The organism is Nitrospirillum amazonense (assembly GCF_007828035.1).
GTDB lineage: Bacteria > Pseudomonadota > Alphaproteobacteria > Azospirillales > Azospirillaceae > Nitrospirillum > Nitrospirillum amazonense.
Map to the genome: position 1 here is coordinate 288,357 of NZ_VITV01000006.1, position 57,671 is coordinate 346,027.

General features: G+C 67.5%; 45 protein-coding genes (2 of these 45 cut by a window edge). 25 read left to right on the forward strand and 20 right to left on the reverse strand.

Annotation, left to right across the window (positions count from 1 at the left end; all coding sequences use genetic code 11):
- From FBZ87_RS18615 to FBZ87_RS18630, 4 genes are all read left to right on the forward strand, one after another.
- Positions 1 to 1,424: the 3' end of a TonB-dependent receptor gene (locus tag FBZ87_RS18615; protein WP_145612073.1), read on the forward strand. Its footprint begins 1,705 nt before the window's first position; 1,424 of the gene's 3,129 nt are visible here — the last part of the coding sequence; the start codon falls outside the window, past its left edge; the stop codon is at positions 1,422 to 1,424.
- A 276-nt stretch (positions 1,425 to 1,700) separates the two neighbouring features.
- Positions 1,701 to 2,774, forward strand: a complete 1,074-nt coding sequence (locus FBZ87_RS18620) for a LacI family DNA-binding transcriptional regulator (protein ID WP_145612074.1) — start codon at positions 1,701 to 1,703, stop codon at positions 2,772 to 2,774.
- A 73-nt stretch (positions 2,775 to 2,847) separates the two neighbouring features.
- Positions 2,848 to 3,234: an ArsR/SmtB family transcription factor gene (locus tag FBZ87_RS18625; RefSeq protein ID WP_211106997.1), complete on the forward strand. Its 387-nt coding sequence runs from the start codon at positions 2,848 to 2,850 to the stop codon at positions 3,232 to 3,234.
- On the forward strand, positions 3,218 to 3,709 hold the full coding sequence (locus tag FBZ87_RS18630; protein WP_145612075.1) for an SRPBCC family protein: 492 nt from the start codon (positions 3,218 to 3,220) through the stop codon (positions 3,707 to 3,709). The genes FBZ87_RS18625 and FBZ87_RS18630 overlap by 17 nt, the downstream gene beginning before the upstream one ends.
- Here FBZ87_RS18630 and FBZ87_RS30110 read toward each other — a convergent pair.
- From FBZ87_RS30110 to FBZ87_RS18645, 3 genes are read right to left on the reverse strand one after another with little or no spacing between them, the layout of a single operon-like run.
- Positions 3,706 to 4,401 carry an ABC transporter ATP-binding protein gene (locus tag FBZ87_RS30110; protein WP_145612076.1) on the reverse strand — a complete coding sequence of 232 codons (696 nt, stop codon included), beginning with the start codon at positions 4,399 to 4,401 and terminating at the stop codon, positions 3,706 to 3,708. The genes FBZ87_RS18630 and FBZ87_RS30110 overlap by 4 nt on opposite strands.
- Entirely contained in the window at positions 4,398 to 5,165 is a 768-nt protein-coding gene (locus FBZ87_RS18640; protein ID WP_145612170.1) for an ABC transporter permease, read from the reverse strand. Before FBZ87_RS18640 ends, FBZ87_RS30110 begins: the two co-directional genes overlap by 4 nt.
- Positions 5,162 to 6,166 (reverse strand): ABC transporter substrate-binding protein, encoded by a 1,005-nt coding sequence (locus FBZ87_RS18645; protein ID WP_145612077.1) that lies wholly within the window; start codon positions 6,164 to 6,166, stop codon positions 5,162 to 5,164. Before FBZ87_RS18645 ends, FBZ87_RS18640 begins: the two co-directional genes overlap by 4 nt.
- A 265-nt stretch (positions 6,167 to 6,431) precedes the next feature.
- On the opposite strand from FBZ87_RS18645, the gene FBZ87_RS18650 reads away from it, so the two are divergent.
- The 6 genes from FBZ87_RS18650 (at position 6,432) to FBZ87_RS18675 (ending at position 11,390) form a co-directional block, all read left to right on the forward strand.
- On the forward strand, positions 6,432 to 7,694 hold the full coding sequence (locus FBZ87_RS18650) for an ABC transporter substrate-binding protein (RefSeq protein WP_145612078.1): 1,263 nt from the start codon (positions 6,432 to 6,434) through the stop codon (positions 7,692 to 7,694).
- Between the two features lie 143 nt (positions 7,695 to 7,837).
- Positions 7,838 to 8,776 (forward strand): YVTN family beta-propeller repeat protein, encoded by a 939-nt coding sequence (locus tag FBZ87_RS18655; RefSeq protein ID WP_145612079.1) that lies wholly within the window; start codon positions 7,838 to 7,840, stop codon positions 8,774 to 8,776.
- Positions 8,773 to 9,558 carry an ABC transporter ATP-binding protein gene (locus tag FBZ87_RS18660; protein ID WP_145612080.1) on the forward strand — a complete coding sequence of 262 codons (786 nt, stop codon included), beginning with the start codon at positions 8,773 to 8,775 and terminating at the stop codon, positions 9,556 to 9,558. The genes FBZ87_RS18655 and FBZ87_RS18660 overlap by 4 nt, the downstream gene beginning before the upstream one ends.
- Entirely contained in the window at positions 9,555 to 10,361 is an 807-nt protein-coding gene (locus FBZ87_RS18665) for an ABC transporter permease (RefSeq protein WP_145612081.1), read from the forward strand. The genes FBZ87_RS18660 and FBZ87_RS18665 overlap by 4 nt, the downstream gene beginning before the upstream one ends.
- A 15-nt stretch (positions 10,362 to 10,376) precedes the next feature.
- On the forward strand, positions 10,377 to 11,003 hold the full coding sequence (locus FBZ87_RS18670; RefSeq protein WP_145612082.1) for a hypothetical protein: 627 nt from the start codon (positions 10,377 to 10,379) through the stop codon (positions 11,001 to 11,003).
- Positions 11,004 to 11,087: 84 nt separating this feature from the next.
- Entirely contained in the window at positions 11,088 to 11,390 is a 303-nt protein-coding gene (locus FBZ87_RS18675) for a DUF6916 family protein (RefSeq protein WP_145612083.1), read from the forward strand.
- A 21-nt stretch (positions 11,391 to 11,411) separates the two neighbouring features.
- Here the strand turns inward: FBZ87_RS18675 and FBZ87_RS18680 are convergent, their stop codons facing one another.
- The 5 genes from FBZ87_RS18680 to FBZ87_RS18700 all read right to left on the reverse strand — a co-directional run bounded on the left by FBZ87_RS18680 (position 11,412) and on the right by FBZ87_RS18700 (position 15,075).
- The gene (locus FBZ87_RS18680) at positions 11,412 to 11,984 is read right to left on the reverse strand and encodes a GNAT family N-acetyltransferase (RefSeq protein WP_145612084.1); all 573 of its coding nucleotides are present in this window, start codon (positions 11,982 to 11,984) and stop codon (positions 11,412 to 11,414) included.
- Between the two features lie 12 nt (positions 11,985 to 11,996).
- Positions 11,997 to 12,545: a phage tail protein gene (locus FBZ87_RS18685; RefSeq protein ID WP_145612085.1), complete on the reverse strand. Its 549-nt coding sequence runs from the start codon at positions 12,543 to 12,545 to the stop codon at positions 11,997 to 11,999.
- A 70-nt stretch (positions 12,546 to 12,615) separates the two neighbouring features.
- The gene (locus FBZ87_RS18690) at positions 12,616 to 13,164 is read right to left on the reverse strand and encodes a phage tail protein (protein WP_145612086.1); all 549 of its coding nucleotides are present in this window, start codon (positions 13,162 to 13,164) and stop codon (positions 12,616 to 12,618) included.
- Between the two features lie 33 nt (positions 13,165 to 13,197).
- Entirely contained in the window at positions 13,198 to 13,746 is a 549-nt protein-coding gene (locus FBZ87_RS18695) for a phage tail protein (protein WP_145612087.1), read from the reverse strand.
- A 120-nt stretch (positions 13,747 to 13,866) separates the two neighbouring features.
- Positions 13,867 to 15,075 (reverse strand): TIGR03032 family protein, encoded by a 1,209-nt coding sequence (locus FBZ87_RS18700; RefSeq protein WP_186454837.1) that lies wholly within the window; start codon positions 15,073 to 15,075, stop codon positions 13,867 to 13,869.
- A 511-nt stretch (positions 15,076 to 15,586) separates the two neighbouring features.
- Between FBZ87_RS18700 and FBZ87_RS18705 the strand changes: the two genes are divergently transcribed.
- The 9 genes from FBZ87_RS18705 (at position 15,587) to FBZ87_RS18745 (ending at position 41,498) form a co-directional block, all read left to right on the forward strand.
- Complete coding sequence (locus FBZ87_RS18705; protein ID WP_145612089.1) at positions 15,587 to 32,719, forward strand: autotransporter-associated beta strand repeat-containing protein; 17,133 nt, start codon at positions 15,587 to 15,589, stop codon at positions 32,717 to 32,719.
- Between the two features lie 6 nt (positions 32,720 to 32,725).
- Positions 32,726 to 34,321, forward strand: coding sequence for a TolC family protein (locus FBZ87_RS18710; RefSeq protein WP_088875721.1), 1,596 nt, complete (start codon positions 32,726 to 32,728; stop codon positions 34,319 to 34,321).
- 125 nt (positions 34,322 to 34,446) lie between these two features.
- On the forward strand, positions 34,447 to 35,187 hold the full coding sequence (locus tag FBZ87_RS18715; RefSeq protein WP_145612090.1) for an efflux RND transporter periplasmic adaptor subunit: 741 nt from the start codon (positions 34,447 to 34,449) through the stop codon (positions 35,185 to 35,187).
- A 10-nt stretch (positions 35,188 to 35,197) separates the two neighbouring features.
- Positions 35,198 to 36,589 (forward strand): efflux RND transporter periplasmic adaptor subunit, encoded by a 1,392-nt coding sequence (locus FBZ87_RS18720; protein WP_145612091.1) that lies wholly within the window; start codon positions 35,198 to 35,200, stop codon positions 36,587 to 36,589.
- Positions 36,589 to 38,739: a site-2 protease family protein gene (locus FBZ87_RS18725; protein WP_145612092.1), complete on the forward strand. Its 2,151-nt coding sequence runs from the start codon at positions 36,589 to 36,591 to the stop codon at positions 38,737 to 38,739. Before FBZ87_RS18720 ends, FBZ87_RS18725 begins: the two co-directional genes overlap by 1 nt.
- Positions 38,740 to 38,780: 41 nt before the next feature.
- Positions 38,781 to 39,497, forward strand: coding sequence for a SapC family protein (locus FBZ87_RS18730; protein WP_145612093.1), 717 nt, complete (start codon positions 38,781 to 38,783; stop codon positions 39,495 to 39,497).
- 9 nt (positions 39,498 to 39,506) lie between these two features.
- Positions 39,507 to 40,352 carry a hypothetical protein gene (locus FBZ87_RS18735; protein WP_145612094.1) on the forward strand — a complete coding sequence of 282 codons (846 nt, stop codon included), beginning with the start codon at positions 39,507 to 39,509 and terminating at the stop codon, positions 40,350 to 40,352.
- A 95-nt stretch (positions 40,353 to 40,447) separates the two neighbouring features.
- Complete coding sequence (locus tag FBZ87_RS18740) at positions 40,448 to 40,837, forward strand: hypothetical protein (RefSeq protein WP_186454838.1); 390 nt, start codon at positions 40,448 to 40,450, stop codon at positions 40,835 to 40,837.
- Between the two features lie 79 nt (positions 40,838 to 40,916).
- On the forward strand, positions 40,917 to 41,498 hold the full coding sequence (locus FBZ87_RS18745) for a hypothetical protein (RefSeq protein ID WP_145612095.1): 582 nt from the start codon (positions 40,917 to 40,919) through the stop codon (positions 41,496 to 41,498).
- Between the two features lie 283 nt (positions 41,499 to 41,781).
- Here the strand turns inward: FBZ87_RS18745 and FBZ87_RS18750 are convergent, their stop codons facing one another.
- From FBZ87_RS18750 to FBZ87_RS18785, 8 genes are all read right to left on the reverse strand, one after another.
- Positions 41,782 to 42,582 carry a quinoprotein dehydrogenase-associated SoxYZ-like carrier gene (locus FBZ87_RS18750; protein WP_145612096.1) on the reverse strand — a complete coding sequence of 267 codons (801 nt, stop codon included), beginning with the start codon at positions 42,580 to 42,582 and terminating at the stop codon, positions 41,782 to 41,784.
- Positions 42,579 to 43,526 carry a quinoprotein relay system zinc metallohydrolase 2 gene (locus FBZ87_RS18755; RefSeq protein ID WP_145612097.1) on the reverse strand — a complete coding sequence of 316 codons (948 nt, stop codon included), beginning with the start codon at positions 43,524 to 43,526 and terminating at the stop codon, positions 42,579 to 42,581. The genes FBZ87_RS18750 and FBZ87_RS18755 overlap by 4 nt, the downstream gene beginning before the upstream one ends.
- Complete coding sequence (pqqE, locus tag FBZ87_RS18760) at positions 43,508 to 44,611, reverse strand: pyrroloquinoline quinone biosynthesis protein PqqE (RefSeq protein WP_211106998.1); 1,104 nt, start codon at positions 44,609 to 44,611, stop codon at positions 43,508 to 43,510. Before pqqE ends, FBZ87_RS18755 begins: the two co-directional genes overlap by 19 nt.
- A 59-nt stretch (positions 44,612 to 44,670) precedes the next feature.
- Positions 44,671 to 44,967 (reverse strand): pyrroloquinoline quinone biosynthesis peptide chaperone PqqD, encoded by a 297-nt coding sequence (gene pqqD / locus FBZ87_RS18765; protein WP_145612099.1) that lies wholly within the window; start codon positions 44,965 to 44,967, stop codon positions 44,671 to 44,673.
- Complete coding sequence (gene pqqC, locus FBZ87_RS18770; RefSeq protein ID WP_145612100.1) at positions 44,964 to 45,731, reverse strand: pyrroloquinoline-quinone synthase PqqC; 768 nt, start codon at positions 45,729 to 45,731, stop codon at positions 44,964 to 44,966. The genes pqqD and pqqC overlap by 4 nt, the downstream gene beginning before the upstream one ends.
- Positions 45,728 to 46,645: a pyrroloquinoline quinone biosynthesis protein PqqB gene (gene pqqB, locus FBZ87_RS18775; protein ID WP_145612101.1), complete on the reverse strand. Its 918-nt coding sequence runs from the start codon at positions 46,643 to 46,645 to the stop codon at positions 45,728 to 45,730. Before pqqB ends, pqqC begins: the two co-directional genes overlap by 4 nt.
- Before the next feature lie 96 nt (positions 46,646 to 46,741).
- Positions 46,742 to 46,936, reverse strand: a complete 195-nt coding sequence (gene pqqA / locus FBZ87_RS30230) for a pyrroloquinoline quinone precursor peptide PqqA (protein WP_422394482.1) — start codon at positions 46,934 to 46,936, stop codon at positions 46,742 to 46,744.
- A 107-nt stretch (positions 46,937 to 47,043) separates the two neighbouring features.
- On the reverse strand, positions 47,044 to 48,507 hold the full coding sequence (locus tag FBZ87_RS18785) for a porin (RefSeq protein WP_211107000.1): 1,464 nt from the start codon (positions 48,505 to 48,507) through the stop codon (positions 47,044 to 47,046).
- A 578-nt stretch (positions 48,508 to 49,085) separates the two neighbouring features.
- On the opposite strand from FBZ87_RS18785, the gene nosP reads away from it, so the two are divergent.
- The 4 genes from nosP (at position 49,086) to FBZ87_RS18805 (ending at position 54,522) form a co-directional block, all read left to right on the forward strand.
- Positions 49,086 to 50,177 (forward strand): nitric oxide-sensing protein NosP, encoded by a 1,092-nt coding sequence (gene nosP, locus FBZ87_RS18790; RefSeq protein WP_246134480.1) that lies wholly within the window; start codon positions 49,086 to 49,088, stop codon positions 50,175 to 50,177.
- A complete protein-coding gene (locus FBZ87_RS18795) occupies positions 50,174 to 52,942 on the forward strand; it encodes a hybrid sensor histidine kinase/response regulator (RefSeq protein WP_145612102.1) in 2,769 nt (922 codons plus the stop codon). The genes nosP and FBZ87_RS18795 overlap by 4 nt, the downstream gene beginning before the upstream one ends.
- Positions 52,943 to 53,039: 97 nt before the next feature.
- Positions 53,040 to 53,825, forward strand: a complete 786-nt coding sequence (locus tag FBZ87_RS18800) for a 2OG-Fe(II) oxygenase (RefSeq protein ID WP_145612103.1) — start codon at positions 53,040 to 53,042, stop codon at positions 53,823 to 53,825.
- 1 nt (position 53,826) lies between these two features.
- On the forward strand, positions 53,827 to 54,522 hold the full coding sequence (locus FBZ87_RS18805) for a hypothetical protein (protein WP_145612104.1): 696 nt from the start codon (positions 53,827 to 53,829) through the stop codon (positions 54,520 to 54,522).
- On the opposite strand, the gene FBZ87_RS18810 is transcribed toward FBZ87_RS18805, so the two are convergent.
- The 4 genes from FBZ87_RS18810 to FBZ87_RS18825 all read right to left on the reverse strand — a co-directional run bounded on the left by FBZ87_RS18810 (position 54,483) and on the right by FBZ87_RS18825 (position 56,644).
- Positions 54,483 to 54,875, reverse strand: coding sequence for a type II toxin-antitoxin system VapC family toxin (locus FBZ87_RS18810; protein WP_145612105.1), 393 nt, complete (start codon positions 54,873 to 54,875; stop codon positions 54,483 to 54,485). The genes FBZ87_RS18805 and FBZ87_RS18810 overlap by 40 nt on opposite strands.
- Complete coding sequence (locus tag FBZ87_RS18815) at positions 54,876 to 55,115, reverse strand: type II toxin-antitoxin system VapB family antitoxin (protein ID WP_145612106.1); 240 nt, start codon at positions 55,113 to 55,115, stop codon at positions 54,876 to 54,878.
- A gap of 214 nt (positions 55,116 to 55,329) precedes the next feature.
- Complete coding sequence (locus FBZ87_RS18820) at positions 55,330 to 55,905, reverse strand: cupin domain-containing protein (RefSeq protein ID WP_145612107.1); 576 nt, start codon at positions 55,903 to 55,905, stop codon at positions 55,330 to 55,332.
- A 67-nt stretch (positions 55,906 to 55,972) separates the two neighbouring features.
- Positions 55,973 to 56,644 (reverse strand): response regulator transcription factor, encoded by a 672-nt coding sequence (locus FBZ87_RS18825; RefSeq protein WP_145612108.1) that lies wholly within the window; start codon positions 56,642 to 56,644, stop codon positions 55,973 to 55,975.
- Between the two features lie 669 nt (positions 56,645 to 57,313).
- Between FBZ87_RS18825 and pqqA (FBZ87_RS18830) the strand changes: the two genes are divergently transcribed.
- Both pqqA (FBZ87_RS18830) and xoxF5 read left to right on the forward strand, forming a co-directional pair.
- Positions 57,314 to 57,427, forward strand: a complete 114-nt coding sequence (gene pqqA, locus FBZ87_RS18830; RefSeq protein ID WP_211107001.1) for a pyrroloquinoline quinone precursor peptide PqqA — start codon at positions 57,314 to 57,316, stop codon at positions 57,425 to 57,427.
- Between the two features lie 217 nt (positions 57,428 to 57,644).
- On the forward strand, positions 57,645 to 57,671 hold the 5' end (the start) of the coding sequence (xoxF5, locus tag FBZ87_RS18835; protein ID WP_145612109.1) for a lanthanide-dependent methanol dehydrogenase XoxF5. 1,773 nt of this gene lie beyond the right edge of the window; the window shows 27 of its 1,800 coding nt (coding positions 1-27); the start codon lies at positions 57,645 to 57,647; its stop codon lies beyond the right edge, outside the window.

Here is a 57,671-nt window from a genome sequence, read left to right on the forward strand (position 1 = left end):
GCACCTGCTATGGCACCTACGGCTATTACATGGACCCGGCCATCCTGAACGAGGGCATGACCAACGCCGCCACCGGCGCCACTGCCGGCGGCAACTTCGTCGGCGCCAGCGGCGCCCCGTCGCAAACGCCGCCGGTCATTCCCGCCCAGACAGCGCTGAGCGCCCCCAACCGGGCGCAGCTGGTCAACAACTTCTTCCCCACCGGCAACGCGGGCAGCAGCATCCTGGTGCAGAACCTGTCCCAGATGCAGAACCCGGTGCAGTGGCTGCAGGGCAACTTCCCGCAGTTCCCGGGCAAGATGGTGCGCGACCCCATCAACTCCTTCGTCATCGAAAGCCAGCGCGTCTCCGGCTACGCCATGGCCGACATGGGCAGCAAGGAGGATCGCTTCCACCTGAACATCGGCGCCCGCATCGTCGACACGGTGCAGAAGGTGACGGCCGGCGCCCTGCCCGCCAACCCCATCTACATCTCCGACGAATCCTGGGACGGCTCCAACGCCATCACCAACCCCGACATCGTCACGGCGGAACGGCACTACACCGACATCCTGCCCAGCATGAACCTGGTGCTGGACGTGGCGCCGGACCAGAAGGTCCGCTTCTCCGCCGCCCGCGTCATGTCCCCGCCCAGCCCCTACGACCTGGGCCGCGGCGCGCAGTACAACTTCACCCGTGAGACCAACACGGCGGGCAAGCAGGGCTTCGCCTTCGTGGGCGGCAGCGGCGGCAACCCGAACCTGGATCCCTTCCGCGCCACCCAGATCGACATCGGCTACGAATGGTATTTCGGTGAGCAGGGCGCGCTGACCTTCGGCGGCTTCTACAAGTCCATCGACACCTTCATCCAGACGCAGACCACCTCCATCACCGTGATGGACGATTTCGGCGGCAGCACCGCGGGCTTCACCGCCCCCAGCAACGGCGCCGGCGGCAGCATCAAGGGCTTCGAAATCGGGGCGCAGTACGCCTTCGACTTCGGCGTCGGCTTCAACGCCAACTACACCTACTCGCTGTCCACCTCGTCCACCCACACCGACTTCGCCCAGGACCTGCCCATCCCCGGCGTGTCGCTGCACGCCCTGACGGCGCAGACCTACTATCAGAAGGGCGGCCTGGAAGCCCGGCTGTCCTACAGCTGGCGGTCCAGCGCCGTGAACGGCGACGCCATCGGCTCCACCTTCGCCATCCTGGACGCCACCACCAACAAGTCGGTGACCTATGGCGTGTTCAGCCGGCCCTACGGCCAGTTGGACGCCCAGATCGCGTATCAGTTCACGCCTGAGTTCGGCATCACCTTCGAGGCCATCAACCTGACCGATGAGTCTCAGGAGACCTACCTGCAGTTCAAGAACCAGCCCTTCACCTACGTGAACGCGGGTCGCCGCTTCATGCTGGGCGGGCGGTTCAAGTTCGGCGGCTGATGCCCGTGAGCTGCGGGGGCCGGTCCGGCAGCGACGCCGGGCCGGATCCTGCAGAACCCGGGGGCCTTCAGGTTCTGCTTTCCAAAAGGTCCCCGAACCGGGAACTGCCGGGTTTGGTCGTTCCCGGGCCTTCTTCTTGATCTCCCTTCTATGCGCATACCCTCTCCCCGGGGACTATGCGCCCACTCCGGGCGGCATGATTGCGATCGTGCCGCCCTTTCTTTTTTGTGCCATTACAGGAGTAGTGACAGCTGGTGCCGAGGGGAGCGATGCCACATGGGGAATGACGCCCGGAAACCGACGATCATCGACGTCGCCCGTGAATCCGGGGTTTCCATCAAGACCGTGTCGCGCGTGCTGAACGGCGAGCCTTACGTCAACCGCGCCACCTTGGACAAGGTGATGAAGGCCATCCATGACCTGGGCTATCACCCCAACATGTCGGCGCGCACGCTGGCCGGCAAACGATCCTATCTGCTGGGCCACCTCTACGGCGACCCCGCCGGCCCCTACACCATGGAAATCCAGGTGGGACTGCTGAACCGCTGCCGCGCCCGGGGCTATCACCTGCTGATCGAGGAGATCGACTATCGCGGCCAAGATGTGGAACGGCGGGTGCGCGCCGTGCTGGACTGGCTGCGCCCCGACGGCGTGGTGCTGACCGCCCCCATCACCGACGAGCCGCGCGTGCTGTCGGTCCTGACGGAAAGCGGCATACCCCTGGTGCGGGTGACGGCGGAAAGCGGCGGCGACACCTTCTCCTCCGTCTGGATCGACGAGCGGCAGGCGGCGGCCGCCCTGACCCGCCACCTGCTGTCGCTGGGCCACCGCCGCATCGGCCTGATCAAGGGCCCCGCCAACCACGGCGCCACCGAGCGCCGCCACCTGGGCTATCGCGACGCGCTGGCGGAGCTGGGCATCGCCGAGGATCCGGACCTGATCGAGCAGGGCGCCTTCACCTTCCCCTCCGCCCTACCCTGCGCCGAGCGGCTGCTGAGTTTGCCGGAGCCGCCCACCGCCATCTTCGCCTGCAATGACGAGATGGCGGCCGCCGTCATCGTCGTGGCCCAGGCGCGGGGCCTGAGCTTGCCCGACGACCTGTCAGTGGCCGGCTTCGACGATTGCCCCATTGCCAGCATGACCTGGCCGCCGCTAACCACCGTGCGCCAGCCCATGCGCAAGCTGGGGGAGGAGGCGGCGGATCTGCTGATCTCCCGCCTCATGGAACGCCCGCGCGGCGACGCCACCGTGCCCCACCGGCTGGTATCGCATGACCTGGTGGTGCGTGCCTCCACCGCCCGGCCAAAAGCGCAGAACCCGGCGCGCCGCCGCACCAGGAAGGCGGGCTAGGACCAGCCGCGTCAGCAGCCGGCCCCACAAGTGAATGATCGGTTCAGGGCGATGACGTTCGGAACGCTTGCGCATGGTGCGCGCCGGCCATACACTGAACCACATGGTTCAGTGTATAAATCCTCCCCTCGACCTCTCGTTCGCGGCGCTATCCGATGCGACCCGCCGCGGGATCATCGATCAGCTTGGCCGCGGGGACGCGTCGATCACCAGTCTCGCCGACCAATTCCGGATGACGCTGACCGGCATGAAGAAGCACATCCAGGTTCTGGAGCGGGCGGGGCTCGTCATCACGCGGAAGGTCGGACGGGTAAGGACCTGCGCGCTTGGAAAACGCGGCCTGGCGGCGGAGGCCGAGTGGATCGAGACCCACCGCAAGCTCTTCGAGGCGCGCTTCGACGCCTTGGACGAGATCATCAGTGAGATGAAACGGGAGGAAAGCGATGACTCAGCACGGTGACAACCCCACGTCAGTCGAGCGCAGGGGCGATCGCGAACTGGTCGTGACGCGGACATTCGACGCGCCGCCGAGCGTGGTTTACAGGGCGTGGAGCCAGCCGGAGCTGTTCCGGCGTTGGTGGATGCCGAAATCGGTGCCTGGCATTTCTCTCGTATCGTGCGAGCTGGACGTGCGTACCGGCGGAAAGTATCGCCTGGAATTCGCCGCCGGCGGCTCGGACACCATGGCCTTCTACGGCAAGTATATCGAGGTGGTGCCCAACGAGCGCATCGTCTGGACCAACGACGAGGGCGAAGAGGGCGCGATCACCACCGTGACTTTTCAGGACCTGGGCGGAAAGACGCTGCTGACTTTCCACGAAGCCTATCCGTCCAAGGAGGCGCTTGAGGAAGCGCTGCAGGGCTCGGCGGCGGCACTGCCGGAGCAGCTGGCGCAGCTGGGCGACCTGCTTGCCGGCACGGGCGATCTGCCCTAACGGGCCAGGTCACGCAAGGCCGCCACGGTGGCGGCCGCCAGCGCGGGATCGGTGCGGACCCCGGGTGGCACCGCCTGGTCGAACAGCAGGCGGGCGGGCCCGGGTGAGAGCACCAGCACGCGATGGGCCAGGGCCACCGCCTCCGCCAGGTCGTGGGTGATCAGCAGCGTGGGCACAGGCCGGCGCAGGAGCTGTTCCGCCAGGACGGCGCGGGCCAGGCGCTGGTTGCCCTCATCCAGGGAGGCGAAGGGCTCGTCCAGCAGCAGGGCCTGGGCATCCACCGCCAGGGCGCGGGCCAGCGCCAGGCGCCGCGCCATGCCCAAGGACAGTTGCGAGGCCCAGACGTCCGCCTGGGCCGCCAGGCCCAAGCGCTCCAGCAGCCGCTCGCCCTCCGCCGGGTCGGCACCGGCCAGGGCCAGGTTCTGCCGCACGGTGCGCCAGGGCAGCAGGCGGGGCTGCTGGAAAACGACACCCAGGTTGGGCACCGGGCGCGCGCCCTCCCCGCTCCACCGCACGGTGCCCGTAACCTCGCGGTCCAACCCGGCCACCAGGCGCAGCAGCGTGCTCTTGCCACAGCCGGAGGGGCCGACCACGGCCGTCACCTCACCCTCGTCCAGGCTGAAGGCCAGGCCGCCCAGCACCGGCCGGCCGGCCAGGCGCTTCTCACGGATATCGACGATGAGCCGGGTCATGACACTCTCCACCGCGCCGCTCGGCGTTCCAGCGGCTGCAGGGCTGCCCATTCGATGACCTGGACGATGAGGATGAAGGCCAGGGCGTAGGCCAGGATGTGGGCCACGTCGAACAGCTGGAAATAGACCTGAATCTGGAAGCCGACGCCGTCGCTGCGGCCCAGCAGCTCCACCACCAGCACGATCTTCCAGATCAGCGCCAGGCCGGAGCGGGTGGCGGCGAACAGGTAAGGCAGCAGCTGCGGCAGCACGATATGGCGCAGGGTGGCCGCGCGGCCGTAGCGGAAGACCCGCCCCATCTCCAGCAACTCCGCGTCCAGGGCCCGCACGCCCTCGCGTACGGTGACGGCGGTGGTGGGCAGCTTGTTCAGCGCCACAGCCGTGATGGCCGCCGCCTCCGTCAGGCCGAACCACACGTAGAGCAGGACGATCAGCACCAGGGCCGGCAGGTTCAGCAGCAACAGCAGCGCACTGTCCAGCCACAGGTCCACCGTGCGCCACCAGCCCATGGCCAGGCCCAGCGCCGTGCCCGCCCCCATGGCCAGCAGGAAGGACACCGCCACCCGGGCCAAGGTGATGCCGACATGGTGGGGTAAGGCGCCCGACGCCGTCTCCCGCGCCATGACGGCCAGCACGGTGGAGGCCGGCGGCGCCAGGGGGCTGGCCGCCAGCCGCCCCGCCGCCTCCCACACCAGCAGCAGGACCAGGACGGACAGCGCGCGGATCAGCCAGGCCCGGCCCCGGCCTGCCGCCTCCCGACTCACCAAGATTGCGTCGCCTGCCAGAAGGTACCGGCCGGCAGCACGTCGCCACCGCCGCCCACCAGCGCCGGTCCGCCCACCGAGGCCAGCACCTGGTACAGCTGGGCGGCGGCCTCTTGTTCCGCCGCCCCCCAGTGGCGGGGAATGCCGCGCCGGTACCAGTCGCGCAAGGCGTCGAACTCCGCGTCGCTGCCGGCGTCGGCCAGAGGGCGCAGCTTGGGCCATTCCGCCTCATCCTTGACCAGCAGGTCGCGCGCCTGGCGGCTGGCGGCGATGAAGCCCTCCAGCACGGCGCTGTTGGCCTTGGCCCAGCGTTCGGAGAAGACGTAGCCCACCATGGGCGGCGTCCCCTGGACGCCCAGCCCGGTCACCGCGTCCTCAACCGTCAGCAGGCGGCGTTGCCCGGCCGCCTGACCCTTGGCGGCGAAGGGCCAATAGGTCAGCAGGGCGTCCAGCCGGCCGACCGCCAGCGCGTTGGCCAGCAGGGGTGGTGCGCCGAAGGTTTTCTCCGCCGTCCGGTCCAGGTCGATGCCGACCTGGCGCTGGGCATAGGCGCGCAGGATCAGCCAGTTCTTGTCCAGCGCGCCGCCGGCGATGCCCAGGCGGCGGCCCGGCAGATCGGGCACCGTGGCCACTGGCCCCTGCGCCGGGGCCATCAACGCGCCAGCGGAATTGGAAAAGGGGATGAAGGTCCAGTCGCCGCCGCCCGATCCTTCCTGGGTCGTCCGCTGCCGCGCCACCCACAGCCAATCCACGGCGATGGTGTCCACCTGGCCCGCCTGCAGCGCCACCTGTGTCGCCTGGCCGGTGGCGAATTCCTGGGGGATGATCGCCAGGCCGTGGGCCGCGTCCAGCCCGTGGCGGCGGATGACGTCCAGTTCCCACGACACGGTGCCATAGCGCAGGATGCCGACACGCAAAGCCGGCGCACCCGCGGCCCGGACCCGCATGGGCACCGAGGCGGCAAGCCCCGTAGCCATCAGGCGGCGGCGTGTCATGGTCATGGGGACATCCAAATCGGGGCATCCTCCGCGCCCGGCCGGGGTGCCGGACCCAGTTCAATCCTGGGTTGTCCATGGCCCTGGGCTGTTCCTAGCTTCGAACGCCATTATCGGGCCGCCGGCTTCACCCCTGTCAACCCGGGCCCTCTACGACTATAGAATGAGACAGCGCGCTGATTTCCGGCCCTGATTTCCTATGGCGGCCCCGGATGGCCCGGGCCATTATCGGTCGGCGGTCCCTGGTCTGACGTTTAAGGAGACGGCGGAGATGCCCAACCGCCGCCATGGCCTGATAGGCGTGTATCCCATAGGCGTGCTTCTTTCCGGCCTGCTGCTGGCCGGACAGGTGGCGCATGCCGCCCCGCCTGCGGCAAAGCCCGCCACCGTTGCGCCCAAGCCGGATGCGAAGCCCGACCCCGTCGCCAACATCGCCTATCTGGCGCTGGTGCAGAAGCGGGTGCTGCCGCAAAGCTTCCTGGACCAGCCACCGGAGGACGAGGGCGTGCAAGGCGCCCGCCTGGGCTTGGCCGACAACATCACTACCGGCCGCTTCATCCACCAGGCCTATCACCTGGAAGAGGCGCTGGAGCCCGATGCCGACGCCGTGATTGCCGCCTTCAAGCGGCTGGTGGCCCAAGGCTACCGCGCCTTCGTCACCGACGTGCCGGCCGACCTGCTGCTGCGCCTGGCCGACCTGGCCGAAGCCAAGGACGCCACGCTGCTGGACGCCACCAGCACCGACGACGCCCTGCGCGGTGAGCAGTGCCGGCGCAACATCCTGCACCTGCTGCCCAGCCGCGCCATGTTGGCCGACGCCCTGATGCAATACCTGACCATCAAGAACTGGCGCGACATCCTGCTGGTGGCGGGCCCCAACCCCGAGGACAAGCTGTATGCCGACGCGCTGCGCAAATCGGCGCGCAAATTCCGCCTGAAGATCGTGGCGGACAAGCCTTGGACCTATGACCCCGGCGCCCGGCGCACCGACACCGGCCACTACGCCATCGGGGCCGAGGTGGCGCGCTTCACCCAAGGCATCAAGTACGACGTGCTGGTGGTGGCGGATGAGGGCGACAATTTCGGCGATGACCTGGGCTATCGCGCCACCGATCCCCGGCCCGTGGCCGGCACCCAGGGCCTGGTGCCCGCCGCCTGGGCCCGCCCCTTCGAGCAATGGGGCGCCACGCAACTGCAGGCGCGTTTCCTGAGGCAGGCCGGCCGCTGGATGACGGAGCGGGACTACGGCGCCTGGATGGCGGTGCGCGCCCTGGGCGAGGCCGCTACCCGGGGCGGCAGCGTGGAAGGGGCGGCCATGACCGCCTACCTGCGCAAGCCCGAGTTCGAACTGGCGGCCTTCAAGGGTGCGCGGCTCAGCTTCCGCGCCTGGGACGGACAACTGCGCCAGCCGGTGCTGCTGGCCGACGCGCGGTCGCTGGTGTCGGTCTCGCCGCAGCCAGGCTTCCTGCATGAGACATCGGAACTGGACACGCTGGGTCCCGACCAGCCGGAGACGACATGCCATCCACGTTGATGCTTGCGGCCTTTAATCGCATCCGATCAAAGGCCCCCTCAAACGCCGGGTGCCCCCAGCCGGGGGCTTGGCTCCCTCGCGTTTCAGTCCGCTCCGCTCCCCAAAACGCTGCGGGGCCGGCAGTCGCCGGCCTGTTGCTCGCGATGGGCCTGCTATTGGCCACCACCCCCGCGATGGCCGAGCGGCTGCTGGTGTCCAATGAGAAGGACAACACCATCACGGTGGTGGACGCCGGTACCCTGGCCGTCGTCAAGACGGTGAAGGTGGGCGCCCGGCCGCGCGGCATCGCCCTGTCCAAGGACGGCAAGTCTCTCTACATCTGCACCAGCGACGCCGACCATATCGAGGTGCTGGATCTGGCCAGCCTGACGGTCAGCCGCACCCTGCCCAGCGGCCCGGACCCGGAGCTGTTCACCCTCAGCCCCGACGGCAAGACGCTGTACGTGTCCAACGAGAACGACAACATGGTGTCGGTGCTGGACATTGCCGCCGGCCGCATCGTCACCGAGATCCCCGTGGGGGTGGAGCCCGAGGGCATGGGCATCAGCCCGGACGGCAAGATCCTGGTGAACACGTCGGAAACCACCAGCATGGCCCATTTCATCGACACGCAGAGCCATGAGGTGCTGGCCAACGTGCTGGTGGGCAGCCGGCCGCGCGTGGCGCAATGGACCAAGGACGGGTCGCTGGTGTGGGTGTCGGCCGAGGTGGGTGGCACCGTCAGCGTCATCGATTCCGCCCAGCGCAAGGTCATCCAGACCATCCGTTTCGACATTCCGGGCGTGCCGAAGGAATCCATCCAGCCCGTGGGCATCCAGTTGACCGCCGATGGCACCACCGCGTTCGTGGCGCTGGGCCCCGCCAACCGCATCGCCGTCATCGACACCCACAGCTACCAGGTCAAGAAGTACCTGCTGGTGGGCCAGCGGGTGTGGAACCTGGCCTTCTCCGGCGACGGCAAGCGGCTGTACACCACCAACGGCGTCAGCAACGACCTGTCGGTCATCGACGTTGACGCGCTGAAGGTGGTGAAGTCGGTGCCGGTGGGCCGCCTGCCCTGGGGCGTGGTGGTGGCGCCGTGACGCCAGCCCCCCAAGTCACCACCGCGGCGCTTGACGTTTCCGGCCTCAGCCACGCCTTCGGACCACGCCAAGTCCTGCGCGACGTGGGCTTCAGCCTGGCCCCCGGCGACTTCACCGTGCTGCTGGGCCTGAACGGGGCCGGCAAGACCACGCTGTTCGCCCTGATCACCCGCCTGTACCACAGCCGGCAGGGGCGCATCGCTGTCTTCGGCCACGACATCCGCCGCCAGCCTTCCGCCGCCTTGGCCGCCATGGGTGTAGTGTTCCAGCAGCCCACCCTGGACCTGGACCTGACGGTGCGGCAGAACCTCGCCTATCACGCCAGCCTGCACGGCCTGGCCGGCTCCCGCGCCCGCATCCGCATTGAGGAGGAGCTGGAGCGCGTGGGCCTGGCCGACCGGCGGGACACCCGGGTGCGCCAGCTGTCCGGCGGCCAGCGGCGGCGGGTGGAATTGGCCCGCGCCCTGGTGCACGACCCGGCCCTGCTGCTGCTGGATGAGCCCACCGTGGGCCTGGACATCGAAAGCCGCCGCTTCCTGATCGACCATGTCCGCCACCTGTGCCGCAGCCGGGACATGGCCGTGCTGTGGGCCACCCATCTGATCGACGAGGCGGACGACACCGCCAAGGTCATCGTGCTGCACCAGGGCCAGGTACTGGACCAGGGGCCCGTGCCCCAGGTGACCGCCCGCGCCGGCGTGCCCACCCTGCGCGCCGCCTTCGACACCCTGACACGTCAGCATCAAGGGACACCTCAGCATCAAGAGGGGGCCGCGCGATGACCCCCATCCACTACGCCCGCTGCCTGGGCGGCATCGTGAAGCGCGAGGCGCTGCGCTGGACGCAGCAGCGCGGGCGCTTCTTTTCCGCCCTGGTGCGGCCGCTGGTGTGGCTGGCCATATTCGCGGCGGGATTCCACTTCGTCCTGGGCGTCTCCATCATCCCGCCCTATGAAACCTATATCCCGTACGAGGTCTATATCGCCCCCGGCCTGCTGGCCATGATCCAGCTGTTCAACGGCATGCAAAGCTCCCTTTCCATGGTTTACGACCGGGAGATGGGCAGCATGAAGACCCTGCTGGTCAGCCCCTTCCCCCGTTGGTTCCTGTTGACGGCCAAGCTGCTGGCCAGCGTGGTGGTGTCGGTGGTGCAGGCCTACATCTTCCTCGGCATCGCCTGGTTCTGGGAAATCGACCCGCCGCCGCTGGGCTATCTCTCGGTGCTGCCGGCCCTGATCCTGTCGGGCCTGATGCTGGGCGCGTTGGGCTTGGTTCTGTCGTCCTTCATCCGCCAGTTGGAGAATTTCGCCGGGGTGATGAACTTCGTCATCTTCCCCATGTTCTTCGCCTCCTCCGCCCTCTATCCGCTGTGGCGGGTGAAGGAAAGCAGCCTGACGCTGTACTGGATCTGCCAGGCCAACCCCTTCACCCACGCGACGGAGCTGATCCGCTTCGCGCTGTACGGCCAGATGGCGCCGCTGTCGGCCGGGGTGGTGGCGGGGGCCACGCTGCTGTTCATGGTCCTGGCGGTCTGGGGCTACGACCCCGGCCGCGGCCTGCTGGCCCGCCGGGGCGGCGGTGAATAAGGAAGGGTCTTGCCCATGCGCCTGCTGCTGAGCCTTGCTCTTATCCTGGCGTCGACTTCCGCCCTGGCCGCCCCGCCCCCGCCGGCCGGCCAGGCCAACCCCGACTGGCCCTGCCACCAGCGGCTGGTGCCGCAACTGACGGCCGCCACCTACTGGGGCGGGCCGCCCCTGCCGGAGCATGTGGACTGGCGCGCCGACAGGCGGGTGGCGGCGGTGGTGCAGGCCACGGCCCCGCGCGAGATCCCGGCGGATGAGGGTGAGAAGGCCCTGACCCGCTTCGCCGACAAGGTGCCCAAGGGCCAGCGGCCCACCGTCTATCCCAAGGTCTTCGCCGGCATCGTCGAGGAGATCAACAGCCAGCGTGCCGGCGTCATCACCCGCATCCAGGATCTGGCGCACCGCCAGCGCGACATGGGCGACCTGGTGTCCAAGGCCACCACCGAGTTGCAAGCCATCCCGGCCGAGACCACCGACCCGGACAAGCAGCAGCAGCGGGCGGAGATCGTGCAGCGCCGCGGCTATCTCATCCGCAATTTTGAGGAGGTGGAGCGCACGCTGCGCTACACCTGCGAGGTGCCGGTGGAATTGGAGGCGCGCCTGGGAACCTACGCCCGGGTGCTGAATGACCGGCTGCAATCCTGATGCAGCGGCCCTGCCGTTTTTCCATTCCTTGCAATGACCGGCATGTTATAGTGGCGCACCTTCAAGTTCAAAAGATGGAAGCCCATGCTCGGCGAACTTACGGCACAGCATTTCCTGCCGCTGGTCGATCAGGAATTCACGGTTACCTACCCAGAATACCAAGGAACCTTGATCCTGACCAAGGTTGATCATGGTAAGAAGAGTTCGGCGCCCGGTCGCTTTCGCGATCCGTTCTCTCTTTTATTCAACGGAACGGATCCGAACACGATGCTGAACCAGCACATCCATCCCTTGACCCACCCCACCTTAGGCACGCTGGAGATCTTCCTGGTGCCGCTGGGGCGCAACGAGGACGGGACCTATTTCTACCAGGCGGTCTTCAGCTGACCACCTGTGGGCCGGCGACGGTCACGCCGCTGGTGCCGCCAGCCAGGCCATGAGGAAGTAGGGGCCCACGGGCTCCACATCCTGAAAGCCCAGGCGCTGGTATAGCCGCCGGGCGCGGTTGTTGCCCTCCACATGGATGGTGCACTGGGCGTAGCCCTCCTCACGGGCCAAGCCCTGTACCCAACCCAGCAGCGCGCCACCCAGGCCATGGCCGCGCCAGTCCGGCATCAGGCCGATTTCCACGATACGCAAATCCCTGACATTGCGGCGGAACAGGTAAAGGCGGCCGATGGGCCGCCCATCCTTCTCCACAATCATGAAATCGGCATCGTGGTAATGCAGGGCGTAATGGGCCGCCTGCAGCCGCGCCTGATCCTGCAGGAAGGCCAGGCGTTCACCGTCCGTCCAAGGGGCGGCCTGCATCTCTTCCCACCGGTGCGAGACATAGAGGTCACGCACGAAGTCCGCGTCCCCCTCTCCCTGGTCGCGCAAGGACAGACCCTGGGCCGCCAGGTCGGCAGGCAAGGTCAAGGGCGGCAGAACCGGGGCGGCATCATCCACGGCGGCCGCCGCCCCTTCAGGCAGGCAAGACATCAAACCCCTTCCTCACTGACGCGATGGGAACTCACCGAACTGACAGATGCAGAAGTTGACCACCAGATAGGGCTGGTCGTTGGCACGGGGGGCGATGGCTGCCGAGCCGACAGTGCCAACCGTATTCGCCGCCAGCGTCGGGCCGCCTTGGGTCACCGCCGTGGTGGAATACAGCAGCATGTTGTTTGGACGGCTGAGGTAGGTCGTCGCCGTCGGAGTCGATACATATCCCGCATTGCCGGTATTCGGGTTTTTGACATTCACCAAATGATTATGGGGCGGGAAATTGCCACTGGTCAGCGCCACCGTGTCCGTACCGCCTTTCTCGCCCGCGTCGCGCGGCGTCAGGCCAGGACCTGAACCGTAGGCGATGGGAATGCACCCCATCATATTGGGCAGATTGTAATAGTTCTGCAGATCGCCGCCGTAAGTGTTGCCAATGACGGCGTACAGCGTGTTGTTCTGCTGAATCAGCACTTGCTGGCCATTGCATTGCGACCAGTTGGCGGGCGGAAAGGAGAAAGCGAAGGCGCGGATTTCACCGGTGAAGGGATCAGCCATGGTGAGATTCCTTCCAAAAGGGAAACGTCATGGGAAAGCCATCGCTCATGCGACGGCGTCGGCATGAGGGTCAATTCCGGGACGGATAGATGCCCTGAATGGCCATGATGTAGCCCACCGCGATGAAGGGCATCATGTTGTTATGCGGAACCGTTCCGCCGCCGGAACCCAGCGCCGAGGTTATGACACCCGTCTCCAACTGTACCGTCGTGGCCGTGGTGTCGGACGTGTACAGGCCCTTGATGCTCGTGGTGGCGGTATAGGAGGCGACCAAGTTACCTGAAGCGTTGAGATCGGAACCGGTCGCCGTACTGGCGCTGAAGCCGTGGGTGTGGGCGGGTGTATTGGCCTGCGTCAGCGTGACCGTCTCCGTGCCGCCGCTCTGACCCAACACGCGGCTGGTCAGGCCTGTGCCTTGCCCTTGACCGATCGGTGTGCGCCCCCGGTAGTCCGGCAGATTGAAGTTGGTAACGCCGTTCCCGCCGTAGGTCGTGCCAATCAGCGCGAACAGCGCCTGATTCTGACTGAGGCTTTGCGTGGAACCATCGCAAGCCGCCCAGTCGACTGGCACGTAAGGGCCGGCGAAAATGCGGATTTCGCCCAGGAAGCATTCGGACATCGGTGCCCTCCCTTTCGAAGTGCGGTGGCGGGGTCAGTTGCGCGGCGGGAAAATGCCCTGCAGGGCGATGCAGTAGTTGGCTACGACCCAGGGCTGCATGTTGGCGACAGGGGCGCTGGCACCGCTGGTGGCGAGGGTATCGGCGGGCAAGGTCACCGTCGCCACCGGCTGGCTGTTCACAGTCGGTGGGGTGTAGACCGGGATCGTGGCGTTCGTCGCGACCTTCGTGACCGAGGCCAGGGCATGATTTGCCAGACTTGCCGTTTGCGGAGGCGTGGCCGGGCCATTGATCACGTTCACGGAATGGGTATGGACCGGCAAGCTCGCCGTCGTCAGCGTCACCGTTTCCGCCCCACCCGACAGCCCCACCTGGGGCATCTGCTGACTGAGGTGCCGCGGCGTCCGTCCACGCAGATCCGGCAAATTGAAATTGCTGGTCCCGTTGCCGCCATAGTAGACACCGATGAGGGAATACAGCGCGATATTCTGCTGCAGGTTCAACAGCGCGCCGTTGCATAGCGCCCATCCTTTAGGCGCCCAGTTCCAGGTGAAAATGCGGATTTCGCCCACGAATGGTTCCATGAGAACAGCCTCCCCTTTTCGTGTTGAGCGAGCATCGATAGAAGTAACTACACTTTTAGGTCAAGTCCACAGCGCAATTGCTGCCATCGGGCGTATAACCCTTCGGATAGATCAACCTCTTTATCCTTGAGATTTTTCCGGGCCGGCAGGCGGCTTGGTAAAGTGCTGCTGCACGCCGCGATAGGGATGGGGAAAGCTGTTGTCTGGCAACTGTACACGCTGGCGGTGCAGTTCGGGGTCCCGGAAACCTGGGCAATAAGGCCGGCGGACGCCGGCATTGAACACGACGTCGTACAGTTCCGTCACCGGCCCGCTGATCGTCAACCAATGAGCGTTATGGCCCGTGCGCAAATCGACAATCTGCAGGCCGCAGCGCTGCTGGATGTTGCCAGCCTGGAGCTTGGCGTTCAACGCGATGCCCGAAGCGAAGCTGTTGGTGCGCAATTGCGACAGGCCGACGATGGCATAGTCGCCCACGAAGCTGAGGCCACGGGCGAAACCCGGGCATTCGGCCACCGCGACGAAACCACCCCGCTCGCCATCGACATAACCGAACTGGCCATCGCCCGAATTCAGCAGCCAAAGCCGATCGCGATACCAACGGGGCGAATGCGGCATCGACAGGCCTTGGGCCAGGATCTCGCCCGTCTCCACGTCAACGGCGAAGCCGCCGCCATTCTTGGTGCCGCGCCAACCGAAGGTGGTGTCGGAGCGACCGCACAAGGTCGCATACACCACCCGGCCGTCACGGGCACCGATGCCGTTCAGGTGGCAGCGATCCTCCGCCATCAGGCTGGAAATGAAGTCGGGCTTCCACAATGGCCGGAAGTTGAACTGGTCGTCCAATGCGGCGATGCAGCTGAAATTGGTGTTGGCGAAAACGAGTTCATGGCGCTCGCCCTTGAAATCGACATTCGCGATCATGTCATGCGTATCGCATGGGCCAATGAAATAGCCCTTCCTCGGCATGTACAAGGCATCGACGGGCAGGCTGTCCAGCGTCGCCGGGCCGGTATTGGCGAACTTCCAGATTTGTTCCTTATTGCCCAGCCAGATTTTGTCCGTGTCCACCGCTAGGCCCATGGCCGTGCCCACCACCCGGTCAAGCACATGCAGGCCGCCATCGGTCTCATAGAGGAAAATCAGGCGTGCGGACTGGTAGGTGGACATCAACAGGCTGCCCCCCGTCTCCGCCAGCCATGCAGCGAAACCAGGGGATGGCAGAAAGCGGGGCGGCTCCATCCTGTCCTGGCTGGCCACGGGGACGGAATTGGTCACGTCCGCTGCCGTTTCATTGACCGCCGTTCCCGCTTCGGGCGTCATCGCCATCTTTACCCCTATGCCTTCAGGCCAGTATTTTGATTTTTTACCCTTGGTTTGATGGCGCATAAGCGGTGGTATTTCCGGCGTGGCGCCACCACCCTGCGATGTCTCTATCAAATTTGCGCCCCTGGCGCCACCCCGTTACACGCCGGACTTGGTTAAATCCTTGTTAATATTTTAACTCCATTAAGAAATCCGGCTGGTGGATTACCTCCAAAAGCCGGCGCATACAATCGTTGGGCGGTAGGGATTTCTTAATATGTATACTTTTGAATAGGGCGCAGGGGGCAACATCGACTGCGGCTGCCCCATAAAGCGCGCTCTCACATTTAGTCACAAAAGATGATCGTCTTCCGAGCGCGATGCCCGCTTCTGAATTTACTGGCGGGTTGTGGGTACTTGTGATTTAAGCGCTATGGGGGAGCCGTTGCAGCCATCGATGGGTTTTTTGCAAAAGGCGCCTTGCCTTTCAGGTAGGTCCCCCGCGGCCGCCTATTCCAATTGGTGAGTGTACGCCATGCCCGACGGTTCACGCCCCCCGGTCAAGAAGACCCAGGATCGCAAGAACGCCCCGCGCGCCCTGCGACTGGCCCTTGAACCCCGCATGATGTTCGACGCCGCCGCCGCCGCGACCGCCGCGACGGTGACCAAGACGGCGGCGACGGCGACGGTGGACACGCACGCGGACGCGGCCGCCAGCGCCGCCCTGCTGGACGCGGCCGCCAAGGCCGCCGCCGCGACGGCGACCGACACCGGCACCGCCGACAGCAGCGCCAAGGCGACGGCCAGCGGCACGTCCGCCCCCAGCCAGACGGCGGCCACGGATACGGCCAAGACTTCGGACGCGGCCAAAACAGCCACGACCGACACCACCAAGGTCGCCAACACCAGCACCGCCACCGCCGTCATCCCCACCACGACGGCCACGTCCAGCGTGCACGAGGTGGTCATCGTCGACACCAGCGTGGCGGATTATCAGACCTTGATCGCCGGCATGGACCCATCCGTGCCCGTCATCCTGCTGGGGGAAGGCCAGCGCACCGTTCATGGCATCGCCGAGGCGCTGTCGGCCTACAAAAACTTGGACACCGTCGTCCTGGTGACCGAAGGCGGCGACGGCGGCCTCATTCTGGGCGGTAACCATGTACTTACAGATGGCGACCTTGCCGGCCGTGCCACCGACCTGGCGGCTATCGGCGCCTCGCTGAAAACGGGCGGCGACTTCCTACTGCTGGGCTGCTCCGTCGCCGAGACCGACAAGGGCAAGCAATTCGTCAACGACTTCGCCCGTTACCTGGGCAACGACATCGATGTCGCAGCCTCCACCGACCGCACCGGCCCGGCGGCGCTGGGCGGCGACTGGGTTTTGGAATACACCACCGGTAAAGCCATCGATACCGTGCTGCCGTTCACCGTCGCCGGTATGGAGGGTTTGGACCATTGCCTGGGCTGTACGACAGCATCGTATTTCGGAACCACCAGGCTTTACAGCGTGAGTGTGTCAACCGACGCCCACGGTAGTTCCATTTCCACAGGCACCCTTGTTGCATACTATGACCCAAGCGCCACGGGATACGTCTACGCATCATTGACGTATCCAAACAATCCCATAAGCCATAATGGCAAATTTGCGTATGCGGAGACGCTCGCCACTTTCCAGGCTACGAGCCCTTTCTGTGTTCCGGCCAATACCGCGCCCACCTTGGACGCCAGCAAGTCGCCGGTCCTGACCTCGGAAGTCAACACCGTGGCCAGCACCCCCACAGGGTCCGTTGGCACCCTGGTGTCGGCCTTGGTGGGCATCGGCACTGGCATCAGCAACGTCACCGACCCCGATAGCGGCGCCCTGACGGGCCTGGCCATCACCGCCACCGACACCACCCATGGCACCTGGTATTACACCACAAACGGCGGCACCACCTGGACCAGTGTCGCCACGGTCAGCAACACCAGCGCCCTGCTGCTGAAGGCGGACGCCAACACCCGCCTCTATTTCGCGCCCAGCAGCAGCTACACCGGCACCGCCACCATCACCTTCCGCGCCTGGGACCAGACCAGCGGCACGGCCGGCAGCAAGGTGACGACCGCCACCAACGGCGGCACCACCGCCTTCTCCTCCGCCACCGACACGGCCGGCATCACGGTCACGGGGGCCAACGCCGCCCCAGTCATCACCAACCTTGCCGGCGACACGGTCGCCTGGGTGGATGCCAGCACCGCCGTCCACCTCGATTCCGGCACCGCCGCCTCGGTCAGCGACACAGAGAACGACACGGCCGGCTGGGCCGGCGGCAGCCTGGTGGTACAGCGCGTGACGTCCGGATCCGCCGACGCCACGGCCAACGACGTCTTCAGTTTCGACAACAGCGTGAGCGCCAGCGGCGGCACGGTCACGGTCAATGGCCATGCGCTGACCTTCACCAACACCGGCGGCGTGCTGACCGTCAACCTGACCGCCAGCGCCACCAGCGCGGACGTGGCGGCGTTGATCCATGCCGTCCAGTACAGCAACGCCACCCCCTTTGGCGACGCCACCATCCGCTTCGCCGTGAACGACGGCAACGGCAACACCACCAACGCCGACCTGACGGTGACCAGTTCCACCATCTACGTCACCACCACCGCAGACCAGAGCAGCGGTGCCGCCGCCGACGGCTTCAGCCTGCGCGAGGCGCTGGCCCGGTCCGTCACCCAGACGGGGGCGGACACCATCGTCATCGGCGACAGCGTCACCGGGACCATCACGCTGGCCAGCGGTGTCACGCTGGGTGCCGGCGACACGCTGAAGTACGCGCCCACCACGGCAGGCAGCCTGACCATCGCCGCCACCAGCGGCGGCCTGGCCCTGGGCGGCGCCGGCACCCTGTCGGTGGGCAGCGGCGACACGCTGACCATTTCCGCCGGGGTTTCCGGCACCGGCAGCACCCTGACCAAGACCGGGGCGGGCACGGCGACCCTGTCCGGCACCAATACCTACACCGGCGCCACCACGGTATCGGGCGGCACGCTGGCGCTGGGCGCCGTGGGTTCCACGGCCTCGCTGACCCTGGACGGCGGCACGCTGAAGTCCACGGCGGCAATCACCAGCTCCATCGGCATCACGATCAATTCCGGCGGCGGCACCATCGATTACACCAGCGGCTCCGTCACCCTGAGCGGCGCCATCACCGGCAGCGGCGCGCTGGACGCCAAAAGCTCCACCAGCGGCAACGCCATCAAGCTCTCGGGCAACAGCACGTTCTCCGGCGGCGTCACGGTGGATGGCGGCATCCTCGACATCTCCAGCACCAACGCCATCGGCACCGGCACGCTGACCTTCAACAGCGGCAAGATCCGCAGCACCACCGCCGCCTACACCCTGGCCAACAACCTGGTGATCAACGGCAACGTGCTGCTGGCCGGCAGCTTCGGCATGACGTTCACCGGCACGGTGGACCTGGCCGGCGGCACCCGCACGATCAATGACCAGTTGGGCGCCGGCAACAACCTGACCTTCACCGGCGTGGTCAGCAACGGCAGCCTGAACGTCGCCTCACAGCTCAACGGCAGCACCTACGCCTCGCTGGTCCTGAGCGGCACCAGCAACACCTACACCAACGTCACCGTCACCTCCGGCACCCTCAGCATCGCCGGCGCGGGCAGCCTGGGCAGCGGCAGCGTCACCCTGGCCGGCGGCACCCTGCTGGTCAACGGCGCCGCCAGCATCACCAACAACATTCTTGTCAGCGCCAGTTCCACCGTCCAGGTGGCCAGCGGCAACGCCGCCACCCTGTCCGGGAACATCACCGGCACCGCCGGCAAGACGCTGACGCTGACCACCGGCACCACTGGCGGCAGCGGCCTGACCCTGTCCGGCACCAACACCTTCGCCGGCGCCATGACGGTCTCGGCCGGCACTGTCACGCTGAGCGGCGGCAGCGCCGTCGCCGACACCAGCGCCGTCACCGTGGCTTCGGGCGCCACCCTGGCCCTGGCCGCCAGCGAGACCATCGGCTCGCTGGCCGGCGCCGGCACCGTGACGCTCGGCACCAACACACTGACGGTGAACGAGGCCAGCACCGACGACACCACCTTCTCCGGCGCCATCACCGGCACCGGCGGCCTGACCAAGACGGGCACCGGCACCCTGGAGCTGTCAGGCACCAACACCTACACCGGCGCCACCACCATCAGCGCCGGCGAGATCATGGTGTCCAACGGCAGCGCCATCAGCGACAGCAGCGCCGTGTCGGTGGCATCCAGCGCCACCCTGGTGCTGCAGGCCAGCAATGAAACCGTCGGCTCGCTCAGCGGCGCCGGCACGGTGACGCTCAACGGCGGTTCGCTGACATTGGGCGGGGATAACACCTCCACCACCTTCTCCGGCGTCATCCAGGACGGCGCCTCCCTGAACGGCGGCATCACCAAGGCCGGCACCGGCACCCTGACCCTGTCGGGCACCAACACCTACACCGGTGCCACCACCATCAGCGCCGGCACGCTGGAGGCCGCCAGCAGCGGCGCCCTGGGCAGCAGCACCGGCGCCACCACCGTGGCCAGCGGTGCCACCCTGCAGATGGACAACGGCGTCACCATCGCCGATGCCCTGACCATCGCCGGCGCCGGCACGTCCAGCTCCGGCGCCATCAACCTGTCCTCCGGCAGCGCGACGCTGTCGGGCAACGTGACCCTGAGTGCGGCCAGCAGCATCTACGTCGGCGACACCGCCACCCTGACCCTGGGCGGGACGCTGGCCGGCGCGTTCACCCTCACCCACAACTTCGGCAACGGCGCGATCGTGCTGACGGCCAACAACAGCGCCGCGGCCACCGCCCTGAACATCCAGGTCGGCACGCTGTCGATCACCGACCAGACCAACCTGACCACCGGCACGCTGACCCTGAACATGGGCAACACCGGCGTGGGCGGCCTGCTGGTCACCGGCAGCAACGTCACCATCTCCAAGAACATCACGCTCGGCGCCAGCGGCGGCATCATCAGCAACGCCAACGCCCTGACCCTGTCCGGCAACATCACCGGCGGCGTCAGCAGCAACCTCAGCCACGTCATCAGCCTGACCAAGGTCGGCGCCGGCAAGCTGACCCTGTCCGGCACCAACACCTACACCAGCTCCACCGGCGCCCTGGGCGCCACCATGGTGTCCGCCGGCACCCTCAGCGTCACCAGCGCCGCCAACCTGGGCAGCACCACCATCAACGGTGCCGTCATCCTGAACGGTGGCGCGCTGGAGGTGACCGGCAGCGCCGTCACCCTCGCCAACGCCATCGTCCTCAGCGCCAACGGCACCATCAGCGCCACCAACAGCGCCACCCTGTCCGGCGTCATCTCGGGTTCCAAGAACCTGACCTCGGCTGGTGCCGGCACCCTCACCCTCTCCGGCACCAACACCTACACCGGCACCACCTCGGTGACCGCCGGCACGCTCAGCATCACCGACAATACCAACCTCAGCACCGCCGCGCTGACCCTGAACGGCGGCACGCTGGCGGTGACCGGAACCAGCGTCACCCTGACCAACGCCGTGACCCTGGGCAGCAGCGGTGGCACGGTCAGCGACGCCAACGCCCTGACCCTGTCGGGCGTCGTCAGCGGCACCGGCAACCTGACCAAGACGGGTGCCGGCACCCTGACCCTGTCGGGCGCCAACACCTACACCGGCAACACCACCGTGTCGGCCGGCACCCTCAGCATCACCGACAGCACCAACCTGGGCAGCGGCGGCCTGACGCTGGATGGCGGCACGCTGACGCTGACCGGCACCACCGTGACGCTGAGCGGCAACATCCTGCTGAGCACCGGCGGCGGCACCATCAGCACCGCCAACACCCTGACCCTGTCGGGCGTCATCAGCGGCACCGGCAACCTGACCACGGCGGGCGCCGGCACGATCATTCTGTCGGGCGCCAACACCTACACCGGCACCACCACCATCAGCGCCGGCAAATTGGAGGCAGCCACCTCCAGCGCCTTGGGCACCAGCGCGGGCGGCACCACCATCGCCTCTGCCGGCACTCTGCTGATCGATGATGGCGTGACCATCGCCGACGCGGTGAGCACCGCCGGCAACGGCTCGCTGACCCTGAACACCTCGACCGGCAGCGCCACGGTATCGGGCAACGTGACCCTGACGGCGGACGCCCGGGTCAACGTCAGCGGCACGGGCACGCTGACCCTCAGCGGGACCCTGGGCGGCGCCTTCACGCTCTATAAGAATGTCGGCACCGGCACCCTGGTCCTGAGCGGCAGCAACGGCACCGGCGCCACCAACCTGAACGTCGCCACGGGCACCCTGTCCATCACCGACCAGACCAACCTGACCACCGGCACGCTGACCCTGAACGGCGGCGCATTGGCGGTAACGGGGTCCGCCGTGACCGTGAGCAAGGCCATCACCCTGGGCAGCGGCGGCGGCACCATCAGCAATGCCAACGACGTGACCCTGTCGGGCGTCATCAGCAGCACGGGCGGCCTGACCAAAACAGGTGCCGGTAAGCTGACCCTATCGGGCAGCAACACCTACACCGGCTCGACGACGATTTCGGCCGGCATATTGGCCGTGGCCGGCCTGGGCAGCACCTCGTCGCTGATCTTCAACGGCGGCACATTGCTGTCCACGGCGGCCTTCTCCAGTTCCACCGCCATCACGGTCAATTCCGGCGGCGGCACCATCGATTACACCAGCGGCTCCGTCACCCTGAGCGGCGCCATCACCGGCAGCGGCGCGCTGGACGCCAAGAGCACCACCGCCGGCAACGCCATCAAGCTGTCGGGCAACAGCACGTTCTCCGGCGGCATCACGGTGGACGGCGGCATCCTGGACATCTCGTCCGCCAACGCCATCGGCACCGGCACGCTGACCTTCAACAGCGGCAAAATCCGCAGCACCACCGCCGCCTACACCCTGGCCAACAACCTGGTGATCAACGGCAACCTGTTGCTGGCCGGCAGCTTCGGCATGACGTTCACCGGCACCGTCGATCTGGGCGGCGGCACGCGCAGCATCAATGACCAGCTGGGCGCCGGCAAGGACCTGACCTTCTCGGGCGTGGTCAGCAACGGCAGCCTGAACATCACCTCACAGCTCACCGGCGGCACCTACGCCTCGGTGGTGCTGAGCGGCACCAGCAACACCTATACGAACGCCACCGTCACCTCCGGCACCCTCAGCATCGCCGGCGCGGGCAGCCTGGGCAGCGGCAGCGTCACCCTGGCCGGGGGCACCCTGCTGGTCAACGGCGCCGCCAGCATCGCCAAGAACATCGCCGTCACCGCCAGTTCCACCATCCAGGTGGCCAGCGGCAACGCCGCCACCCTGTCCGGGAACATCACCGGCAGCACCGGCACCCTGACGCTGAGCACCGGCACCGGCGCCTCGGATGGGCTCACCCTGTCGGGCACCAACACCTACACCGGTGCCATCAGCATCGGCGCTGGCACGGTCACCGCCAGCGGCGGCAGCGCCGTCGCCGACACCAGCGCCGTGACCGTCGCCTCGGGCGCCACCTTGGCCCTGGCCGCCAGCGAGACCATCGGCTCGCTCGCCGGTGCCGGCACCGTCAGTCTCGGCAGCTTCAACACGCTGACGGCGGGCGGCAACAACACCAACACCACCTTCTCCGGCGCCATCACCGGCACCGGCGGCCTGACCAAGACGGGCACCGGCACCCTGGAGCTGTCAGGCACCAACACCTACACCGGCGCCACCACCATCAGCGCCGGCGAGATCATGGTGTCCAGCGGCAGCGCCATCAGCGACAGCAGCGCCGTGACCGTCGCATCGGGTGCGACGCTGCAGCTGGAAGCCAGTGATGAGACCGTGGGCTCGCTCAGCGGCGCCGGCACGGTGACGTTGAACGGCGGAACGCTGACGATGGGCGGCGACAACACCAGCACCACCTTCTCCGGCGTCCTCCAGGACGGCGGCATCAATGGCGGCATCACCAAGACCGGCACCGGCACCCTGACCCTATCGGGCACCAGCACCTACACCGGAACCACCACCATCAGCACCGGCACGCTGGAAGCCGCCAGCAGCGGCGCCCTGGGCAGCAGCACCGGCGCCACCACCGTGGCCAGCGGCGCCACCCTGCAGGTGGACAACGGCGTCACCATCGCCGATGCCCTGACCATCGCCGGCGCCGGCACGTCCAGCTCCGGCGCCATCAACCTGGCCTCCGGCAGCGCGACGCTGTCGGGCAACGTAACCTTGAGTGCCGCCAGCAGCATCTACGTCGGCGATACCGCCACCCTGACCCTGGGCGGGACGCTGGCCGGCGCCTTCACCCTCACCCACAACTTCGGCAACGGCGCGATCGTGCTGACCGCCAACAACAGCGCCGCGACCACCAACCTGAACATCCAGGTCGGCACGCTGTCGATCACCGACCAGACCAACCTGACCACCGGCACGCTGACCCTGAACATGGGCAACACCGGCGTGGGCGGCCTGCTGGTCACCGGCAGCAACGTCACCATCTCCAAGAACATCACGCTCGGCGCCAGCGGCGGCATCATCAGCAACGCCAACGCCCTGACCCTGTCCGGCAACATCACCGGCGGCGTCAGCAGCAACCTCAGCCACGTCATCAGCCTGACCAAGGTCGGCGCCGGCAAGCTGACCCTGTCCGGCACCAACACCTACACCAGCTCCACCGGCGCCCTGGGCGCCACCATGGTGTCCGCCGGCACCCTCAGCGTCACCAGCGCCGCCAACCTGGGCAGCACCACTATCAACGGTGCCGTCATCCTGAACGGTGGCGCGCTGGAGGTGACGGGCAGCAGCGTCACCCTCGCCAACGCCATTGTCCTCAGCGCCAACGGCACCATCAGCGCCACCAACAGCGCCACCCTGTCCGGCGTCATTTCCGGTTCCAAAAACCTGACCCTGAATGGTGTAGGCACGCTGACGCTCAGCGGCACCAACACCTACACCGGCACTACCACCATCATCGACGGCACCCTCAGCATCGCCGCCGCCACCAACCTGGGCAGCGGCAGCCTGACGTTGAATGGCGGCACGCTGGCGGTGACCGGAACCAGCGTCAGCCTGAGCCAAGCACTGGCCCTGGGCAGCAATGGCGGCACGATCAGCGATGCCAACGCCCTGACCCTGTCGGGCGTGGTCAGTGGATCGGGTGACCTGACGATGAACGACGGCGGTACCTTCACGCTGTCGGGCGCCAACACCTACACCGGCGATACGACGGTGCGCGATGCCACCTTGCGCATCGCCGCCGCCACCAACCTGGGCGGCAGCGCCCTGACGCTGAACGGTGGCACACTCACTGTCACCGGGGCCAGCGTCAGCCTGAGCCAGAATCTTAACATCTCCGTCAACAATGGCACCCTCAACACGGACAACAGCCTGACCCTGTCAGGTGCCGTCAATGGTTTCGGCAGCCTGTTCAAAGGTGGAACCGGTACCGTAACCCTGTCGGGCGACGGCAGTGGATATACCGAAACCACCTATGTGCAGGCGGGCACCCTGGCGCTGACCGGTTCGGTTGGCGGCGACGTCAACGTCCAGGACGGCGCCACCCTGGCCGGCACCGGCACCGTCGGCGGGAACCTGCGGGTCTATGGCGGCGGCACCTTGGCCCCCGGCGTCGAGGGCGTGAACAACGGCATCGGCACCCTGACCGTTACGGGCAACGTGAACCTGGGCGGCGCCCTGCAAATCCAGATCGCCGGCACATCCGGCAACAACGACGTCCTGAGCGTCGGCGGCAACGTCGTGCTGAACGACGGGTCGGGCAATGCCGGCACCCTGACGCTGAGCGCCGTCGGCGGCTACACGGTGGCGCTGGGCGACAGCTTCACCATCGTCAACAACACCGGCAGCGGCACCACCGACGCCACCGCCTTCGACAACCTGGACAGCGGCGGGCGCGCGGACCTCAGCGGCGGCAAAGCGCTGATCACCAACAGCGGCGGCACCGGCAACGATATCGTGGCCAGCGTCCTCAACGCCGCCCCGACCCTGACCACAACCCCGGCCAGCGCCCCCGGCTTCACCGAGGGCGGCAGTGCGGTATCCCTGTTCAGCGGTACCACCGTCAGCACGGTGGAGGCCGGCCAGAGCATCCACGCGCTGACGCTGACCGTCGGCGGCCTGGCCGATAGCACGTCGGAGGTGCTGACCGTCGACGGCACCGCCGTGATCCTGACCAATGGCACCAGCGTGACCACCAGCGCCAACGGCTATGCCGTCAGCGTCAGTGTGACCAGCGGCACCGCCACCGTCACCATCACCAAGGCCGGTGACTTCTCCGCCAGCGCTGCCCAGACCCTGGTCAACGGCCTCACCTACCAGAACACCAGCGACGATCCGACGGCCGGCAGCGGCCGCACCGTCACCCTCACCAGTGTTCAGGATAATGGCGGCACCGCCAACGGCGGCGCGGACACCACCACCCTGACCGCCAGCACCACCGTCACCATCATCCCGGTCAACAACAGCCCGACCCTGTCCAGCAGCGGCGCCACCTCCACCATCCCGGCCACGCCCATCAACACCACCAGCAACGCCGTCACCGTGTCCAGCATCCTGGGCGACGCCGGCTACGCCGATGTGGACGGCCATGGCGTCTCGGGCATCGCCATCACCGGGCTCTCCGGCGCCGGCACCTGGCAGTACACCACGGACGGCACGAACTGGTTCGGCGTCGGCACCGTTTCCACCAGCAGCGGCCTGCTGCTGAACAGCACCGCCCAGCTGCGTTATGTCCCCAATGGCAGCACCGCGGAAACCGCCACGCTGACCTTCAAGGGCTGGGACGAAACCAGCGGCACCGCCAGCAGCGGCAGCACGCGCCAGACGGCCGACACCACCACCAACGGCGGCGCCACCGCCTACTCGGCCAACAACGGCACGCTGAGCGTCGAGACGCAGGGCGCTGTGATGACGGCCGGCGGCTCCGTCACCTACGTCGAAGCCGGCACCGCCGGCGCCATCGACACCACCCTCACGGTCGCCGACGGCGCCACCAGCACCCTGACCAGCGCCACGGTGACCATCGGCAGCGTGGTAGCGGGCGACGTACTGACCTTCGTCAACACCGCCAACATCACCGGCAGCTACAACGCCAGCACCGGCGTGCTGACCCTGACCGGCAGCGACACGCTGGCCAACTACCAGGCGGCCCTGCGCAGCATCACCTTCAGCTCCACCAGCCAGGACCCGACCCTGGGCGGCACCCGCACCAGCCGTACCGTCACCTGGTCGGTGAACGACGGCATCGCCCCCTCCGCCGGCGTCACCAGCACGGTCAACATCACCGCCGTCAACGACGCGCCGACGTTCAGCACCACGCCCGCAACCAGCCCAGTCTTCACCGAGGGCGGCAGCGACGTGAGCCTGTTCAGCGGCACGACCATCAGCGCGATCGAGGCCGGCCAGAAGATCAGTGGCCTAACCCTGACCGTCGGCGGCCTGGCCGACGGCACGTCAGAGGTCCTATCCATTGATGGCCAGGACGTCACCCTGGTCGACGGCACCAGCGTCACCACCACCGCCAACGGTTATGGCGTCGCGGTCTCGGTGACCTCCGGCACCGCCACCGTCACCATCACCAAGTCGGGCGGCGCCACGGCAGCCGCCACCCAGACCCTGGTCGACGGCCTGACCTACAAGGACACCAGCAGCGACCCGACGGCCGGCAGCGGCCGCACCATCACCCTGACCGCCATCCAGGACAACGGCGGCACGGCCAACAGTGGCCACGACACCACCACCCTGACCGCCAGCACCACCGTCACGCTGCACCCGGTCAACCAGGCGCCGACCCTGACCACCACCCCGGCGACCAGCCCCACCTATGTCGAGGGCGCCAACGCCGTCGCGCTGTTCAGCGGCACAACCGTCAGCACCAGTGAGGCGAGCCAGAGTGTCCACGCCATCACCCTGACGGTGGGTGGCTTGGCCGATGGCGCCTCGGAAACCCTGAACATCGACGGCCAGAGCGTGGCGCTGACCAACGGCAACAGCGCCACCACCACGGCCAATGGTTATTCCGTCAGCGTTAGTGTTACCAGCGGCACCGCCAACGTCACCATCACCAAGGCCGGCGACTTCTCCGCCGGCGCCGCCCAGACCCTGGTCAACGGCCTGGCCTACCAGAACACCAGCGACGATCCGACGGCCGGCAGCGGCCGCACCGTCACCCTGACCAGCGTTCAGGATAATGGCGGCACCGCCAACGGCGGCGCGGACACCACCACGCTGACCGCCAGCACCACCGTCACCATCACCCCGGTCAACGACGCGCCCACCCTATCCAGCAGCGCCACCTCCATCATCCCGGCCACGCCCATCAACACGACCAGCACCGCCGTCACCGTGTCCAGCATCCTGGGCGACACCGGCTACGCCGACGTGGACGGCCACGGCGTCTCGGGCGTCGCCATCACTGGGCTCTCCGGTGCCGGCACCTGGCAGTATTCCACCGATGGCACGAACTGGTTCAGCGTCGGCACCGTTTCCACCAGCAGCGGCCTGCTGCTGAACAGCAGCGCCCAGCTGCGCTATGTGCCCAATGGCAGCACCGCGGAAACCGCCACGCTGACCTTCAAGGGCTGGGACGAAACCAGCGGCACCGCCAGCAGCGGCAGCACGCGCCAGACGGCCGACACCACCACCAACGGCGGCGCCACCGCCTATTCCACCAATAACGGCACGGTCAGTGTCGCGGCGCAGGGCGCGGTGATGACGGCTGGCGGCTCCGTCACCTATATCGAGGCCGGCACCGCCGGCGCCATCGACACCACCCTCACAGTCGCCGACAGCGCCACCAGCACCCTGACCAGCGCCACGGTGACCATCGGCAGCGTGGTGGCCGGCGACGTGCTGACCTTCGTCAACACCGCCAACATCACCGGCAGCTACAACGCCAGCACCGGCGTGCTGACCCTGACAGGCAGCGACACCCTGGCCAATTACCAGGCGGCCCTGCGCAGCATCACCTTCAGTTCCACCAGCCAAGACCCGACCCTGGCCGGCACCCGCACCAGCCGTACCGTCACCTGGTCGGTGAACGACGGCATCGCCCCGTCGGCCGCCGTCACCAGCACGGTCAACGTCACCGCCGTCAACGACGCACCCACCCTGACCGTTGCGGGCGCCCAGACCATCACCGACGTCCTGGGTCACGGCCTGAGCGTCAGCGTGGCCGACCCTGACGCCGGTACCGGCACCGAGACCGTGACCCTGGGCGCCGGCAAGGGCAACCTGGCGGTCACCGCCTCGGGCAGCGCCAGTGTCACCGGCAGCGGCACGGGCAGCGTCACCATCACCGGCACCCTGGCCGATGTGAACGCCACCCTGGCCAGCCTGACCTACACCACCACGGTGACCGCTAGCGACAGCGATACCATCACCATCGGTGTCAATGACGGCGGCAACACCGGCACCGGCGGTGCGCTGTCGGACAGCAAGACCATCGCAGTCACCCTGACCGGCAACGCCGCCCCCACCATCAGCGTGGCCGGCACGCAGAGCATCGCCGACACCAACAGCCATGCTATTACAGGCGTGGGCGTGACCGACGCCCTGGCGGGCAACACCGTCACGGCCACCGTGTCCGACCTGCAGGGCAACCTGGGCTTCACCGCTGCGGGGTCCGCCAGCGTCACGGGCGGCGGCACGGGCAGCGTCACCATCAGCGGCAGCCTGGCCGACGTGAACGCCACCCTGGCCACCCTGACCTACGCCACCACCGCGACGGCCACGGGAACGGATACCATCACCGTCACCGTCAATGACGGCGGCGGCAGCCTGATCGGCGGTGCGAAGTCCGAGACGCAGACCATCGCGGTGAACCTGACCGGCAACGACACGCCGTCCCTGGCCCTGCCGGGCGGGCAGAGCTATGTCGACCAGGCCAACCACGCCATCACCGGTGTGGCGATCACCGACGCGCTGCCGGGCGGCACCGTCACGGCCACCGTGTCCGACCTGCAGGGCAACCTCAGCTTCACCGCGTCGGGCGCCGCCAGTGTCACCGGCGGGGGCACGGGTAGCGTCACCATCACCGGCAGCCTGGCCGACGTGAACGCCACCCTGGCCACTCTGACCTACGCCACCACTCTATCGACCGCCGGCAGCGACACCATCACCGTCGCCGTCAACGATGGGGGCACAGCCCGCATCGGCGGCGCGAAGTCCACCAGCGGCACCATCGCCGTGGCCATCGCCACCAACGACACGCCGGTCCTGACCGTCGCGGGGGCGCAGGCCTACAACGATACCAACGCCCATGCCATCACCGGTGTCAGCGTCGCCGACACCTACGGCGGCACCATCACCGCCACCGTTTCCGACCTGCACGGCAACCTAGGCTTCACCGCGTCGGGGTCCGCCAGCGTCACCGGTACCGGCACGGGCAGCGTCACCATCACCGGCACCCTGGCCGACGTGAACGCCACCCTGGCCACCCTGACCTACGCCACCACCGCGACGGCCACGGGAACGGATACCATCACCGTCACCGTCAACGACGGCGGCGGCAGCCTGATCGGCGGCGCCAAGTCCGCCACCCAGACCATCGGGGTCAGCCTGATCGGCAATGACACGCCGGTCCTGACCGTGGCCGGAGCGCAGAGCTACAACGACACCAGCGCCCATGCCATCACCGGCGTCAGCATCAGCGACACCTTGCAGGGTGGCACGGTCACCGCCACCGTGGCTGATCTACACGGCAACCTCAGCTTCACCGCGTCGGGCGCCGCCAGTGTCACCGGCGGGGGCACGGGTAGCGTCACCATCACCGGCAGCCTGGCCGACGTGAACGCCACCCTGGCCACCCTGACCTACGCCACCACGGCCACCGCCACCGGCAGCGACACCATCACCGTCACTGTCAATGATGGCGGCACCGCCCGCATCGGCGGGGCCAAGTCCGCCGTCCAGACCATCGCGGTCAACCTGACCGGCAATGACACGCCGGTCCTGACCGTGGCTGGGGCGCAGAGCTACACCGACACCAACGTCCACGCCATCACCGGCGTCAGCGTCAGCGACAGCCTGCAGGGCAGCACCGTTACCGCCGCCCTGATCGCCACCCAGGGCAACATCTCCGTCACCGCCTCCGGCGGTGCCACGGTGTCGGGCAGCGGCAGCGGCGTGGTTTCCATCACCGGCAGCCTGGCCGACGTGAATGCCACCCTGGCCACGCTGAGCTACGCCACGACCGCCACAACCACGGGCGCGGACGTCCTGACCGTGGCGCTGAGCGATGGCGGCAGCAACCGCATCGGCGGCGCCAAGTCCACCGTGCAGACCATCACCATCAACCTGACGGGCAACGACACGCCGGTCCTGACCGTGGCCGGGGCGCAGAGCTATAACGACACCAACGCCCACGCCATCACGGGCGTCACCATCAGCGACAGCCTGACCGGCACCACGGTCACGGCCACGGTCACGGCCACCCAGGGCAACGTCGCCGCGACCGCGTCGGGCGCCGCCACCCTGGCCGGCAATGGCACGGGCAGCCTGACCATCACGGGCAGCCTGGCCGACGTGAACGCCACCCTGGCCAGCCTGACCTATGCCACCACCGCCACGGCCACGGGCAGCGACACCATCACTGTCACCGCCAACGACGGCGGCACCGCCCGCATCGGCGGGGCGAAGTCCACCGTCCAGACCATCGCGGTCAGCCTGACCGGCAACGACACCCCCGTGGTGACCGTGCCGGGGGCGCAGAGCTACAACGACACCGACGCCCATGCCATCACCGGCGTCAGCGTCAGCGACACCCTGTCGGGCAACGCGGTCACGGTGGCCCTGCTGGCCGGCAAGGGCAACGTCACGGTCACCGCCTCCGGCGGCGCCACGGTGTCGGGCAACGGCAGCGGCGTGGTTTCCATCACCGGCAGCGTGGCCGACGTGAACGCCACCCTTGCCAGCTTGACCTACGCCACCACCGCCACAGCCACGGACACCGACACCCTCACGGTGGCCATCAGCGATGGCGGCACCAGCCGCATCGGCGGCGTGAAGTCCGCCGTGCGCACGGTGGCCATCAGCCTGACCGGCAACGACACGCCCGTCCTGACCTTGCCGGGCGCCCAGAACCTGTCCGCCACCGGCAACCAGGCCATCACCGGCATCAGCGTCAGCGACACCCTGACCGGTAGCACCATCAGCGTTCTGGTGAAGGACGGCTTCGACGGGCAGCTGGTCATGGCGGCCTCCGGCGCCGCTACCCTGACCGGCAATGGCACCGGCACGGTCACCGTCCGCGGCAGCGTGGCCGACGTGAACGCCACCCTGGCCACCTTGAACCTGACCCCCGCCACCACCGGCAACGACATCATCACCGTGACCGTCAGCGACGGCGGCACGACCCGGGTGGGCGGCGCCAAGACGGCCAGCGGCATCATCGGCGTGACCATCAACCCCGTGGTGGTGCCGCAGCCCCCAGCCACGACGACCACGACGACCACAACCACGACCGCGACGGCACCGACAACCACGTCGACCAGCACCTTGATCGTGACGCCCACGGTGGCCGCGACCAGCACCGCGACGACCACCGTGGCCCTGACCCAAACGGTGGGCACGGGCAACGCCGGCGTCAGCGGCACCCCCAGCGCAGGCCTGACCGGCAACAGCGTCATCAGCACCAGCGCGACCAGCACAAGCACCAGCACGACGACAACGTCGACCGCCACCACCAGCATCATCACCGCGTTGGCGACCGACACCAGCACGTCGACCAGCACCAGCCGGTCGACGACCACCACAACGGCCACTGGCTCAACGACCGCCACCCCAACCACCACCGGCACAACCGCTGCCGGCACGACGACGGCCAGTGCGGCGCCCACGACCACCACGACGGCGACCTCGACCACCGGGGCCGCGACGACCGGAACGACGACCACCTCCGCCGCCACCATCAGCGCCGGCACCGGCGTGGTCGCCATCACCTCCGCCACCGGCGGCACCACCACGCTGACCCTGGCCAACCAGGTCAGCAACCAAGTGGTCACCGCCGGCCAGCAAGTGACCTTCCAGCTGCCGCAGGGCACCTTCCAGAGCAGCGACCCGCAGGTGACGCTGGAAGCACGGCAGGCCAATGGCGAACCGCTGCCCGCGTGGCTGACCTTCAACCCGGCCAACGGCACCTTCAGCGGCCAGCCGCCGGCGGGCGAAAACGGCAACGTCGCCATCACCGTCACGGCGCGCGACAGCAACGGCAACGTCGCCGAGGCCAAGTTCAACATGGCGGTGGGCCAGCAGCAGAACGGCACCGGCGGGCCTGGTGGTCAGGGTCCGGGGAACCGCGCCCCGCAGCAGCATGCCGCCAACGACCCGGCGATCGCCGTCCCCGCTGATCTCAACCCGGTGCAGTTGGCGGCCTATACCGGCCGTGACGTGGCAGCCCAGGATCTGGCCGCCAAGATCGCCAACGGCCCCGGCAAGGTGCCGGCGGGCAAGCTGTCGCTGACGGCACAGCTTCAGGCCGCCGCCCAGGCGCAGAAGGCCGTCGGCTTCGGTACCGGCACCTTTGGCGTCCCGCACCACGGCATCGTCGACGACACCGTGTCCCTTCTCGCCAGTTTGCTGGACGTGTTCGGCGGCACCGCCCCGCAGCACGGCCCGGCCCTTCCCGCCCACCACGCTTCCACCACCACGACCGCCTGAGGCTACATGACGTCCTTGCCTTATTCCGCGCCGGCGCGGCGCACCCGCCCGCGTACTGTGGCGACGCCCATTGTCGCCGGAGCCTTGGTGGCCTTGCTGGCGGGGTGTTCCGTCACCCCCCGCCCCTTGACGTCGGATGAGAACCAGACCCGCGCCACCGAGGCGCTGAAGCTCGTCCGCGACCGCATTGATCCGGTGACGGTCGCCGTCTCCCTGGACGAGGCCATCGCCCGGGCGGTCAAGTACAACCTGGACCACCGGCTGGCGCTGATGGACCAGGCCATCGCCAACCGCCAGATCGACGTATCGCGCTGGGACCTGCTGCCCAAGCTGGTGGTGGACGGCGGGCTGACGGCGCGCAGCAACGAACTGGCCTCGTCCTCCTACTCCATCCTGACCGGCAAGCAGTCGCTGGAACCCTCGATCTCAAGCGACCGCCGCTCCGGCACCGCCGACCTGCAGCTGAGCTGGAGCGTCCTGGACTTCGGCATCAGCTATTACCAGGCCCGGCAGAACGGCGACCGGGCCCTGGCCACGGCTGAGAAGCGCCGCTCAGCGGTCAACAGCATCGTGCAGCAGGTCCGCGCCGCCTACTGGCAGGCCGTGGCGGCTGAGAAGATCGGCGACCGCATCAACCCCATCCTGGCCGATGCCCGCCAGGCCCTGGAAGACACCCGGCAGGTGGAGAAGCAGCGCCTGAAGCCCATGCTGGACGTGCTGCGGGATGAGAAGGCGACCATCGACATCATCCGCCAGCTGGAGAACCTGCAGGCCGACCTGGCGCTGGCCAAGACCCAATTGGCGGCCTTGATGGGCCTGCCCCCGGGGACGCCCTACCAGCTGGTGTTGCCGGACAACCCGACCGCCCTGCCGGAGATGAAAACCGCCATCACCGAGCTGGAACACACGGCCCTGATCAACCGCCCGGAATTGCGCGAGCAGGCGTACAACCGCCGCATCGCCACGGACGAGGTGCACAAGGCCTTCCTGAAGCTGTTCCCCAACCTGTCCATCCAGGGCGGTCTGGACTATGACAGCAACTCCTTCCTGGTGAACCAGCGATGGGCCGAGGGGGGCTTGCGCCTGTCCTGGGGCCTGGTGAACCTGCTGGCCGGCAATGACTTCATGGGCCTGGCGGAGACGCAGCGCGACCAGGCCGAGGTGCGCAACCTTGCCCTCTCCATGGCCGTCCTGACCCAAGTGAACGTGGCCTGGCAGCAGTTGGGCCGCGCCCGCACCCAGTACCTGGAGGCGTCCGAACTGGACAACATCGAGGGCCGCATCTACGACCAGGTACTGGCGCAGCAGGAAAACAGCGCCGCCGGCAAGGTGGACCGCGTCCGCGCGTCCGCGTCGCGCATCGTGGCGGAACTGACCCGTGCCCGGGCCTACGCCGACATGCAGAACGCGCTGGCGTCACTGTACGTTTCGGTCGGCATCGATCCGCTGCCCCAGGCCGTGCCGGACTATTCGTTGAAGACCCTGACCGCCGCGGTGTCCACGGTGAACCGCCGTATCGAGAGCGGCATGTTCGGTGCCGAGGCGTCGGTCTCCGCCGAGACGCCGACACTGGACGACCCCGGCAAGGCCTTGACGCAGTAACTCCAGAGAGCCATAGCCAAAGCGGCGCCGGGCGGGGATCCTCCCTCCCGGCCCGTCTTGTTTCGGCGACCGTCCAACGCCGGCCTTTGCAACGAACCCCTTGCAACGAACAGCGAGTCCGCCCCTTGTTCCGCCCCCGGTTCAGCCTGATCCTGCCCGCGCTTCTTCTCGGCCTGTCCGTCACGGCCCACGGCGCCGACACCATGCCCGAGATCCGCGCCCAGTTGGTGCCCAAGCGCAGCACGGTGCTGTCGTCGCAAATCGCCGCCCAGATCTCGGAACTGCCGTTGCGAGAGGGCGACAGTTTCAGCGAGGGGCAAAAGCTGGTGGCCTTCGACTGCGGCATCCAGAGGGCGCGCCAGGCCAAGGCCAACGCCCAGGAGACTGCGACCCGCAAGACCTATGAGGTCAAGAGCAAGCTGAACACGCTGAATTCCATCGGCGTATTGGAAGTGGAAACGGCGGCGGCGGAGCACGCCATGGCCGAAGCCGAACAGCAGATGGCGCGCGAGGTCGCGTCGCATTGCGTGGTCACCGCCCCCTTCGCCGGCCGCATGGGGCCGGTGGACGTGAAACGCTTCCAATCCGTGGCGGAAGGGCAGAAACTGCTTGAGATCCTGGACCCGACGGAACTGGAGGCGGAAATGCTGGTACCGTCGTCGTGGCTGAAGTGGCTGAAGCCGGGTTTCGCACTGGAAATCGGCATTGAGGAAACGGGCCGCAAGTACCCGGCCAAGGTCGCCCGCCTGTCGCCGCGCATCGATCCCGTCTCGCAGAGCATCCGGGTCTTCGCCATCATCGACGGCAAATTCCCGGAGCTGCTGCCGGGCATGAGCGGCCGCGCCATCGTCGCGGCTCCGAATTGAGGACAGGGTGATGCGCGTCGTGCCCCCCACCCCGGAGGAACCGCCCCAGCGTCCGGATGCGGCCGAACTGGCCGGCCGGCAGCTGTTCGGCTTGACTACCCTGCTGCAGTTGCAGAAGCGCGCGCGGCATACCCGCACCGAGCAGGAACTGGGCTTCCTGATGGTGAATGACACCTTCAGCCTGGTGCGCTATCGCCAGGCGCTGGCCTGGCAGCGGACGGAGCGGGGCGACGGCGCGGTGCTGGCCGTATCGGGCTTGTCCTCCGTGGATGCCGACAGCCCCTATGCCCGCTACGCCTGCCGCCTTCTGGTGGCCCATGGCGATTCCGCCGCGATCAAGGAACTGACCACGGCCGATCTGGCCCCGGATCTGGCCGAGGAGTGGCCGGAGTACCTGCCGGCCCACGGCCTGTGGCTGCCGCTGACGGCACCGGATGAGCGGTCCCTGGGGGGACTGTTGCTGGCCCGGGAAGAGCCGTGGACGGATGGCGAGCGCGTGCTGCTGGAAAATCTGGGTGATGCCTACGCCCATGCCTGGGGCGGCTTGGTCCGGCAGCAGCGGCGCTGGCATCGCGACGCCGCCCGGCTGAAGTCGCTGCGTACCCTGGGCTATGTCGCGGCGGGCTTGGTGGCCCTGTCGCTGTTCCCTGTGCGCCTGTCGGCCCTGGCGCCGGCGGAGGTCATCCCCCAGGCCCCGACCGTGGTGCGGGCCCCATTCGACGGCGTGGTCGACAAGTTCCTGGTGACGCCCAACCAGCCGGTGACCGAGGACCAGCCCCTGTTCCAGCTGGACCCGGTGCGGCTGCAGAATCGCCTGGACGTGGCCCAGGCCACCCTGGAAGCGGCGGAGGCGGAGTACCGCCAGACCGCGCAGCAGGCCGTGTTCGATGAAAAGGCCAAGGGCCAGTTGGTGGTGCTGCAGGGCAAGCGCGACCAGGCCATGGCGGAGGTCACCTACGTCCAGGATCTGCTGAAGCGCATCGTCGTGCATGCGCCGCGCGCCGGCCTGGCCGTGTTCACCGACGTCAACGACTGGATTGGACGGCCGGTCACGCAGGGCGAGCGCATCCTGATGGTGGCGGAGCCCAAGGACGTGGAGCTGGAGATCAAGCTGCCGGTGGCCGACGCCATCGCCATGGACACGGGCGACCCTGTGTCGCTGTTCCTGAACATCGACCCGCAGCATCCGCTGGACGCCACCGTGCGGCTGGCGGCCTATCAGCCCGAGGTGGGCACGGACGGCATCGCGGCTTATCGCCTGAAGGCGCGGTTCAACGATGGCCAATCCCCCGTGCGCATCGGCCTGCAGGGTACAGCCAAGATCTATGGCCAGCGCACCACCCTGTTCTATTATCTGTTCCGCCGCCCGTTGGCGGCGCTGCGTCAGCGGCTGGGTGTCTGATGAGCGGTGAGGTTCCGGACGCCGTGCCCGCGTCGGTGGACGCCCCGCCCATGCGCTTGGCCCCCTTGCGCGAGGAACTGACCCTGCTGGCCGGGCCGGCCCTGGCGGATGGGTCGCCCAGTTGGACGCTGCATGACCAAGTGGCCGGACGCTTCTATCGGCTGGGCTGGCTGGAGTTCGAGATCCTGCGCCGATGGCATCTGGAGGTGCCGCAGGCCATCGCCGCCGATGTCGCATCCAACACCACGCTGCGCGTCACCGCCGACGATGTCATGGCCGTCTCGCAGTTCCTGGCGCTGAACAACCTGTTGCAGCGCCATGGGCCGCAGGCGGTATCGACCCTCATGCGTCAGGCGGAGATGCGCAAGCCCGGCTTGTGGCAGTGGCTGCTGAAGAACTACCTGTTCTTCCGTGTGCCGCTGGTAAAGCCGGACCGTTTCCTGACCCAGGCCCTACCCTATGTATCCTGGATCTTCACCCGCGGTTTCTTCCTGGTGACGCTGGCCGCCGCCTTATTGGGCATCTACCTGGTGACCCGGCAGTGGGACCAGTTCCGCACCACCTTCGTCAGCTTCCTCTCCCCCTCCGGCCTCATCACCGGCGCCGTCGGCCTGGCCGTGGCCAAGGTGGTGCATGAGCTGGGGCACGCCCTGACCGCCAAGCGCTATGGCTGCCGGGTGCAGACCATGGGCATCGCCTTCATGGTCATGTACCCGCTGCTCTACACCGATGTCAGCGACGCCTGGCGGCTGCCCAACCGGCGCCAGCGCCTGGCCATCGGCGTGGCCGGCATGGGTGCGGAACTGACGCTGGCCGCCTATGCCACGCTGGCCTGGTCCTTCCTGCCGGAAGGGCCGGTGAAGGCCGCCGCCTTCCTGCTGGCCACCACCAGCTGGATCATGACCGTGCTGGTCAACACCAGCCCCTTCATGCGCTTCGACGGATATTTCCTGCTGTCGGACCTGCTGGACGTGCCCAACCTGCATGACCGCGCCTTCGCGCTGGGCCGCTGGTGGCTGCGCGAGCGGCTGTTCCATCTCGGGGAACCGGTGCCGGAGGAGCTGCCGGCCAGGCGCCGCACTCTGTTGATCGCGTTGGCCTTGGCGACCTGGATTTACCGCTTCACCCTGTTCGTCGGCATCGCGGCCCTGGTCTACCACCTGTTCTTCAAGGTGCTGGGCATCATCCTGTTCCTGGTGGAGGTGTGGTGGTTCATCCTGCGCCCGCCCCTGAACGAGGTGCGGGAATGGATACGGCGGCGGGGAACCATGACCTGGAACCGCCGCTCCGCCACCACGGCGGCCGTGGCGCTGGGCCTGCTGGCCCTTGCCGTCATCCCCTGGCGCAGCACGGTGACGGCGCCGGCTGTCCTGCGCGCCGCGCAGGAGATGGAGATTTTCCTGGACCAGCCAGGGCGGATGGACGCCGTGCTGGTCAAGGCCGGCCAGAGCGTGGCGGCGGGCCAAGTGCTGTTCCGCCTGAGCTCCCCCGACCTGGACTATAAGCTGGCCAGCCAGCGCCAGAAGATCCAGACGCTGCAGTGGGAAGCCGCCTATCGCGGCGGCGCCGCCGTTGACCCCAAACGCCAGCGCATCGCGGCGCAGGAGCTGGAGACCGCGCAGGCCGAATTGCGCGGGCTGGAGGCGGAAAAGGCCAAGCTGACCGTGACCGCCCCCTTCGCCGGCATCATGGCCGAGGTGACGGAGCCGCTGTCGCCCGGCGAATGGCTGCCGGCGAAGGAGCGGCTGGGCCTGCTGCTGGACCCGGCGCATCCCATGATCGAGGCCTATGTGCGCGAGGCCGACCTGCACCGCGTGGCCGTGGGTGACGAGGGCCGCTTTCGCCCCGACCAGACCGTGACCAGCGCCGTGGACGGCCACATCCAGGATATCGACGACACCAGCACCCGCGTACTGACCCGGCGCTATCTGGCCAGCACCTATGGCGGCGACATCGCGGCACGCGAGGACAGCCAGCACCAGCTGGTGCCTGAGGAATCGCTGTACCGCGTGCTGATCGCCCCGGCCAAGGACACCACCCCGGCCACCCTGGAGCGGGGCCGCGTGACGCTGGAAGGCGTGCGCGAAAGCCTGCTGGGCAGCCTGTGGCGCCGCACCGTGGCCATCCTGCTGCGCGAAGGCAGCTTCTGAACGCCAACCGCCGACCCCGCCCCTTTGAGAAGCCTCACACCATGACCAACCGCCCCACGCTTCCCCTTTTCTACAAGCAGCCGCGACTGATGCAGGCCGCCGTGGACGAGGCCATGTCATTGCGCGTTCCAACCCATTACGGGTTCGCCGCCGGGGCGCACGCGGTTCCCCTGGTGATGGGCGAGTTCGCCGCCGCCTGCCGGTCCATCCCCATCCTGTTCGCCGGCGAAGCCGCGGCCCCCATCGCCCTGCTGGGCCTGCGTGAAGGACAGAATCTGTTCGTGCACGCCGATGGCCGCTGGGATGAGGACGCCTACATCCCGGCCTACGTCCGCCGCTATCCCTTCATCTTCCTGGAGGACACGGAGGCGGACCAACTGACCTTGTGCGTGGACGAGGCTGCGGACGCCGTGGTGGCGGGAACGGAAAACCCTTTCTTCGTGAACGGCGCGCCCACCGACCTGACGCTTCAGGCCCTGGATTTCGCGCGCCAGTACCAGGCATCGCACGCGCTGACCATGGACTTCGTCACGGCCCTGCTCGAAGGCGACCTGCTGACCGAGCGGCGGGCGGACATCACCTTGCCCTCCGGCGAGACGCCCAGCCTGTCCGGCTTCCGCGTCATCGACGAGGAAAAGCTGAACCGGCTACCGGCGGAAACGTTGGCAGATTGGCGCGACAAGGGCTGGCTGGCGGCGGCCTACGCCCACCTCATCTCCCTCAACGACTGGTCGGCGCTGATGCGGCGGGCCGGGTGACGCCGAGTGATGGACGGACTGCTGCCGCAGGAGATCGAACCGCCAACGCCGGAGATGGAAAGGCTGACCTCGCGGATGGTGCTGTCCATCCTGCCGCAGCTGATGGCCTATCTGGCCGACATCCGCGCGCTGGTGGACGCGGAGCTGCAGCCCGCGCTGCAGCCGGTCAGCCCGGTCAAGCCGTATCCCCTGGGCCGCTGTGAGGAGATCACGCGGGCGGCCATGGCCATCCTGGGCCGGCGCTTGCGCGAGCCTGCCCATCCGGTGGAGCACGCCCTCGCCTCCTTCCTTCGCCAGGGCGGCCGCATTCGCACCATCTGGGGCGCGCTGCGCGGCACCTATTTCCAGAACGCCTTCCAGATCGGCAGCCTGTACGCCGACGTGGCCAACGACACGGTCGTCATCACCAAGCCCAAGGTCGAAATCCTGCCGGTACGGGAGTGCGGGCTGGTGCCCATACGGGACATCGCCCATTTCATCGAGATTGCCGGCACGTATTGGGGCGGGGAGATCTACCCCAACTTGGTGATCCCTGACCTCGCCCCCCTGTTCCCCATGATCAGCCGCGTTCCCCACCAGTCCGTCCGGCCGCAGATGGGGTGCGACTACATGATCGACCTGTTCCGCCGGGATCAATTCCGCGGGCCGGAGGCCTTCCTGGCCAGCGCCCCACCGCCCCCGCCCGAGGTGGTGGAGGAACTGCGCAGCCTCTGCCCCGAAACCATACGCCATGTCACCCCCGACAGCGGCCGGGACCTGGCCGTCGCCGCCTGCCGACGGGCGCGGGACATCCGGGCGGACAATGCATGGCGGGACCGCCTGGTCCTGGACCTGTTGAGCATCAAGCGGCTGTGAAAGCCGCCGCCCCCGCCTCTCGTACTACCAATCGGTCATGGTCGCGGACGGGTCCCTGCGCTAGGCTTTCCCGATAATAAGATCGGGAGGAGTCCATGATGCGCGTAACGCGGTCCCTGCTGGCGATGACGGCCCTGCTGGGGCTGGGAATGGCGCCGGCATCGGCTGGTGCCGCGGAACCCAAGGCCAAGGGGGAGCATCATCCCCGTTACGACTATCCCACCGCCGTGCGCGCCGACTATGTCATCGGCTGCCTGGCGTCCAACGGCTTCAAACACGAGCTGCTGGGCAAATGCGCCTGTGGCATCGACACCATCGCCGACATGATGCCCTACGACGATTATGAGAAGGCGGACACGATCCTGCGCATGCAACAGGGCGGCCTGGGCGACCGGGGGGCCATGTTCCGCGACACTCCGATCGCCAAGGACGAGGTGGAAAAGCTGCGCCGCGCCCAGGCCGAGGTCAACCTGCGCTGCACGTGAGGGCCGGCGCCCCATCCGTCTTGCGCCGCCCCCCGGCCCGCGCCACAATCCGGCCGACCATTGCGGGGGAAAATAGACGGTGAAATACCATCCGGAGGCGCTGGACCCCATCGTCGGCTTCCTGCGCGACATCGGCTTCACGGTGACGTACGGCGCGGGAGCGCAAGGCGGCTTCCTCCCCGGCGTCAACATCGCGGCCGGCATCCTCCATGTGGATCCTGAGACGCTGGTGGGCCCCGGCGACCTGCTGCACGAGGCCGGGCATATGGCCATCCTGCCCCGCCGCCTGCACGCCCAGTTGGGACGGGATCTGGAGGCCGACATGCGCGCCGCCATCGCCGCCGAGGCCGGACCCGGCCTGCCGGCCGATCCCCTGCTGTCCGTGCCCCTGCAGCAGGGCGAACTGATGGCCCAGGCCTGGTCCTACGCCGCAGCCCTGCATCTGGGCGTGCCGCTGGAATGCATCTTCTTCCCCGGTTCCTACCACGTCGACGCGTATGAAGGCCCGCATCCCATGCAGCGGTGGCTGGAGGCCGGCACCCACCACGGACTGGCCGGGCTGGCGCGCGTGGGCATGACCGGCTTCACCGGCGTCTTCGCCCTGATGGATGACAACAGCCTACCCCCCTTTCCCCGGATGAGCCGGTGGGTACAGGCGTGAGGGATCAAAGGGCCGCGAATTCGGATCGCAGGAAGGCGAACACCTGATCCGCAGCCGCCGGGGTGCCATACCGCCGACCCGCCGGCGTGGGGTTCATATCGGTGCGAACCTGCGGCCGCAGGCGCTTACACCTCCACCCGGGCGATGCCACGAGGCGTGAGGGTGGATCGACGGTAACGCCGAACACGGTCGGCGGCTGTGGCATCCCGTTTGGGCTTGGTGGCCATGGCATCTCCTGACCACGCCAATTTAGCGTAACCGGATTACGGCCCCAAGCTCACCCTCACCCCTTGTCATCGCCCTGGAAGGTGTGGCTGAAGGTGGCGTCGGTGCTGTCGCGCACGGTCGCTGACAGGGGACCCTGGGGGTTATAGCTGAAGGTGATGGCCGGATCCTCGCTCAAGGAAATGTCGGCCTCCAGCTGGAAAACCAAGGCGTCACCGCTTTTGACCGTGATGTCGCGGATGAAGCGCGCGGGCGTGTAGTTGCGGGTCACCTGGTCCATCTGCATGCCGTTGTAATTGGGATGGCTGATCAGCAGCTGGGCGGTGACCGCCCCCTTGGGCAGGCCGGCCGGGCCCTCGGTCACAGTTTTCAGCCGCATCTGGCCCAGGCGCTCCATGGCCAGGGCGGCGTCCTTGGTGGCCGGGGCGGAGCAGCCGCCAGCGGCCTTGATATAGCGCTCCGTCACGAACCAATGCCCGTCCGTCGTTTCCGCCACGGCATGCATATGGGTATAGGCATCCACCCGGATGCGGGTCTTCACCTGCGCCGGTACGGCAGCGGGCCCGAAATGAAAAGTGCCGACCAAGGGTGCCGGGTTGTTATCCACCACCAAGTAGAGGGCCTTCAGCGGCAACTTGGGATCCAGGGTCACAGTCACCGGCACCAGGGCCGCGTCCATGGCCCGGTCCGGCGCCTCCAGCGCGATCTGCCCCTTGGCGGGGGTCAGGGTGTGGGCGTTGAACAGGGTCTGGCGCAGATCCTGCCATCGGGCGGCGTCGGCCGCCGGGTCCTCTGCCCGGGCGAGAAGCGGGGCGGCCAGGATTGACAGCAGGACCAACGCGAACAGGCGGGACTTCATGACGGATCCTCCCACTCCAACTGCTTGAAGGCGGTGACGGCGTTGCGGCCGTTATAGGCGTCGAACAGTTTCCAGCGGCCCCGTTCCGACCGCGCCACCGTGGTGGCGGCGGCATCAATGTCCCCGCCGTTTTTCAGCAAGGCCCGGACATCGCGGGCCAGCGTGGTGAGGTAACGTTCCTCATCCGCCGCGCCGGCCGGCCAGGGCAGCTGGGCGGGGCCGTGGCCTGGCACGACGCGCACCGCCGGCAGGGCCTTCAGCTGGCCCAACACCGTCAGCCAGCCGGTCAGGCTGCCGTCCAGCGCCGGGATGCGCTCCTGGAACAGCAGATCGCCGGCCCACAGGGTGCGCGTCTGCCCATCATACACCGTCAGGTCGCTGTCGGTATGGGCGGCGCCATAGGCCGTCACATGCAGCACACGGCCGCCTAGGTCGATGTCGGCGCTGGTGTCCACAGCTTGAGTGGGCGCCAGCGCGTCGCCAGCCTGGACCGGGTCACCACCCAGGATGCGGGCCAGGCCCTGGCGGTAGTAGCCCCCCCGCTCCCCCCAGGCGGCGGCGAAGCGGGTATGGGCGACCACCACCGGATGGTCCAGCGCGAACGCCGCGGCGCCCAGCACATGGTCGGGGTGGACGTGGGTGTAGATCAGATAACGGATGGGCAGGCCTGTCTTGGCCTTGATCTGCGCCCGCAACCGGGCGCCATCCCCGGCACTGCCACCCGGATCGATGACGGCCACGGCGTCATGGCCGACGATGAAGCCGATGTTGGCGATGGCATCGTCATTGGCGGCGGTGGCGTCCTGCACCACGCCGGGACGCACGTAGACGCCGGGCGCCACTTGAATGAGAGGGGCATCCCTCGCCCACAGAGGCGCCGGCAGCGCCAAACCGGCCGCCACGCAGAAGAGAAATCCGGCCCGGATCAGGATTCGGCGGGCCATGCCTCCCCCACGGGAGCCGGCAGTGGCCCATATTGGCGATAGATGAACTTCGCCGGCGCCTCACCACGCGCCCGCACCGCCGCCAGCATGACGCCGTGGTCGGGCGACAGGGCGCAGGCGGGATCGGTGCGGCCGGCATCGCCGGTCAGGGCGAAGGCTTGGCAGCGGCAGCCGCCCCAGTCCACCTCCCGCCGCTCGCACCCCTGGCAGGGTTCCGGCATCCAGGCGGTGCCGCGATAGCGGTTGAAAGCCTCGCTGTCGTACCAGGCCGCGGCCAGCGAGCCAGTGGCGACCGAGGGCCAATCGAAGCCGGGCAGCGTTTCCGCCGCATGGCAGGGCAAGGCGAGGCCGGCGGGGGAGATGTTCATGAACCGCCGGGCCCAGCCACCCATGCAGGCCTTGGGGCGGGCGGCGTAATAGTCCGGCGGCACATAGTCGATGACCATGCGGCCCTTCAGCCGCGCCCGCGCCGCCTCCACCGTCGCCGTGGCCGCGTCCAGCTGCGCCCGGCTGGGCAGCAGGGCGTCACGGTTCATCAAGCTCCAGCCGTAATACTGGACATGGGCGACCTCGATGCGGCCCGCCCCCAGCTCCAGCCCCAGGTCTATCATCTGCGGCAGGCGGTCCAGGTTCTGGCGGTGGACGACGAAGTTCAAGGTCAGGGGCAGGCCGGCCGCCGTCACCAGCCCGGCCAGCGCCAGCTTGCGCGCCTGGGCGCCCGGCATGCCACCGATCCGCTCAGCACTCTCCACCTCCACGTCCTGAAAGCTCAACTGCACATGGTCCAGGCCGGCGTCGGCCAGCACGGCCAGCGACGCCCCGTCCAGCAACACGCCGGAGGTGATGAGGTTGGTGTAGAGGCCCAGGCTGGCGGCATGACGCACCAGGTCGGGCAGATCCTTGCGGGCCGTGGGCTCCCCGCCCGAGAAGTGCACCTGCAGGATACCCAGGGCGGCGGCCTCACCCAGCACACGCTTCCACGTGGCGGTGTCCATCTCCTCCCCCGCCCGCTGCAGCTCCACGGGGTTGGAGCAATAGGGGCAGCGCAGCGGGCAGCGGTGGGTCAGCTCCATCAGCAGGCCCATCGGCGCCTCCACCGGGGGCGACACGGCCCCAGGCCCGGCCGTAGGAGAGGAAGCGGGGCTCATAGCAGGACCACGCCTTTCTCGGCCAGATCGCGCAGCATGCCAGCCACGTCGCCCGCCATCTCGTCCCGCGGCACGTCGAAGCGGGTGGCCAAGTCGTCGATGATGGCCCCCAGGCTGCGCTGGCCATCCACCAGCTTCAGGATTTCGGTGGCCGCCTCATCCGGCAGGAAGAGTCGTTCCGGTGCCAAAACCATCCAGCTTTTGCGGGTGTCATCGAAGCGGAACTTCACGCCCCGGGCAAAGCGCGGCACCGACGCCTCGCCCACCGCTTCCCTGGTCGCGGCATCGGTCATCGCCGCCGTCCTTCCGGCATGAAGGCGCCCGGCGGGATATAGCCGGGCTCGACATAGGCGAAGTGCAGGGCGTCCAGTTGCGCCCACAGGATGTTGCACTTCTCCGTCAGGGCGGCGATGGCGGCCCGCTGCTGCTCCGCCGTGCGGGCATGTTCCTTCACATAGGCCAGGGCGAAATCCACGTCGCGCGGCGCCTGGGTCAGGCGCGGGGTGAAGTAGGCCAGGGTTTCCTGGGTGATGAAGTCGTAATTGGCCAGCATGCCGGACACACGCTCGGCGATGATGGTGGGAGAAAACATCTCGGTGAGGGAGGAGGCCACCGCTTCCAGCACGCTGCGGTCCCGCACCAGGGAAACATAGGCGTCCACGGCGAAGCGGGTGGCCGGCAGGATGCCGACGGTGGACTGGACGTAGTCGCGGTCCAGCCCCACGCCGGTGGCCAGGCGCAACCAGCGCTCGATGCCGCCGTTGGCGGGGGTGTCGGCCCCGGGGAAGCCGTCGTGGTCCTCCAGCCGGCTGCGCCAAAGGCGGCGCAGATCCGGCGTGGGCAGGCGGGACAGCAGCACCGCGTCCTTGGCCGGGATACGGCTTTGATAATAATAACGGTTCAGGGCCCAGGCCTGGACCTGCCCCCGGTTCAGCGCGCCGCTGTGCAGCAGCTTATGGAAGGGGTGCAGGTTGTGATAGCGCTCCGCCCCGACGGCGCGCAACGCCGCCTCCAACTCTTCCGGCGATAGGACGCGATCCTGCGGCTCAGCGGTCATAAGGCGATTTCCATTCCGTCGTAGGCCACCTCCCATCCCGCTTGGTCCACCACCCGGCGCTGCGGGCTGTCGTCCATCAGGATGGGATTGGAATTGTTGATGTGGATAAAGACACGGCGGCGAACATCCAGGCCGGCGAAGGCGGCGAGGGTGGCGTCCACGCTCATGTGTCCCATGCGCAGGCCGGTCTTTTTCCCAAGGCCGGCGTCGATCATTTCGGTATCGGTATAAAGTGTTCCATCAAAGAACACCAACTCGGCACCGCGCAAGCGGTCCGCCAGCGCCGCCGTCATCGCGGCACAGCCGGGGATGAAGAAGAAACGGCGTTCGCCGTCATCCAACGCCACGCCCACCGTGTCCTCCCCCTCCACGATGGGGGGTGGATCGTCGTGGCCCTCCAGGTATAGCGGCACCTTGCCGGGCACGGGAAACAGCTCGATCCACAGCCCACTTTCCGCGCCGCCAATGCCGCCCCCGGTCAGGGGCACGCGCTCGTTCAACGGCAGCGCGCGTCGCGCCACCACATCACGGGCCAGCACTTCGAAGATCGGATTGGCGTCCAGAATGCCCAGGGTACGGGCGGTGCCGTGGAGGGTGAAAGGCTGGCGTTCCCGCAAATTCAGCAAGCCGGCGATGACGTCCACATCTCCGCCACTCAGCACTACCCCCGCAATGGGGGTAGAGCGCAGGCCGTGGCTGGGGTGGAGCGCTGGATTGGCGGCGATCTGCTGCCGTAGGTCGGGTGACGCATTCAGCAGAAACCAATCCCGACCATCGCGGCTGACGGCCAGCGAGGCCTGGGTGCGGGGCCGTACCGCCGGATCACCGGCGCGGGCCCGCCGGCAGGCCTCGGCATGCGAGTTCCATTGAGGAAACCCGCCACCGGCCGCCGCGCCGAGAACAAGGATATGCATGGGTCCTTAGGCGCCAAGCCAAAGCACGGGGGGCCGTCGCGGCCGTCCGGACCCAACGCCCGGAAGACCAGCGGCGGCCCCAAGTCGTTGAATTGCTTATTTCACTTCCGCGCAAGCGTAGCAGTTGATTTCCATGCCCAGCGCGATTTCAACGATCTTCGGAGTCTTCCAGCTCATAACATTTCCTCCGGTTTTGAGGGGCGGCCACATGTCCGCTCCTGTATTTAAAATAATTCTAAATTGCCTTTCCGTCAAGGGACCAGCCGATGCCGCACCTACGCGCTCCCTCATCCCTTGGGCGCAGACAGGCGCGTTGCGACACCTGAGGCTTTAAGCTTCGCGCGCCTTCGGCTGTTCCGCCGATTGAGCGCCGGCGCTGTCAGACGAACGCGGGCTTGTTAGAAGAACGCGATGGCACCCGCGGCGATCGTATCCTCTTGCGCCTTGTTGCCGCCGTGGGCCGTGGCGGTGGTGTGGGCATACTCACAGATCAGGTTGACCCAACTGGTCAGCTTATATTTGCAGCCGGCGGCCCAGGACTCGTTGGTCTTCACCAGCAAGGGGTTGACCTCGCCCGAGGCCAGGCCCAGGCGGCTCAGCCCATAGCTGCCGGATAGGGTGAACCTCTTGAAGAAGGTGTAGCTGCCCTGGACGTAGTAGCCGTCCGAACTGCGCGCCTGGCCGGCGGCGCTGACGCCGTCAAAGAACAGGCCGGTGGTCCCCAGCGCGTCGCCGGTGTAGCCATAGGCCACCAGCTCGGCATCCGCGACGTCGATCTTGGCGCCGAAGTCCCAGCCGGTGCCCCGCACGCTGCGTCCCTGAGGCAGCGCCTCGGCAGCCGACACGCTCTTCAAATCCTGAGTGACGACGTTGGCCCATAGCTGGGCCTTCAGCAAGCTGCTGGCGTCGGTCGGCAGCTCATAGTTGACACCGGCCTGGATCTGCGGATCGTCATGGGCGGACAGGGTGCCCGATTGGCCGGAGAAGTTGAAGGCGTCCAGCGGCTGGAAGATGCCGACCGAAGCGGTGAAGCCGCTGAACTTGGGCGTGGTGTAGGTGATCTGGGGCATGAAGTCGGTGTAGACGTAGCCGATGCCGATGCGTCCCAGCGAGGTGTTGGACGGCGCCACGTTGCCGCCGGTCGATCCCACGCCGAACAGGGTGAAGTCGTTCAGGATCGCCTGCTGGCCGAACAGTCCGATGTCGCGACCCACCTTGACCGTGCCCATGCTGGGCGTGCCCACCGTCAGGTACTGCTGGCGGAAGTCGATGCCCGACGTCGCCAGGGCATGCGCGGCGCCGGCGGAGTTGGCCCCCCCGACCCCCGACACGCTGTTCAGGCCCGGGTACAGGCCGAAATGGGCGACGATATCGAAGCCTTCCTGCTGGGTCTTCAGCTCCACGGCGAAGTTGCCGGGCAGCAGACCGTTGCGGATGGAGGAGTTCTCGCTGCTGCCCACCGCCGCCAGGCCGCCCGCCACCACATGGTTGGGCGCCACGCTGTCCGGACTGTCATGGACATAATAGCCGTTGATCTCCCCCGACAGGGTGACGTCAACGGGGCCGACATGCACGCCGATGCCCTTTTCCGTCATGCGCACGGCGAAGGGATCGGGCGGCGGGGCCGCGGCCACCGCCGCGGCGCTGGCGCTGGCCACGGCGGCCGGCGGCGGGGGTGGCGGCGTCTCGACCGCCTTGCGCTGTTTCAGTTGGTCGTATTCCTGCTGGGACAGGATGCCTTTGGCCAACAATTTGGCCAGAAGATCGTCGGTGGTGTCGGCTTTCGCCATGGATCCCGGCAGACATGCCAGGCCGCTGATCGCGGTCACGCCCAGAAACAATGCCATCCGCTTGGATTTCATTCTTGTTTCCTCCCGGCTTTATTTGCAGGGCGTCGGCCCGGTGGCCATGGCAATAAAACGCCATTCGGCGGAAGTTTCCGCGCGCCGATCATTTCCCTGCTGTTTGGCGGGGTCTTTCTGGGCCCCACCTTAATTTGAAACTTGAAGTCGTTTGCCTTGTCCGCGCAATAGAACTAAAGAACCGTTGCGGGTTGCCGGCCGGTTGCGCACGCTGGGACAAGCCTATGAAATCATGGGGGCGGTTCGTATGCGGCCCTTCGGCCGCCGCACCGCACCCGGATGGACCCATGAAAACCAAGCCTGGCGACAGCGGCCAATCCGAGAGTGGCCACTCCCACAGCGGACAGCCCCCCGGTGCCAAGACCCGCCCCATCGACGGGCCCGGCGCCACATCCCTAACCAAACCTAAGGTCGCGGCGCGGTCCGGCAAAACTCCGCCGCGGATGAACGGTGCCGCCCCCGTGCCCCCGGCCCCTTCCCTGCCGCCCCTACCCCCCTTCCCCGTGGCGCCAGCACGGACGCGCGCCCGTGGCGATGGCGGACCCACCGTGCCCTTGCGCCGCGGCGGGTCCGACAAAATGGACGCCCACGCGGCGGTGGCGGAACTGCGTCAACAGGTCGGAAACGGCGGCGACGCGGCCGGTATCCTGGTTTTCTTCTCGCCCGCCTATGACCGGGAGGAGATGCTGGTGGCGCTGAAGGAGGCGTTCGGTTCCACACCCGTCTTCGGCTGTACCACGGCGGGGGAGATCACGCCCTTCGGCTACATCAGCAACGGCCTTACCGGCATCAGCTTTCCGGCGGCGGATTTCATGGTCCACTCCGCCCTGTTCGAGGGGTTGAGCCAATTCCAGATCGCCAACACCATCGAGCGGACGCATCAACTGGTGTCCCAGCGCCATGCCCAGGCCCAGGGGCGGCCCGGCTTCGGCCTGCTGCTGGTCGATGGCCTGTCAACGCGCGAGGAACAGCTGGTCAGCGCCATCGGCAATGCGCTGGCGGGGCTGCCGCTGATCGGCGGGTCGGCTGGCGACGGGCTGGATTTCAAATCCACATTCGTGCTGCATGAGGGCCGCTGCGTCAGCGATGCCGCCATCCTGCTGCTGGTCACCACCCGCCGGCGCTTCTCCGTCTTCAAGACGGAGCATTTCGTGCCGACGGAACACAAGATGGTGGTGACCGGCGCCGATCTGGAGACCCGCCGGGTGTTCGAGATCAACGCCGAGCCGGCGGCCCTGGAATATGCCCGCCTGGTGGGCCTGTCGAACGAGCCGCTGACGCCCAAGATTTTCGCCGCCCACCCCGTGGTGGTGCGGGTGGGCGGCCAGTACCACGTCCGCGCCATTCAGAAGGTGAACCCGGACAACAGCCTGACCTTCCACTGCGCCATCGACGAGGGCCTGGTGCTGACGGTGGCGCGCGGCATCGATATCGTGGAAAATCTCCATGAATTGTTCCGCCGGCTGGAACGGGAGATCGGGCCCTTGGACGCCATCATCGGGTTCGATTGTGTCCTGCGGAATCTGGAGACGGAACAGCGCAACCTGAAGGCCGCCGTGTCGGATCTGTTCGTTGCCCATCGCGTCACCGGCTTCTGCACCTATGGCGAGCAGTACATGTCCATGCACGTGAACCAGACCTTCACCGGCGTCGCGATTGGTGGGACATGATCATTCCCAAGCCCCTGCCCGCCAACCAGGACGCAGCCCCAGTGCCGGCCGACGCGGACGCGGCGCGCCGCATCGCCGACCTGGAGCAGCAGGTGGCGAAGCTGACCCGCATCAACCAGTCGCTGATGGATCGGGTGGAACGCCATGTGGACGGCCAGGGCTCGGCCTTTTCCCTGTTCCAGACCGCCATCAGCCTGGAAGACCAGGTCCGGTCGCGCACCCGGTCGCTGGAAGAGGCGCTGGTTGATCTGGAGCGGTCCTACCAGGAAGCCGCCAAGGCGCGGGAACAGGCGGAAACGGCCCGCCTGCGCCTGTTCACCGCCATCGAGGCGGTCAGCGGCGGCTTCGCCCTGTTCGATGCCAACGATCGGCTGGTGCTGTTCAACCAGGATTACCTGAGCTTCTGGCCCGGCATGGCGGGCGACGTCCACCCCGGCATGTCGTTCAGCGACATGGTGCATCTGGCGGTGCAGCGCAAAAGCGTGATGGACGCCTATCGCGACCCCGATGGCTGGGTCCGCCGCCGCCTGCGCCAACATGCTGATTGCCAAGGCCCCACCGTCCATGCGCTGAGCGACGGCCGCTGGATGCAGATCAACGAGAAGCGCACCAATGACGGCGGCGTGGTCGCCATCTACACCGACATCACCGCCCTGAAACGGCGGGAAACGCAGCAGTGGAAGGCGGCGCTGGCGCAGAAGAGCACCCTGCTGCAGGCCACGCTGGACAACATTTTCCAGGGGGTAGCGGTGTACGACGCCCAACTGGCGCTGGTCGCCTGGAACAACGAGTTCGTGCGCCTGCTGGACCTGACGCCCCGTTGCGTGCGGCGCGGCGCCGTCTTCGCCGATTTCCAGCGCTTCAATGACGGCCTGCTGGCCCATGGCATCAGCGAGCCGCGTTTCCTGGACCCCCAGAACAACCCGCTGCCGCTGCGGCTGGAACAGACCTGGTTCAACGGCCGGGTGCTGGATATCGAGCGCAACCCCATGCCTGACGGCGGCTTCGTCCTGACCTTCACCGACATCACCGAGCGCAAGCGCAACGAGGAGGCGCTGCGCGACAGCGAGCGGCGCATCCGCTTGGTGACCGACGCCATGCCGGCCCTGATCGCCTATTGCGACGCGGATGAGCGCTACCAGTTCGTCAACGCCCCCTACCGGCAATGGCTGCGCCGGCCGGAAACGGCCATTCTGGGCCGGCGCATGCGCAGCGTGCTGGCCCCCGCCTTTTACGAGCGCAGCCGCGCCTACATCCGCCAGGCCCTGGCCGGCCAGACCGTGTCGTTCGAAGTGGAGCTGACGCCCACCGGCGATCCGGACAATCTGGCGGAGCCGCGCTACGCCCATGTCACCTTCGTGCCCCATATCGGGCTGCCCCATGCCGACCAGGATCGGGTGATCCTGGGTCTATTCACGCTGATGCAGGACGTCACGGAGCGGCGCCGCGCCGACGCCGCCATCAAGGAGGCGAACGAGACGCTGGAGCGGCGGGTGACCGAGCGCACCGCGGCGCTGACCGCCCTGAACGGCCAGCTGCAGCAGGAGATCGCGGAGCGGCGGGAGGTGGAGCGCGCCCTGCAGTCCGCCAAGGTGGAGGCGGAGCAGGCCAACCTGTCCAAGACCAAGTTCCTGGCCGCCGCCAGCCATGACCTGCTGCAGCCCCTGAATTCCGCCAGGCTGTTCGTGTCGGCCCTGGCAGAGCTGGAGCATACGCGCAAGAACAGGTCGCTGATCGACAACATCGACGTGTCGCTGAGCGCGGTGGAGGGTCTGCTGGACGCCCTGCTGGACATCTCGAAGCTGGACGCCGGGGCGGTGTCGCCGGAAATCGTGGACTTCCCCATCGGCAGCCTGCTGGGGCCCCTGTCCACCGAGCACCAGGTGTTGGCGCAGGAACAAGGGCTGGCCCTGCGCTATGTGCCGTCGCGCGCGGTGGTGCGCAGCGATATCCGCCTGCTGCGCAGCATCGTGCAGAATTTCCTGTCCAACGCCGTGCGCTATACCCAGCGGGGGGGGGTGCTGCTGGGCTGCCGCCGCCGGGGTGACACCTTGCGCATCGAGGTGTGGGACAGCGGTCCCGGCATTCCGGCCGACCAGCTGGACGAGATCTTCAAGGAATTCCACCAGTTGCATCGCGGACCCATGCTGGGCGGCCCTATTGGGAATTCGACCAAGGGTGAGGGACGCACCCGCGCCACCAGCCGGGGCATGGGCCTGGGCCTGGCCATCGTGCGCCGCGTCGCCAAGGTGCTGGACCTGACGGTGGAAACCCGGTCCATGGTCGGCCGCGGCTCCATCTTCTCCGTCGCCGTGCCCTTGGGCACCATGACGGCCTCGGCCGTCGCCCGCCGTGTCGCCGGTGACGGCAACGCCCGCCCCCTGGACGGAACCTTGGTCCTGGTCCTGGACGACGAGCCCAGCGCGCTGATGGGCATGCAGGCGCTGCTGTCCACCTGGGGCTGCGAGGCGGCGGTGGCGTCCACCGGAGAGGAAGCGCTGGAGGTGCTGGGCCGCCTGCCCCGCCCGCCCGACGCCCTGATCGCCGACTTCCACCTGGGCGACGGCCACACCGGCCCGGATGAGGTCACCCACCTGCGCCAGGTCATCGCCGCCGGCACCGGCCTGGCGCCACCCGCCATCATCGTCACCGCCGACCACACGCCGGAGGTCGAGGCCCAAGTGAAGCAGCACCAGTACTGGATGCTGAAAAAGCCGCTGAATCCCGCGCAGCTGCGGGCGCTGCTGTCCAGCATGCTGGGTTAGGCCGGCTTCCGGCCCCTGCGCGCCCGGTTGACACGCCTTCGCAACCGACGATATGCCTGACCGGTCGCTTTCACGCCCGAACAAGGTCCGGCCGCGCATGCGTTCCCTTCTGGCCGGTCTTGGCCCCGCCGATGTCCGCACGGCCCCCTTCCCCCATATCGTGGCCGACCGGCCCATGGAAGACGGCCTTTACCAGGAGCTGAGCGCCAGCTTTCCCGGGTTTGCCCGCATGGGCTGGGACTGCGCCCCGGACCAGGTGCCCAACAACCGGCGCTTCGAGCTGTCGGCCGAGATGATCCTACAATCACCGGATTTGCCGGCCTGCTGGAAGGACTTCGCCGCCTACCATGCCGGTCCGGCCTTCCTGGCGGAGGTCGCGGCCCTGTTCGACGGCCACTGGGACCCGGCCATGCTGACGGCCCTGGACGGGCGCCTGACCAGTCACAGCACCGGGTTGCGGCGCCTGACCTCGACGGGGCCGTATCGCATCCACCAGGACGCGCGCATGGAGATCAACACCCCCGTACGCGACCGCGCCTCCTCCTCGCGCGGGCCCCATCTCGACACGCCGAACCGCCTTTTCTCCTGCCTGTTCTACATGCGGGCACCCGATGACGATGCACAGGGCGGTGACCTGGTGCTGTACCGCTGGCGCAACGGGCCGACGGGGCGCATCGCGGACTATGCGCTGCCGGAAACGGCGGTGGAGGAGACCCTGACCGTGCCCTACGCCGCCAACCGGCTGGTGATCTTTCCCCAAAGCCTGCGCGCCCTGCACGGCGTAAGCCCCCGCCACCCCACACCGCACACCCGCCGCTACGTCTTCGTTACCGCGGAACTGACCGAGGACTGGTTGCGCCAACCCTTGAGCGAGGGGGTGTGACATGCGCCTGCTGGTCCATGGCATGCAGTCGAGCGGGGCCACCGCCTTTACCCGCGCCCTGGCGGAGCGACCCGGCTGTGTCGCCCTTGCGGACATCCCCAACAATTTCGCTGCCCCGCGCGTGACCACGACGGCCGACTTCGTGGCCAAGGTGGTGGTGACCACGGCCTATCCCCTGGCGACCCATATGGAACGCTTCCGCCCCGACAAGGTGGTGTTGTTCCTGCGCGACCCGCGTGACAACTACGCCAGCCTGTCGACCGCGAACTACCGCCACCATTCCGGCCTGATGGACGAGAAGTTCCTGATCCTGGACCAGTTGTTCGCCGAACGGCACCGGCTGTTCGATGCGATCATCCATTATGAGGATTTCGTCGCCCGCGACCCGTCGGTGTCCACGGCCCTGGCCGCCCTGGGCTGGCCGCTAGACGAAGCGCACTACACCTTCCGCCGCGACTACAACGACCTGCTGCGGACGCTGTGGGAGGCGGAACCAGCGCTGCGGGAAACCATGGACGTGGTCTTCGGCAACGCTCGCGGCGCGGGCGTGACCGACCGCTGGCGCGACAAGCCGCGCGATCCGGCGGTCGACGCACAGTTGGAGGCGCTGTGCCCCCGCCTGCTGCGGCATTACCAAGGCCGGCCCATAAGAACCGGTCAGGCCAGGTCGGTCAGTGCGAAGTCATCGCCCTTATAGAGAAGGGCCGCGCCCTGCGCTTTGGCACAGGCATAGGCGAAGCAATCTCCCATGTTCAATGCGGCCGGATGGCGGCCCTTGCCGTAGCGGGCGTAGGCATCATAGGCGATATCCCACTCCCGCACCCCCAGGTCCACAAACCGGAAGCCCGCTTCCTTCAGGAAATCAAGCACATGGCTGCGTGCCCTTGCCGGTTCAATTTTGTAGGATCGGCAAAGGCCAGCCGCCGTTTCCCAAACCGCAAGGGCGGAACAGAAACGATCAGCGTGCATTTCCAGCCGGTCCGCTAAGACGGCGGCATCCTCCTCCCCCGCAATGAGCGCAATAAGGGCCGACGCATCCGCGAAGATCATTCAGAAGTTTCCGGAAAGATCGTCAAAGAATGCCTTGTCGGCCGGTAGTCCGGTTGGGGCCGGTAAAGGATGGCGGGCACGGAAAGCCGCTAGGCGATCCCGCAAGGGAACAGCCTCTGCCAGGCGCTGAAGTTCCGCCCGCACCGCCAGCTTGACCGCATCCTGTTTGGAAATGCCCCGGAGGACCGCCAACTCCGCCACCAGTTCGGCGGTAACGTCGTCCTTGATGTAGAGAGGCATTGCCATTATCTCCCCAACGGGCCGCCGGATATCCAAGAAAGATACATCGGGATATCCGTGCATTCAAGAACCACCCGCGGTGTAAGAATTCCACCGCTGAGCGCTGGTCCGGAAAATTTGCCTTGTTCCACGCCGTGCAACTGACAGCTGGGCAGATGCGCCGGCTTGCGTCCTCGCTGGTTCCGGCATTGGGCATTCTGACACCGAACCACAGTTACATCTGGTAGCCGGGGGTCGGCGTCCACAGCTGGGTTAATGGCCCATTGGCCCCTGTGACGGGATCGGACGGTGGGAAGGGCAGGTGGGCGATGCGCTCCAGCTCCTCTGGCGTCGCCGCCTCGCGCCGGATATCCCAGTCCTGGCCCGGCGGATAGCCGCCCACTGCCAGGAAATCATCGCTGGCGGCAACGCGGCAGTGGCCGGTGCCGGCGGGCAGCACGGCGACGTCGCCGGCCCGCACCGCCACCCGGCGGCCCTGGGGCCCGCCCAGCATGAGTTCCGCCTGCCCCCGGGCGAAGCCCAGCACCTCATGCGCGGACGTGTGATAGTGGTGATAGTCGTAGATGCCGTCGCGCCAGCGCGCGGGCCAGCCGTTGCGCTGGAACAGCGCCTCGAACACCGCCGCCGGGTCGCCCTCGCCCAGGGGCACCATGCCCCGGTAGATCAGGACGTGCAGGCGGGCGTTGTTTGGCACCCAGCTGAGGCCGTGCAGGATGAAATTCTCCGGCCAGCGGCCGTGTTCACCCGCCATGCCGCCGTAGGCATCGGCTTCGGCGTGCTGGTCGGCCATGACATGTCTCCCTGAAGGCGGAACGGTTCCGCCCTCTGAAATCCGCCGGGCCGCCGCAGGTTCCGAATCAGCCTTCCGCCACGTCGGCGAAGCTGTCCAGGTGCAGACGGCCGGCCATGACCACGGCCTGGGTCCGGCTGTAGACGCGCAGCTTGTGCAGGATGCTGGAGACGTGGGCCTTCACCGTGGTTTCGGCGATATCCAGGTCATAGGCGATTTCCTTGTTGAGCTTACCGGTGCCCAGCAATTGCAGGACGCGGCGCTGCTGCGGCGTCAGCGTCAGGACCCGCTGCAGGAAATCATCGTCCGCCGCCTGGCCCTTGGGGTCGGGTGCCGGCTCAGCCAGCGCCAGGTCATCGGGACGGTAGGTGCCCCCGGCGGCCACCAGCGACAGAGCGGCCACGATCTCAGCCCGGGGGGTGGACTTGGGGATGAAACCCATGGCGCCCAAGGCCAGGGCCTCGCGTACCAGGCGTGGGTCCTCCAGGGCGGAGATCACCACCACGGGGGTGGCGGGGAATTGACTGCGGATGCGCACCAGCCCCTCGAATCCGTCCACACCGGGCATGCGCAGATCCAGCAGCAGGAGGTCGGCGGCGCCGATGGACTCCAGCAACTGCATCACACCCGCCAGATGGGCGCACTCCAGGATTTCAGGCTGGTCAAACGCGGACTCCACGGCCAGGGCCAGGGCGCCCCGCACCATGGGATGATCGTCGGCAATGATTATTTGCGGCATGCGTCGCCTCGTTTGCGGGCGATTATGATTCGGCGTTTCCTCGACCTTGACGATAGTCGATATCGATCAACCCGGCTAGTGCCTGGGAGGGTTAGGCCGCGTCCCATCGGCGGAGCCTCCACCACCGCCAGGCGGCTGTATGCAACCCTTTGACATACAATCAATATCAGACTGGAAGAGCGAATGCCGACACCCCCCTGCGCGGGTGCGGCACGGGTGTCAAATTACCCTTGTACCAAAGTACAATTGGCACCCGGGACGGGCTTCTTGAAGATGGGCAGCAAGCCGAACGGTGGCGCATTCCCTCTGAAGTTCCAAAGGGAAGGCCGGAAGGAACGGCGCCCCGGAGAGGAACGGCCCGGCGGGAAAGCCCCGGCGGGCCAGCAAAGACGAAGAACTGGCAGAGTCGAAGTTCCCGCGTGATCATGGGCCTGCGGCGTGACCGGTTATTGGCATTCCCGACCGCCCCCTTTTCGGCCGACAGCCGCCTGGTTTCGACGGTATTTCTTTTACCTTGCGACATCGGGCGCGAACGACACTGATCCCACGAAGGCCGGCACGCCGGCCTCTTGGGCGGCAGGGGTAGGCGGCAGGGATGGAGACGGGATTGCCCGTGGCGGCCGGCGGCCCAGGACAGGATGGGAACATGCGGGATGGAAACCGGTCCGAATGGACCTATCCTTAACCTTCTCAAGGAGAGACCCCATGCGTTGGAAGAAGCCCATCGTCACCGAGATCGCGCTCGGCATGGAAATCAACTGCTACGCCTGCGCGGACGTCTGACGCCCCCGCCATCATCGGCCGGCCCACGGGGTCGGCTGGACGTGCATCCGCCCGGTGTGCGTCCCTGTGCGTTTTGTCCCCAGTCGCCGGGCTGGATATCCGCCTCGTGCCGGCGGGCTGGTGGCCCCTGTTCAGCCTAATCGCGTCGCCCATCCGCCGGCCAGGCGGACACCAATCGGACCGGACCTACCGGCCAATCCCCAGGGAGGGAATTGAGATGAAACAGCGGAAGAAGGTGTTGTTG

What these genes read in the sequence shown, in the direction of transcription:
- FBZ87_RS18620 (WP_145612074.1), top strand. Translation starts at nt 1,701, where the DNA reads ATGGGGAATGACGCCCGGAAACCGACGATCATCGACGTCGCCCGTGAA.
- FBZ87_RS18625 (WP_211106997.1), top strand. Translation starts at nt 2,848, where the DNA reads ATGGTGCGCGCCGGCCATACACTGAACCACATGGTTCAGTGTATAAAT.
- FBZ87_RS18630 (WP_145612075.1), top strand. Translation starts at nt 3,218, where the DNA reads ATGACTCAGCACGGTGACAACCCCACGTCAGTCGAGCGCAGGGGCGAT.
- FBZ87_RS30110 (WP_145612076.1), bottom strand. Translation starts at nt 4,401, where the DNA reads ATGACCCGGCTCATCGTCGATATCCGTGAGAAGCGCCTGGCCGGCCGG.
- FBZ87_RS18645 (WP_145612077.1), bottom strand. Translation starts at nt 6,166, where the DNA reads ATGACCATGACACGCCGCCGCCTGATGGCTACGGGGCTTGCCGCCTCG.
- FBZ87_RS18650 (WP_145612078.1), top strand. Translation starts at nt 6,432, where the DNA reads ATGCCCAACCGCCGCCATGGCCTGATAGGCGTGTATCCCATAGGCGTG.
- FBZ87_RS18655 (WP_145612079.1), top strand. Translation starts at nt 7,838, where the DNA reads ATGGGCCTGCTATTGGCCACCACCCCCGCGATGGCCGAGCGGCTGCTG.
- FBZ87_RS18665 (WP_145612081.1), top strand. Translation starts at nt 9,555, where the DNA reads ATGACCCCCATCCACTACGCCCGCTGCCTGGGCGGCATCGTGAAGCGC.
- FBZ87_RS18670 (WP_145612082.1), top strand. Translation starts at nt 10,377, where the DNA reads ATGCGCCTGCTGCTGAGCCTTGCTCTTATCCTGGCGTCGACTTCCGCC.
- FBZ87_RS18675 (WP_145612083.1), top strand. Translation starts at nt 11,088, where the DNA reads ATGCTCGGCGAACTTACGGCACAGCATTTCCTGCCGCTGGTCGATCAG.
- FBZ87_RS18680 (WP_145612084.1), bottom strand. Translation starts at nt 11,984, where the DNA reads ATGTCTTGCCTGCCTGAAGGGGCGGCGGCCGCCGTGGATGATGCCGCC.
- FBZ87_RS18685 (WP_145612085.1), bottom strand. Translation starts at nt 12,545, where the DNA reads ATGGCTGATCCCTTCACCGGTGAAATCCGCGCCTTCGCTTTCTCCTTT.
- FBZ87_RS18690 (WP_145612086.1), bottom strand. Translation starts at nt 13,164, where the DNA reads ATGTCCGAATGCTTCCTGGGCGAAATCCGCATTTTCGCCGGCCCTTAC.
- FBZ87_RS18695 (WP_145612087.1), bottom strand. Translation starts at nt 13,746, where the DNA reads ATGGAACCATTCGTGGGCGAAATCCGCATTTTCACCTGGAACTGGGCG.
- FBZ87_RS18700 (WP_186454837.1), bottom strand. Translation starts at nt 15,075, where the DNA reads ATGGCGATGACGCCCGAAGCGGGAACGGCGGTCAATGAAACGGCAGCG.
- FBZ87_RS18705 (WP_145612089.1), top strand. Translation starts at nt 15,587, where the DNA reads ATGCCCGACGGTTCACGCCCCCCGGTCAAGAAGACCCAGGATCGCAAG.
- FBZ87_RS18710 (WP_088875721.1), top strand. Translation starts at nt 32,726, where the DNA reads ATGACGTCCTTGCCTTATTCCGCGCCGGCGCGGCGCACCCGCCCGCGT.
- FBZ87_RS18720 (WP_145612091.1), top strand. Translation starts at nt 35,198, where the DNA reads ATGCGCGTCGTGCCCCCCACCCCGGAGGAACCGCCCCAGCGTCCGGAT.
- FBZ87_RS18725 (WP_145612092.1), top strand. Translation starts at nt 36,589, where the DNA reads ATGAGCGGTGAGGTTCCGGACGCCGTGCCCGCGTCGGTGGACGCCCCG.
- FBZ87_RS18730 (WP_145612093.1), top strand. Translation starts at nt 38,781, where the DNA reads ATGACCAACCGCCCCACGCTTCCCCTTTTCTACAAGCAGCCGCGACTG.
- FBZ87_RS18735 (WP_145612094.1), top strand. Translation starts at nt 39,507, where the DNA reads ATGGACGGACTGCTGCCGCAGGAGATCGAACCGCCAACGCCGGAGATG.
- FBZ87_RS18740 (WP_186454838.1), top strand. Translation starts at nt 40,448, where the DNA reads ATGATGCGCGTAACGCGGTCCCTGCTGGCGATGACGGCCCTGCTGGGG.
- FBZ87_RS18750 (WP_145612096.1), bottom strand. Translation starts at nt 42,582, where the DNA reads ATGAAGTCCCGCCTGTTCGCGTTGGTCCTGCTGTCAATCCTGGCCGCC.
- FBZ87_RS18755 (WP_145612097.1), bottom strand. Translation starts at nt 43,526, where the DNA reads ATGGCCCGCCGAATCCTGATCCGGGCCGGATTTCTCTTCTGCGTGGCG.
- pqqE (WP_211106998.1), bottom strand. Translation starts at nt 44,611, where the DNA reads ATGGGCCTGCTGATGGAGCTGACCCACCGCTGCCCGCTGCGCTGCCCC.
- pqqD (WP_145612099.1), bottom strand. Translation starts at nt 44,967, where the DNA reads ATGACCGATGCCGCGACCAGGGAAGCGGTGGGCGAGGCGTCGGTGCCG.
- pqqC (WP_145612100.1), bottom strand. Translation starts at nt 45,731, where the DNA reads ATGACCGCTGAGCCGCAGGATCGCGTCCTATCGCCGGAAGAGTTGGAG.
- pqqB (WP_145612101.1), bottom strand. Translation starts at nt 46,645, where the DNA reads ATGCATATCCTTGTTCTCGGCGCGGCGGCCGGTGGCGGGTTTCCTCAA.
- pqqA (WP_422394482.1), bottom strand. Translation starts at nt 46,936, where the DNA reads ATGAGGGAGCGCGTAGGTGCGGCATCGGCTGGTCCCTTGACGGAAAGG.
- FBZ87_RS18785 (WP_211107000.1), bottom strand. Translation starts at nt 48,507, where the DNA reads ATGAAATCCAAGCGGATGGCATTGTTTCTGGGCGTGACCGCGATCAGC.
- nosP (WP_246134480.1), top strand. Translation starts at nt 49,086, where the DNA reads ATGGACGCCCACGCGGCGGTGGCGGAACTGCGTCAACAGGTCGGAAAC.
- FBZ87_RS18795 (WP_145612102.1), top strand. Translation starts at nt 50,174, where the DNA reads ATGATCATTCCCAAGCCCCTGCCCGCCAACCAGGACGCAGCCCCAGTG.
- FBZ87_RS18800 (WP_145612103.1), top strand. Translation starts at nt 53,040, where the DNA reads ATGCGTTCCCTTCTGGCCGGTCTTGGCCCCGCCGATGTCCGCACGGCC.
- FBZ87_RS18805 (WP_145612104.1), top strand. Translation starts at nt 53,827, where the DNA reads ATGCGCCTGCTGGTCCATGGCATGCAGTCGAGCGGGGCCACCGCCTTT.
- FBZ87_RS18810 (WP_145612105.1), bottom strand. Translation starts at nt 54,875, where the DNA reads ATGATCTTCGCGGATGCGTCGGCCCTTATTGCGCTCATTGCGGGGGAG.
- FBZ87_RS18815 (WP_145612106.1), bottom strand. Translation starts at nt 55,115, where the DNA reads ATGCCTCTCTACATCAAGGACGACGTTACCGCCGAACTGGTGGCGGAG.
- FBZ87_RS18820 (WP_145612107.1), bottom strand. Translation starts at nt 55,905, where the DNA reads ATGGCCGACCAGCACGCCGAAGCCGATGCCTACGGCGGCATGGCGGGT.
- FBZ87_RS18825 (WP_145612108.1), bottom strand. Translation starts at nt 56,644, where the DNA reads ATGCCGCAAATAATCATTGCCGACGATCATCCCATGGTGCGGGGCGCC.
- pqqA (WP_211107001.1), top strand. Translation starts at nt 57,314, where the DNA reads ATGGACCTATCCTTAACCTTCTCAAGGAGAGACCCCATGCGTTGGAAG.